At 64.2% G+C, this 52,194-nt stretch carries 67 protein-coding genes and 1 pseudogene; 25 read left to right on the top strand and 43 right to left on the bottom strand.

Annotation, left to right across the window (positions count from 1 at the left end):
• The 3 genes from G3N64_RS17965 to G3N64_RS17955 form a co-directional block, all read left to right on the top strand.
• A partial coding sequence (locus G3N64_RS17965) for an ATP-binding cassette domain-containing protein (protein ID WP_205785138.1) occupies nucleotides 1–483 on the top strand: 483 nt, incomplete at its 5' end.
• Complete coding sequence (locus G3N64_RS17960; protein ID WP_205785137.1) at nucleotides 480–1,244, top strand: ABC transporter ATP-binding protein; 765 nt, start codon at nucleotides 480–482, stop codon at nucleotides 1,242–1,244. The genes G3N64_RS17965 and G3N64_RS17960, both read left to right, overlap by 4 nt.
• A gap of 116 nt (nucleotides 1,245–1,360) precedes the next feature.
• Complete coding sequence (locus G3N64_RS17955; RefSeq protein ID WP_205785136.1) at nucleotides 1,361–1,813, top strand: hypothetical protein; 453 nt, start codon at nucleotides 1,361–1,363, stop codon at nucleotides 1,811–1,813.
• Between the two features lie 65 nt (nucleotides 1,814–1,878).
• Here G3N64_RS17955 and G3N64_RS17950 read toward each other — a convergent pair whose 3' ends face one another.
• Entirely contained in the window at nucleotides 1,879–3,285 is a 1,407-nt protein-coding gene (locus G3N64_RS17950; RefSeq protein ID WP_205785135.1) for a sensor histidine kinase, read from the bottom strand.
• Nucleotides 3,272–3,937 (bottom strand): response regulator transcription factor, encoded by a 666-nt coding sequence (locus G3N64_RS17945; protein ID WP_174944973.1) that lies wholly within the window; start codon nucleotides 3,935–3,937, stop codon nucleotides 3,272–3,274. The genes G3N64_RS17950 and G3N64_RS17945 overlap by 14 nt, the downstream gene beginning before the upstream one ends.
• Before the next feature lie 140 nt (nucleotides 3,938–4,077).
• Between G3N64_RS17945 and G3N64_RS17940 the strand changes: the two genes are divergently transcribed.
• The 3 genes from G3N64_RS17940 to G3N64_RS17930 all read left to right on the top strand — a co-directional run bounded on the left by G3N64_RS17940 (nucleotide 4,078) and on the right by G3N64_RS17930 (nucleotide 6,686).
• Nucleotides 4,078–4,227, top strand: a complete 150-nt coding sequence (locus G3N64_RS17940; RefSeq protein ID WP_205785134.1) for a hypothetical protein — start codon at nucleotides 4,078–4,080, stop codon at nucleotides 4,225–4,227.
• The gene (locus G3N64_RS17935) at nucleotides 4,224–5,240 is read left to right on the top strand and encodes an ABC transporter substrate-binding protein (RefSeq protein WP_205785133.1); all 1,017 of its coding nucleotides are present in this window, start codon (nucleotides 4,224–4,226) and stop codon (nucleotides 5,238–5,240) included. Before G3N64_RS17940 ends, G3N64_RS17935 begins: the two co-directional genes overlap by 4 nt.
• A gap of 135 nt (nucleotides 5,241–5,375) precedes the next feature.
• Entirely contained in the window at nucleotides 5,376–6,686 is a 1,311-nt protein-coding gene (locus tag G3N64_RS17930) for an MFS transporter (RefSeq protein WP_205785132.1), read from the top strand.
• 12 nt (nucleotides 6,687–6,698) lie between these two features.
• On the opposite strand, the gene G3N64_RS40420 is transcribed toward G3N64_RS17930, so the two are convergent.
• Complete coding sequence (locus G3N64_RS40420; protein ID WP_241021056.1) at nucleotides 6,699–7,157, bottom strand: hypothetical protein; 459 nt, start codon at nucleotides 7,155–7,157, stop codon at nucleotides 6,699–6,701.
• Between the two features lie 114 nt (nucleotides 7,158–7,271).
• Here G3N64_RS40420 and G3N64_RS40415 point away from each other — a divergent pair.
• Nucleotides 7,272–7,421, top strand: a pseudogene (locus tag G3N64_RS40415) (prevent-host-death protein); the annotation flags it as partial.
• Nucleotides 7,422–7,505: 84 nt separating this feature from the next.
• Here the strand turns inward: G3N64_RS40415 and G3N64_RS17920 are convergent.
• Entirely contained in the window at nucleotides 7,506–9,296 is a 1,791-nt protein-coding gene (locus tag G3N64_RS17920; protein WP_205785130.1) for a sensor histidine kinase, read from the bottom strand.
• 256 nt (nucleotides 9,297–9,552) lie between these two features.
• On the opposite strand from G3N64_RS17920, the gene G3N64_RS17915 reads away from it, so the two are divergent.
• Nucleotides 9,553–10,659 carry an acyltransferase gene (locus G3N64_RS17915; RefSeq protein WP_205785129.1) on the top strand — a complete coding sequence of 369 codons (1,107 nt, stop codon included), beginning with the start codon at nucleotides 9,553–9,555 and terminating at the stop codon, nucleotides 10,657–10,659.
• Between the two features lie 193 nt (nucleotides 10,660–10,852).
• Here the strand turns inward: G3N64_RS17915 and G3N64_RS17910 are convergent, their stop codons facing one another.
• From G3N64_RS17910 to G3N64_RS17870, 9 genes are read right to left on the bottom strand one after another with little or no spacing between them, the layout of a single operon-like run.
• A complete protein-coding gene (locus G3N64_RS17910) occupies nucleotides 10,853–13,300 on the bottom strand; it encodes a hypothetical protein (protein ID WP_205785128.1) in 2,448 nt (815 codons plus the stop codon).
• A complete protein-coding gene (locus G3N64_RS17905) occupies nucleotides 13,300–13,881 on the bottom strand; it encodes a phage tail protein I (RefSeq protein ID WP_205785127.1) in 582 nt (193 codons plus the stop codon). The genes G3N64_RS17910 and G3N64_RS17905 overlap by 1 nt, the downstream gene beginning before the upstream one ends.
• Nucleotides 13,874–15,025 (bottom strand): baseplate J/gp47 family protein, encoded by a 1,152-nt coding sequence (locus G3N64_RS17900; protein ID WP_205785126.1) that lies wholly within the window; start codon nucleotides 15,023–15,025, stop codon nucleotides 13,874–13,876. The genes G3N64_RS17905 and G3N64_RS17900 overlap by 8 nt, the downstream gene beginning before the upstream one ends.
• Nucleotides 15,022–15,375: a GPW/gp25 family protein gene (locus tag G3N64_RS17895; protein WP_205785125.1), complete on the bottom strand. Its 354-nt coding sequence runs from the start codon at nucleotides 15,373–15,375 to the stop codon at nucleotides 15,022–15,024. Before G3N64_RS17895 ends, G3N64_RS17900 begins: the two co-directional genes overlap by 4 nt.
• 53 nt (nucleotides 15,376–15,428) lie before the next feature.
• The gene (locus G3N64_RS17890) at nucleotides 15,429–16,031 is read right to left on the bottom strand and encodes a phage baseplate assembly protein V (RefSeq protein WP_205785124.1); all 603 of its coding nucleotides are present in this window, start codon (nucleotides 16,029–16,031) and stop codon (nucleotides 15,429–15,431) included.
• Nucleotides 16,028–17,233 (bottom strand): contractile injection system protein, VgrG/Pvc8 family, encoded by a 1,206-nt coding sequence (locus G3N64_RS17885; RefSeq protein WP_205785123.1) that lies wholly within the window; start codon nucleotides 17,231–17,233, stop codon nucleotides 16,028–16,030. The genes G3N64_RS17890 and G3N64_RS17885 overlap by 4 nt, the downstream gene beginning before the upstream one ends.
• Nucleotides 17,221–17,430, bottom strand: coding sequence for a tail protein X (locus tag G3N64_RS17880; protein WP_205785122.1), 210 nt, complete (start codon nucleotides 17,428–17,430; stop codon nucleotides 17,221–17,223). Before G3N64_RS17880 ends, G3N64_RS17885 begins: the two co-directional genes overlap by 13 nt.
• The gene (locus G3N64_RS17875) at nucleotides 17,430–18,320 is read right to left on the bottom strand and encodes a phage tail protein (protein ID WP_205785121.1); all 891 of its coding nucleotides are present in this window, start codon (nucleotides 18,318–18,320) and stop codon (nucleotides 17,430–17,432) included. Before G3N64_RS17875 ends, G3N64_RS17880 begins: the two co-directional genes overlap by 1 nt.
• Nucleotide 18,321: 1 nt before the next feature.
• A complete protein-coding gene (locus tag G3N64_RS17870) occupies nucleotides 18,322–21,000 on the bottom strand; it encodes a phage tail tape measure protein (protein WP_205785120.1) in 2,679 nt (892 codons plus the stop codon).
• A 29-nt stretch (nucleotides 21,001–21,029) separates the two neighbouring features.
• On the opposite strand from G3N64_RS17870, the gene G3N64_RS17865 reads away from it, so the two are divergent.
• Nucleotides 21,030–21,272, top strand: a complete 243-nt coding sequence (locus G3N64_RS17865; protein WP_200524620.1) for a hypothetical protein — start codon at nucleotides 21,030–21,032, stop codon at nucleotides 21,270–21,272.
• Between the two features lie 2 nt (nucleotides 21,273–21,274).
• Here the strand turns inward: G3N64_RS17865 and G3N64_RS40225 are convergent, their stop codons facing one another.
• The 24 genes from G3N64_RS40225 to G3N64_RS17745 all read right to left on the bottom strand — a co-directional run bounded on the left by G3N64_RS40225 (nucleotide 21,275) and on the right by G3N64_RS17745 (nucleotide 37,051).
• Nucleotides 21,275–21,400, bottom strand: a complete 126-nt coding sequence (locus tag G3N64_RS40225) for a hypothetical protein (RefSeq protein WP_277399118.1) — start codon at nucleotides 21,398–21,400, stop codon at nucleotides 21,275–21,277.
• Between the two features lie 4 nt (nucleotides 21,401–21,404).
• Nucleotides 21,405–21,734 carry a phage tail assembly protein gene (locus G3N64_RS17855; RefSeq protein ID WP_205785118.1) on the bottom strand — a complete coding sequence of 110 codons (330 nt, stop codon included), beginning with the start codon at nucleotides 21,732–21,734 and terminating at the stop codon, nucleotides 21,405–21,407.
• Nucleotides 21,735–21,855: 121 nt separating this feature from the next.
• Nucleotides 21,856–22,380: a phage major tail tube protein gene (locus tag G3N64_RS17850; protein WP_021158451.1), complete on the bottom strand. Its 525-nt coding sequence runs from the start codon at nucleotides 22,378–22,380 to the stop codon at nucleotides 21,856–21,858.
• Nucleotides 22,381–22,382: 2 nt separating this feature from the next.
• On the bottom strand, nucleotides 22,383–23,816 hold the full coding sequence (locus tag G3N64_RS17845) for a phage tail sheath subtilisin-like domain-containing protein (RefSeq protein ID WP_205785117.1): 1,434 nt from the start codon (nucleotides 23,814–23,816) through the stop codon (nucleotides 22,383–22,385).
• Nucleotides 23,817–23,819: 3 nt separating this feature from the next.
• Entirely contained in the window at nucleotides 23,820–24,065 is a 246-nt protein-coding gene (locus G3N64_RS17840; RefSeq protein WP_205785116.1) for a hypothetical protein, read from the bottom strand.
• Complete coding sequence (locus G3N64_RS17835) at nucleotides 24,062–24,526, bottom strand: Gp37 family protein (protein ID WP_205785115.1); 465 nt, start codon at nucleotides 24,524–24,526, stop codon at nucleotides 24,062–24,064. The genes G3N64_RS17840 and G3N64_RS17835 overlap by 4 nt, the downstream gene beginning before the upstream one ends.
• Nucleotides 24,526–24,978 (bottom strand): DUF1320 domain-containing protein, encoded by a 453-nt coding sequence (locus G3N64_RS17830; RefSeq protein WP_015985048.1) that lies wholly within the window; start codon nucleotides 24,976–24,978, stop codon nucleotides 24,526–24,528. The genes G3N64_RS17835 and G3N64_RS17830 overlap by 1 nt, the downstream gene beginning before the upstream one ends.
• Before the next feature lies 1 nt (nucleotide 24,979).
• The gene (locus G3N64_RS17825) at nucleotides 24,980–25,312 is read right to left on the bottom strand and encodes a DUF2190 family protein (RefSeq protein ID WP_205785114.1); all 333 of its coding nucleotides are present in this window, start codon (nucleotides 25,310–25,312) and stop codon (nucleotides 24,980–24,982) included.
• A gap of 74 nt (nucleotides 25,313–25,386) precedes the next feature.
• A complete protein-coding gene (locus G3N64_RS17820; RefSeq protein WP_205785113.1) occupies nucleotides 25,387–26,310 on the bottom strand; it encodes a hypothetical protein in 924 nt (307 codons plus the stop codon).
• A gap of 45 nt (nucleotides 26,311–26,355) precedes the next feature.
• Nucleotides 26,356–27,474 carry a peptidase gene (locus G3N64_RS17815; RefSeq protein WP_205785112.1) on the bottom strand — a complete coding sequence of 373 codons (1,119 nt, stop codon included), beginning with the start codon at nucleotides 27,472–27,474 and terminating at the stop codon, nucleotides 26,356–26,358.
• Nucleotides 27,475–27,688: 214 nt separating this feature from the next.
• A complete protein-coding gene (locus G3N64_RS17810; RefSeq protein WP_205785111.1) occupies nucleotides 27,689–28,216 on the bottom strand; it encodes a phage virion morphogenesis protein in 528 nt (175 codons plus the stop codon).
• Entirely contained in the window at nucleotides 28,213–29,085 is an 873-nt protein-coding gene (locus G3N64_RS17805; protein WP_346778823.1) for a phage minor head protein, read from the bottom strand. The genes G3N64_RS17810 and G3N64_RS17805 overlap by 4 nt, the downstream gene beginning before the upstream one ends.
• Entirely contained in the window at nucleotides 29,042–30,517 is a 1,476-nt protein-coding gene (locus G3N64_RS17800) for a DUF935 domain-containing protein (protein ID WP_205785110.1), read from the bottom strand. The genes G3N64_RS17805 and G3N64_RS17800 overlap by 44 nt, the downstream gene beginning before the upstream one ends.
• Nucleotides 30,514–32,016: a terminase family protein gene (locus tag G3N64_RS17795; protein WP_205785109.1), complete on the bottom strand. Its 1,503-nt coding sequence runs from the start codon at nucleotides 32,014–32,016 to the stop codon at nucleotides 30,514–30,516. The genes G3N64_RS17800 and G3N64_RS17795 overlap by 4 nt, the downstream gene beginning before the upstream one ends.
• The gene (locus G3N64_RS17790; protein ID WP_059598248.1) at nucleotides 32,013–32,558 is read right to left on the bottom strand and encodes a DUF3486 family protein; all 546 of its coding nucleotides are present in this window, start codon (nucleotides 32,556–32,558) and stop codon (nucleotides 32,013–32,015) included. Before G3N64_RS17790 ends, G3N64_RS17795 begins: the two co-directional genes overlap by 4 nt.
• Nucleotide 32,559: 1 nt before the next feature.
• Complete coding sequence (locus tag G3N64_RS17785) at nucleotides 32,560–32,892, bottom strand: hypothetical protein (protein ID WP_077176718.1); 333 nt, start codon at nucleotides 32,890–32,892, stop codon at nucleotides 32,560–32,562.
• The gene (locus G3N64_RS17780) at nucleotides 32,889–33,227 is read right to left on the bottom strand and encodes a hypothetical protein (protein ID WP_205785108.1); all 339 of its coding nucleotides are present in this window, start codon (nucleotides 33,225–33,227) and stop codon (nucleotides 32,889–32,891) included. Before G3N64_RS17780 ends, G3N64_RS17785 begins: the two co-directional genes overlap by 4 nt.
• Entirely contained in the window at nucleotides 33,224–33,823 is a 600-nt protein-coding gene (locus G3N64_RS17775) for a hypothetical protein (protein WP_205785107.1), read from the bottom strand. The genes G3N64_RS17780 and G3N64_RS17775 overlap by 4 nt, the downstream gene beginning before the upstream one ends.
• Entirely contained in the window at nucleotides 33,820–34,431 is a 612-nt protein-coding gene (locus tag G3N64_RS17770; RefSeq protein WP_205785106.1) for a transglycosylase SLT domain-containing protein, read from the bottom strand. The genes G3N64_RS17775 and G3N64_RS17770 overlap by 4 nt, the downstream gene beginning before the upstream one ends.
• A gap of 2 nt (nucleotides 34,432–34,433) precedes the next feature.
• Nucleotides 34,434–34,781 carry a putative holin gene (locus tag G3N64_RS17765; RefSeq protein WP_205785105.1) on the bottom strand — a complete coding sequence of 116 codons (348 nt, stop codon included), beginning with the start codon at nucleotides 34,779–34,781 and terminating at the stop codon, nucleotides 34,434–34,436.
• A 66-nt stretch (nucleotides 34,782–34,847) separates the two neighbouring features.
• Nucleotides 34,848–35,072, bottom strand: coding sequence for a hypothetical protein (locus G3N64_RS17760; RefSeq protein ID WP_205785104.1), 225 nt, complete (start codon nucleotides 35,070–35,072; stop codon nucleotides 34,848–34,850).
• A gap of 83 nt (nucleotides 35,073–35,155) precedes the next feature.
• Nucleotides 35,156–35,671 carry a hypothetical protein gene (locus G3N64_RS17755; protein ID WP_205785103.1) on the bottom strand — a complete coding sequence of 172 codons (516 nt, stop codon included), beginning with the start codon at nucleotides 35,669–35,671 and terminating at the stop codon, nucleotides 35,156–35,158.
• A gap of 1 nt (nucleotide 35,672) precedes the next feature.
• Complete coding sequence (locus G3N64_RS17750) at nucleotides 35,673–36,605, bottom strand: hypothetical protein (RefSeq protein WP_205785102.1); 933 nt, start codon at nucleotides 36,603–36,605, stop codon at nucleotides 35,673–35,675.
• On the bottom strand, nucleotides 36,602–37,051 hold the full coding sequence (locus tag G3N64_RS17745; protein WP_205785101.1) for a helix-turn-helix transcriptional regulator: 450 nt from the start codon (nucleotides 37,049–37,051) through the stop codon (nucleotides 36,602–36,604). Before G3N64_RS17745 ends, G3N64_RS17750 begins: the two co-directional genes overlap by 4 nt.
• Nucleotides 37,052–37,153: 102 nt before the next feature.
• Here G3N64_RS17745 and G3N64_RS17740 point away from each other — a divergent pair, with 102 nt between their 5' ends.
• The 14 genes from G3N64_RS17740 (at nucleotide 37,154) to G3N64_RS17675 (ending at nucleotide 45,566) form a co-directional block, all read left to right on the top strand.
• A complete protein-coding gene (locus G3N64_RS17740; RefSeq protein WP_205785100.1) occupies nucleotides 37,154–37,399 on the top strand; it encodes a DNA-binding protein in 246 nt (81 codons plus the stop codon).
• Between the two features lie 405 nt (nucleotides 37,400–37,804).
• Nucleotides 37,805–38,284 carry a hypothetical protein gene (locus G3N64_RS17735; protein ID WP_205785099.1) on the top strand — a complete coding sequence of 160 codons (480 nt, stop codon included), beginning with the start codon at nucleotides 37,805–37,807 and terminating at the stop codon, nucleotides 38,282–38,284.
• On the top strand, nucleotides 38,281–38,586 hold the full coding sequence (locus tag G3N64_RS17730) for a helix-turn-helix domain-containing protein (RefSeq protein ID WP_205785098.1): 306 nt from the start codon (nucleotides 38,281–38,283) through the stop codon (nucleotides 38,584–38,586). The genes G3N64_RS17735 and G3N64_RS17730 overlap by 4 nt, the downstream gene beginning before the upstream one ends.
• Nucleotides 38,587–38,599: 13 nt before the next feature.
• Nucleotides 38,600–39,532 carry a DUF3102 domain-containing protein gene (locus tag G3N64_RS17725; RefSeq protein WP_205785097.1) on the top strand — a complete coding sequence of 311 codons (933 nt, stop codon included), beginning with the start codon at nucleotides 38,600–38,602 and terminating at the stop codon, nucleotides 39,530–39,532.
• A gap of 16 nt (nucleotides 39,533–39,548) precedes the next feature.
• On the top strand, nucleotides 39,549–41,348 hold the full coding sequence (locus G3N64_RS17720) for a DDE-type integrase/transposase/recombinase (protein WP_205785096.1): 1,800 nt from the start codon (nucleotides 39,549–39,551) through the stop codon (nucleotides 41,346–41,348).
• Entirely contained in the window at nucleotides 41,345–42,559 is a 1,215-nt protein-coding gene (locus G3N64_RS17715; protein WP_205785095.1) for an AAA family ATPase, read from the top strand. Before G3N64_RS17720 ends, G3N64_RS17715 begins: the two co-directional genes overlap by 4 nt.
• Before the next feature lies 1 nt (nucleotide 42,560).
• Nucleotides 42,561–42,890: a hypothetical protein gene (locus G3N64_RS17710; RefSeq protein ID WP_205785094.1), complete on the top strand. Its 330-nt coding sequence runs from the start codon at nucleotides 42,561–42,563 to the stop codon at nucleotides 42,888–42,890.
• Nucleotides 42,887–43,135 carry a hypothetical protein gene (locus G3N64_RS17705; RefSeq protein WP_205785093.1) on the top strand — a complete coding sequence of 83 codons (249 nt, stop codon included), beginning with the start codon at nucleotides 42,887–42,889 and terminating at the stop codon, nucleotides 43,133–43,135. The genes G3N64_RS17710 and G3N64_RS17705 overlap by 4 nt, the downstream gene beginning before the upstream one ends.
• Nucleotides 43,132–43,356 (top strand): hypothetical protein, encoded by a 225-nt coding sequence (locus G3N64_RS17700; RefSeq protein ID WP_205785092.1) that lies wholly within the window; start codon nucleotides 43,132–43,134, stop codon nucleotides 43,354–43,356. The genes G3N64_RS17705 and G3N64_RS17700 overlap by 4 nt, the downstream gene beginning before the upstream one ends.
• A gap of 148 nt (nucleotides 43,357–43,504) precedes the next feature.
• On the top strand, nucleotides 43,505–44,122 hold the full coding sequence (locus tag G3N64_RS17695; protein ID WP_205785091.1) for a DUF3164 family protein: 618 nt from the start codon (nucleotides 43,505–43,507) through the stop codon (nucleotides 44,120–44,122).
• 63 nt (nucleotides 44,123–44,185) lie between these two features.
• Nucleotides 44,186–44,458 (top strand): HU family DNA-binding protein, encoded by a 273-nt coding sequence (locus G3N64_RS17690; protein ID WP_205785090.1) that lies wholly within the window; start codon nucleotides 44,186–44,188, stop codon nucleotides 44,456–44,458.
• Nucleotides 44,459–44,543: 85 nt separating this feature from the next.
• Entirely contained in the window at nucleotides 44,544–44,774 is a 231-nt protein-coding gene (locus G3N64_RS17685; RefSeq protein ID WP_205785089.1) for a hypothetical protein, read from the top strand.
• A complete protein-coding gene (locus G3N64_RS17680; protein WP_205785088.1) occupies nucleotides 44,758–45,198 on the top strand; it encodes a regulatory protein GemA in 441 nt (146 codons plus the stop codon). The genes G3N64_RS17685 and G3N64_RS17680 overlap by 17 nt, the downstream gene beginning before the upstream one ends.
• The gene (locus tag G3N64_RS17675; protein WP_006485401.1) at nucleotides 45,195–45,566 is read left to right on the top strand and encodes a Mor transcription activator family protein; all 372 of its coding nucleotides are present in this window, start codon (nucleotides 45,195–45,197) and stop codon (nucleotides 45,564–45,566) included. Before G3N64_RS17680 ends, G3N64_RS17675 begins: the two co-directional genes overlap by 4 nt.
• A 350-nt stretch (nucleotides 45,567–45,916) precedes the next feature.
• Here G3N64_RS17675 and G3N64_RS17670 read toward each other — a convergent pair whose 3' ends face one another.
• Nucleotides 45,917–46,549, bottom strand: a complete 633-nt coding sequence (locus G3N64_RS17670; RefSeq protein WP_205785087.1) for a response regulator transcription factor — start codon at nucleotides 46,547–46,549, stop codon at nucleotides 45,917–45,919.
• 322 nt (nucleotides 46,550–46,871) lie between these two features.
• Here G3N64_RS17670 and G3N64_RS17665 point away from each other — a divergent pair, with 322 nt between their 5' ends.
• On the top strand, nucleotides 46,872–47,324 hold the full coding sequence (locus tag G3N64_RS17665) for a hypothetical protein (protein ID WP_205785086.1): 453 nt from the start codon (nucleotides 46,872–46,874) through the stop codon (nucleotides 47,322–47,324).
• 102 nt (nucleotides 47,325–47,426) lie between these two features.
• Nucleotides 47,427–49,445 carry an LssY C-terminal domain-containing protein gene (locus G3N64_RS17660; RefSeq protein WP_205785085.1) on the top strand — a complete coding sequence of 673 codons (2,019 nt, stop codon included), beginning with the start codon at nucleotides 47,427–47,429 and terminating at the stop codon, nucleotides 49,443–49,445.
• An 8-nt stretch (nucleotides 49,446–49,453) separates the two neighbouring features.
• On the opposite strand, the gene G3N64_RS17655 is transcribed toward G3N64_RS17660, so the two are convergent.
• The 5 genes from G3N64_RS17655 to G3N64_RS17635 form a co-directional block, all read right to left on the bottom strand.
• A complete protein-coding gene (locus tag G3N64_RS17655; protein ID WP_205785084.1) occupies nucleotides 49,454–49,654 on the bottom strand; it encodes a hypothetical protein in 201 nt (66 codons plus the stop codon).
• A gap of 35 nt (nucleotides 49,655–49,689) precedes the next feature.
• A complete protein-coding gene (locus G3N64_RS17650) occupies nucleotides 49,690–50,163 on the bottom strand; it encodes a hypothetical protein (protein ID WP_205785083.1) in 474 nt (157 codons plus the stop codon).
• A 9-nt stretch (nucleotides 50,164–50,172) separates the two neighbouring features.
• Complete coding sequence (locus G3N64_RS17645; protein ID WP_241021050.1) at nucleotides 50,173–50,676, bottom strand: M35 family metallo-endopeptidase; 504 nt, start codon at nucleotides 50,674–50,676, stop codon at nucleotides 50,173–50,175.
• 174 nt (nucleotides 50,677–50,850) lie between these two features.
• Nucleotides 50,851–51,378 carry a PAAR domain-containing protein gene (locus G3N64_RS17640; protein ID WP_205785081.1) on the bottom strand — a complete coding sequence of 176 codons (528 nt, stop codon included), beginning with the start codon at nucleotides 51,376–51,378 and terminating at the stop codon, nucleotides 50,851–50,853.
• Between the two features lie 370 nt (nucleotides 51,379–51,748).
• The coding region (locus tag G3N64_RS17635) for an alpha/beta hydrolase fold domain-containing protein (protein ID WP_205785080.1) at nucleotides 51,749–52,194 on the bottom strand (446 nt) is incomplete at its 5' end.

Raw genomic sequence — 52,194 nt, 5'->3', positions numbered from 1 at the left:
GAGGTGTGGCGTGCGCTCGTGCGGCCCGCGGCGGTGCGGCGCGAGGAAGCCGCGCTGCGCGAGGAGGCGCGCGCGATCGTCGCCGGGTTCGGCGAGCGGCTGACGCCGCGCATCGATCATCCGGCGCACAGCCTGTCGTATGCGAACCGGCGGCGTGTGGAGATCGGCCGCGCGCTTGCGCTGCATCCGCGCCTGCTGCTGCTCGACGAACCGACGGCCGGGATGAACGAGACGGAGACGGCCGAGATGCTGCAACTGATCCAGTCGCTGAAGGCGCGCGGCCTGACGATCCTGCTGATCGAGCACAAGCTCGAACTCGTGATGCGCGTGTCCGATCGCGTGATGGTGCTCGACAACGGCGTGAAGATCGCCGAAGGCGCGCCGCGCGACGTGCGGCGCGACCCGCGCGTGATCGAGGCTTATCTCGGCCGCCGCCATGCGGGCGGTGCGCCGGCCGAGCGCACGACGCAGGCGGCCGCATGAGCGCCCTTTCTTCGAGACCCGATACGACGATGACCGACGCGCTGCTGAAACTCGAACACCTCGATACGTTCTACGGGCCGGTACAGGTGCACTTCGACGTGAACTTCGAAGTCGGCCGCGGGCAGATCGTCAGCCTGCTCGGCGGCAACGCGAGCGGCAAGTCGACGACGATGAAGCTGATTCTCGGGCTGATGCGGCCGAAGCGCGGCGTCGTGCGCTTCGACGGCGACGACGTGACCGCGCTCGCGACGCCGCAGCGCGTGCGGCGCGGGATCGCGGCCGTGCCCGAGGCGCGGCGGCTGTTCGGCGACATGAGCGTGCGCGAGAACCTGCTGATGGGCGCATACACGCGCGGCGACCGCACGGCAGTGGCGGAAGACTACGAGCGCGTGCTCGACCTGTTTCCGCGTGTGCGCGAGCGGTTGACGCAGCGCGCTGGCACGCTGTCGGGCGGCGAGCAGCAGATGCTTGCGATGGCGCGCGCGTTGATGGCGCGGCCGAAGCTGATCTGCATGGACGAGCCGACGATGGGGCTGTCGCCGCTCTACGTCGACAAGGTGCTCGAACTGATCGACGCGATCAACAAGCAGGGCGTGACCGTGTTCATGGTCGAGCAGAACGCGAGCCTCGCGCTGGAGATTGCGCACTATGGGTACGTGCTGCAGACGGGGCGCGTCGTGCTCGAAGGGCCTGCGAAGGCGCTGCTCGACGACGAGCGTGTGCGCGATGCGTATCTCGGTGGCGAGGCGGTGGCGGCGTAGCCGGCGTGGCTGATGGCGGCGCCAGGATGCGGGCATCGCGAAAGACCGCGATGTACACCGAATTGTCGGGTAGATTAGCGCTCAGTCACCGTCACTGCCATCGGGAGCGCCGCGCCATGTTGACCTACGCCCTTCAGAAAGCCGGCTACGCATTCGATCAACTCGATCCGCAAGGTGTGACCGACTATGCGTCGTTCGTCCGTGCATTCGACGCATTCCCGTGGGCGGCGCAGCATGCCGAATGGGACGACACGCAGGAAGGCCCGTTGCCGGCCCTCGTGCTGCAGCAGGCCGGCGATCGGCGGGAATTGTGGGTGACCGCGCTGAGCGGCGCGCATGCGGACGGCTTCCAGCTGAATGCCGTCTCCATGCGGATGAAGAAGGGGCTGTTCGGGATCGGCAAGGGGAAGCTGGAGCAGCAGGTCGACACGATCGACGTCGATTCGCGCGCGGACGTCGACACGTTGTGCCGTCTTTTCTGCGATCGTCAGTATGACGAGCTGGACCGGCTGGTCGCGCGGCACGCAGCGCGCAATCGCTTCGACGACGACAGCGACAGCGACGATTGATCGCCTGCCGCGCATGCGCATGCGCATGCGCCGGCGCAGGTTCGCCGGTTCATGCCTTTTCTGCTTCAGCCCCCTGCCGCGCGCGGAAACGTCAGCACCACAGCAAACCCGCCCGCCTCGGGAAACGCGAACCCGACGCGCCCGCCGTGCGCCTTCATCACTTCCTGCACGATCGCGAGCCCGAGGCCCGACCCCGTGCGCCGCTCGCTGCCGTCCGGTGCAATCCGCACGAACGGCTGCAGCGCGGCATCCCAGTGTTCGCGCGGAATCCCGCGGCCGTTGTCGGTGACGGTCAGCGTCACGCTATCGGCGGGGTTGCCCTGCGTCGCGACCGACACGACGATGTCGTCCGCATGACCGTGCAGCAGCGCGTTGTGCAGCACGTTCGACAGCGCTTCCTGCAGGCTGATCGCGTCGCCGTCGATCCAGGCGAGCGGCGCGTCGCTCGCGAACGCGACGGCGACATCGCGCTCGCCCGCGAGCGGAATCGTGCGGCCGAGCACGTCCTTCGCGAGCGCGACGAGTTCGACCGGTTGCAGCGGCACGGCCTCGGTACGATGAATCACCATCGCATGATTGAGCAACTGCCCGGTGAGCCGCCCGACGTCCGAGCTGGTCGCACGCAACGCATCGAGCCGCGCCGCGTGACGCGCGGGATCGGCTTCGCCGTCGAGCAGCTCGATCTGCGCGTCGAGCCGCGCGAGCGGCGTGCGCATCTGGTGCGCGGCGTCGGCGATGAAGCGCTGCATCGCGTTGATCCGCTCGGCCAGGCGATGCATCAGCCCATTGATCGACCCGATGATCGCGTCGATCTCGCTCGGCGTGTCGACGGCCACCGGCCGCAGGTCGGCCGGATCGCGCGCGGCGATGATCGTGCCGATCTGCGCGAGCGGGCGCAGCCCGCGCCGGATCGCGAGGCCGCTCGCGCCGATCGCCAGCACGCTCATCAGCAGGATCAGCGTCCACACCTTGAAACTCATGTCGTTCGTGAGCTGCTGGCGCGCGTGGGTGGTTTGCGCCACCGTCACGAGCGCCCAGCCCGGCGTGCTTTCCTCGGGCATGTAGCGTGCGATGGTCGCGGTGCGGATCCGGTGCCCCTGGTACATGCCGTTCGCGAACGCGGGGCCCTGTTTCGCGGCGGCGAGCGTCGCGGGGCTCGCGAGATCGCTGTAGCCGGCCACGACGACGCCGCGCGAATCGACCACCTTGTAGTAGACGAGGTCGTAGCGCGACAGCGTCGACAGCGCGGCCACCGGCGGATTCAGCGCGAGCACGCCGCCCTGCACGTAGAGGTTTTCCGCGACCTGGATCGATGCGCCGGCGAGCAACTGGTCGTACGCGCGTTCGGCCGCGACGCCCGCGTAGTAGCGCGCGATCGCCGCGAGCGCGAGCGCGCCGCTCGCGACGACGAGCGCGATGAACAGCAGCGTGCGCCCGAACAGCGTCTTCGGGAACCAGTCAGTGCGCGGCAATCTGATACCCCATCCCGCGCGCGGTACGGATCTCGACCGAGCTGCCCTGCAGCTTCTTGCGCACGCGTGTCACGTACTGCTCGACCGCGTTCGCGGTCGGCTCGTTGCCGAAGCTGAACAGCTGGTTCAGCAGTTCGTCCTTCGAGAAGATCCGCTGCGGGCGGCTCGCGAGGATTTCGAGCAGCGCGAATTCCTGGCGCGACAGCGACAGCGGCTGGCCGTCGAGTTCCGCGAGGCGGCTGCTGCGGTCGATCACGAGGCCGCCGAGCGTCAGCACGTCGTTCGCGTGGCCGCTGTTGCGGCGCAGGAGCGCCTGCACGCGCGCATCGAGCTCGCGGTAGTCGAACGGCTTCACCAGGTAGTCGTCGGCGCCGAGACCGAGGCCGCTCACGCGGTCGTCGATCGCCGAGCGCGCGGTGACGAGCAGCACGGGCGTCGTGCTGCCCGACGCGCGCAGGTGGCGCAATACGGTGAAGCCGTCCATGCCGGGCAGGTTCGCGTCGAGCACGACGAGGTCGAAGCGCTCGACGCGCAGCAGCCCGTGCGCGGTCGCGCCGTCGGTCTCGAGATCGACGGCATGGCCGAGCCGCGCCAGGCGGCTGCGGATCGCCGCGCCGATTTCGGCATCGTCCTCCACGACGAGAATGCGCATGGTGCCGTTTCGCAGGTGAGTGGGTTAGGGGTTTTCCCGGGGCCGGGATGTCAGCATTTTCTCAGACTCGGTCGATAACCTGTGTCGAGCCGGAAGTTGCAAGGACGGCCATTAATACCAGAACCACAGGAGACGGCAACATGCAGCAGCAAACGGGCGCGACGAACGCGCGGCGCAGCGCGCCGCCGGCCTGCGCTCGCCGGTGCGGCGAAGCGGGCCGCAGCCGCATGGCGGCCGATGCGATGGCGTTCGCGGCTCATCCCGCGCGTGCCGGGAAGGCCGGCGCATGACGACGTCGCCGCGCCGCCGCGCCTTGATCGCCGCCGGGCTCGGCGTGCTGGCCGCGCCGTCGCTCGTGCGCGCAACGCCGCGCACGGTGCGGATTTCCAAAGGCTACGGCGTGCTGTACCTGCCGCTGCTCGTGATGGAGAAGCAGCGGCTGTTCGAGCGGCACGCCGCGCGCCACGGCGTGCGCGACGTCGCGGTCGACTGGGTGCTGCTCGACGGCGGCAATTCCGTCAACGACGCGATGATGGCCGGCACGCTCGATTTCGCGGGTGCCGGCGCACCGGGCTTCATCGAGCTGTGGGCCCGGGCGCGCGGCATTCCGAATGTCGAGGTGATCGGCATCAGCGGGCTGTCGACCACGTCGCTGTCGCTGAACGCGAACCGGCCGGGCCTCGTGTCGCTGCGCGACTTCACGCCGTCCGACCGGATCGCGGTGCCGGGCATCCGCACGTCGCTGTCGGCGGTCGTGCTGCAGATGGTCGCGAGCCGGCAGCTCGGCCCGAAGCATTTCGCGCAGCTCGATTCGATCACCGTGAACCTGCCGCATCCGCAGGCGATGCAGGCGCTGATCCGCCGCGAGAACGGCGTCACCGCGCACTTCACGTCGCCGCCGTTCTCGACGCTCGAGCTGCGGCAGCCGGGCATTCACCGCGTCGTGAATTCGGTCGACGTGCTCGGCCCGATGACGCTCGACGTCGTGTTCGCACCGAAGCGGCTCGTCGATACGGAGCCCGCGCTGGCCATCGCGTTCCTCGGCGCGCTCGACGAGGCGAACCGCCTGATCGCGCAGGACCCGCGCGCGGCGGCTGCGCTCTATGCAGCCTCGTCGGGCGTCGGCGTGTCGCACGACGACGTGATGCGGATGCTCGCCGCACCCGACACGCGCTTCTCGGTGCTGCCGAACCAGCTGATGGACTACGTCGAATTCCTGTACCTGGCCGGCACGATCAAGGCGAAGCCGCGCGCATGGCACGAGATGTTCGCGCCGATGCTCGACGCCTACCGGTCGGGCTGAGGCCGCCACAGACCCTTTCATCGAAACACGCTGCGCCCGTGCGTTCGTCGCGCACGGTGCCGATTCACCCGATACGTAACCAATACGCAACCGCTATGCAACCGCTATGCAACCGATTCACGCAAGGAGCCTGAAGTGAACGCCACCGAAACCCTGGACCCCGCGTCCGCCGAAGAGCAGCGCATCATGTCGAAGATGGCGCGGCGCCTGCTGCCCATCCTCGTCGTGATGTTCCTGATCGCGTTCATCGACCGGCAGAACGTCGGCTTCGCGAAGCTGCAGATGGTGCACAGCCTCGGCATGACGGAAGCCGCGTTCGGGCTCGCGTCGTCGCTGTTCTTCATCGGCTACCTGCTGTTCGAGGTGCCGAGCACGCTCGCGCTGCATCGCTACGGCGCGCGCGTGTGGCTCGCGCGGATCATGCTGACGTGGGGGCTCATCACGGTGCTGATGGGCTTCACGACGTCGATGCCCGCGTTCTGCGCGCTGCGCTTCGTGCTCGGCATCGCCGAGGCCGGCTTCTATCCGGGCGTGATCTATTACCTGACGCTGTGGTTTCCGCAGAGCTATCGCGCGAAGGTGCTCGGCATCTTCACGCTCGGCAGCGCGCTCGCGAACATGCTCGGCTCGCTGGTCGGCGGCGTGCTGCTGGGCCTGAACGGCGTGTGGGGGCTTGCGGGCTGGCAGTGGGTGTTCGTGGCGACGGGCATCCCGGCGGTGATCGTCGCGATCGTCGTGTTCCGCGTGCTGCCCGCATCGGTGCGCGACGCCCGTTTCCTGGACGAGCGCGAGAAGCAGGTCGTCGAGGCCGCGCTCGAACGCGAGAAGCCTGCGCAGGCCGAGCACGGCCAGCCGTGGAAGGCGCTGCTCGATCCGCGCGTGATGCTGTTCGCGGCGACCTACATGCTGATGTCGACGTCGCTGTACGGTGTCACGTACTGGCTGCCGACGCTCGTGAAGTCGTTCGGCGTGTCGAGCAGCACGAACGGCTTCCTGAGCATGCTGCCGTGGGCGCTCGCGGTGGTGCTGCTGGTGTGGCTGCCGGCGAAGCTGCGCCGCGCGAAGAGCATCCTGCGCACGATCGCGATCGTCGCGGCGCTCGGAGCGCTGGGTTTCCTGCTGAGCCTCGTGCTGCCGTCGACGCCGCTGCGCTTCATCGCACTGGTGTTGGGCGGGGCATGCATCCCGCTGCTGTATCCGTGCTTCTGGTCGATGCCGCCGCGCTACTTCACCGGCGCGCGGGCGGCGGCGAGCGTCGCGGCGATCAACTCGATCGGCAACCTCGGCGGCTTCTTCAGCCAGAACCTGATGCCGTTTGCCGGCAAGGTGACGGGCACCGCGTTCGGGCCGATGATCGTGCCGATCGTGTGCCTCGCGCTGCTCGGGATCGGCGCGCTGGTCGCGTGGACGCGCTCGGAGCGGGGGATGGTGGCGGCGCGGGCGTGACGGAGCGCGGCGTTACCGCCTCATCAACCGGTTCCCGACGAACGAGGAGTTGGCCGATGCGTGCGTGTTCGACAGCAGGTACTTGAGCGCGTGGATGTCGGGGGCGGTCGTCGTGAAGCGGTTGTCGCCGTCGAAGATGAAGTCCCACGTGACGATGCCGCGGCTGGTGCCGGGATCGCCCACGTGGATCGCCTTCAGCGATGCAAGCGGATACGCGCGCTCGTGCCAGTCGAACAGGTGCCGCACGTAGAGGTGATCCGGTGTGACGATTTCGTAGCGCCGCAGGAAGGGCGTCGCGATGAGAAGAAGCACCGTCGTGAAGATCAGCCACGAGCGGGCGCCGCGCCACAGCACGGCCCGCGCCGACGGGCGGCCGCGCACCATGACGCGGTAGCGCGCGTAGGCGGGCTGCGCGATGAGCGCGGTGCCGAGCCACCAGGCGATCGCGATGAACCCGAGCGGCACGTTCATGAACGGCACCGAGAACGCGCCGACGAAGCTCGTCGGAAAATCCAGGAGCCGGGCGGTCGATACGAACCCGAGCCCGATGTCGCTGCCGGCCGGATGCGGGATGAACGCGGCGGTCGTCAGGGCCTGCAGCGCGAGCAGGTTGCGCGTGGCCTGGCATCGCGCGACGAGGCGCGGCGAACCGGCGAATACATCGATGCCGCACTTGTCCTGGCAGAACTCGAGCGCATGCTGAAAGCGGCGCGCGTGACGAAGGCCGTCGATTGAAGCGTCGGGATCCGGCTTGTATTTCACCGGGCAGGCCGCGATTGCCGCCGTTCGACACCCGCGCGCACCACAGCCTTCGCCCAACTACCCGCGCGGCCCCCCATCCCCGCCATGCGCGACCTTGATCTGCGCAGGCGACAGCGGAATCTCCACCTCGACCGTCGTCCCTTCGCCGAGCGTCGTCGCGATCCGCAGCGTACCGCCCACGAGATACGCGCGCTCCCGTAACCCGACCAGCCCGAACGATCCCGACTTGCGCGGCACGCCGGGATCGAAGCCCGCGCCGTCGTCGCGAATCGTCAGCTCGATCGCATGGTTCGCATGCACGAGTTCGACGGTCGCATGCTTCGCGGCCGCATGCCGCGCGACGTTCGCGAGCGCTTCCTGCGCGATGCGGAACACCGCAGTCGCGTACGGCTCGTCGAGTTGCAGCTCGGGCGGGTCGACGTGCAGCGCGCATTCGATGCCGTGACGGTGCCGGAAATCCTCCACGAGCCATTGCATCGCCGCGGCGAAGCCGAGATCGTCGAGCATCAGCGGGCGCAGGTCCGACGCAATGCGGCGCGTCGCGGCCACCGCGCCGCGCGCCAGCGCGTGCATCGCCGCGATCTTGCGCGCCAGTTGCGCATCGTCCTGCGGCACGCGGTCGATCAGCCATTCGAGATCGTTCTTCAGCGTTGCGAGCGTCTGCGCGAGTTCGTCGTGCAGCTCGCGCGCGATGCGGCGCTGCTCGGCTTCGCGTGCGCTCGCGCTGATCGCGGCGATCTCGCGCAACTCCTCGCGCGACGCCTGCAGCGCCCGCTCCGCGCGCACGCGGTCCTCGACTTCGCGCCGCAGGTCGCGGTTCGACGCGCTCAGTTGCGCGGTGCGCGCGGCGACGCGCTGTTCGAGCCGTTCGTTCGCGTCGTTCAGCTGCGCACTCTTCTGCACGACGAGCAGATGCTGGTAGCGCGCGCCGGCCAGCGCGCGCACCGTCTGCGCATGCAGCCGGCCGTTCTCGAACAGCATCGCGAACAGCACGACGCCGGACGCGACGAGGCCGTACGCGCGCCCCGCGTAGAAGCCGAGATCGTAGCGCCCGTGATTCAGCATCGACGACAGCGCGATGTCGAACAGCCACGCGACGAGCACCGTCATCACCCACAGGTCGAGCACGGAATGGCGCCGCCGCCGCTGCCACATCAGCATCAGCGCCACCAGGTTCAGCCCCCAGACGACCGTGATCGCGTTCGTCATCGTCGCGGCCATCCGGTTGCCGTTCATGATGCGCGGCAGCCGGTCGTGGCCGGCCGTCGCGAGCAGCGCGAGCGCGACCGTCGCGCCGACCGCGGCCGCGATGCACAGCACCACGGGAATCGCCGCACGGCGCTGCGGGGCGGGGATCGGGTCCGTGGCACGCGATGTCGCGCGCAGCAGCGCGTACGCGGCGACCGCCAGCGGAAAGCCGCCGTGCCAGAACAGGTACAGCCAGGCGGTGGTCTGGTCGCCGGCGCCGAGCAGGCCGGTCGGCGCGAACAGCCCGGGAAAGGTCAGCATGTGGGTGCCGGCCATGAAGCCCGTGAACAGGTAGCCGCCCGCGAGCACGAGCAGCGGCTTCTCGCGCAGGATCGCGTACTGGCCGAGCAGCAGGCCGGCCGTCACCATGTCGTTGACGACGATCGCCGACTGGTACACGGGGATGAACGCCCAGCCCGGCGCCAGCGGCCTGCCCGCGAACGGCGCCAGCGCGGCGAAGATCACGGCGGACACGAGCACGGTCGCGAGCGCGAGCCGCCGCTCGCGCCGGCCCGGCGGCAGCGACGACATGAACAGGCGCGACGCGTCCGGGTGGTCGTCGTCCGCGGGCGAGGGCGGGGAGTGGGCGGCGGCCGTCATGCGTCGCCGCCGAGGTCGAGGTCGTGGTGAAGCGCGGCGCGATATTTAGGTGCGTAACCGCGCGATAAATTCGGGGCAGCTTTCTTTGTGATAGATGGAAAGAAATTGCAGATTCACACGCCGGCCGGCGGAAAGACCAACACGAGCACTGACCATCCCATGTCCGGATTCGCGGCCGGCTGCCGCCCGATGCCCGGGTTAACCTGAACGACGACGTTGGTACAATCGCGCGAATTCGACTTCAGGACACGGTGCGATGAGCAGAAACGAACGGCTGCACGAACTAGATAGCCTCCGGGGATTGGCCGCGATCGGGGTGATCGCCTGGCATTACACGAACCACTTTCGTGCGTCTCCGTTTCCTACGCTGATGGCCCCGTTCTACGGTCACGGGCTTCTGCTGGTCGACTTCTTCTTCGTGCTGTCTGGGTTCGTGCTCGCACGCACCTACTGGAATGGAGGACGTTCGACGAATTTCTCGGCGAATCTCCGCGATCGGATCGCGCGCCTATATCCGCTGCACTTTGTCATGCTGTGCCTTGTCGCAGTCATGCAATGGGTATTGGTTCACCACCTCAATTCACCACCATTTGTCTACACGAGTAACGACACGCGAGAATTTGTCCTAAACGTGCTGCTGCTAAACAGAACCGGGCTTGAGCGCGGGTTCTCGTTCAACGCTCCGTCCTGGTCAATCTCTGCTGAGTTCGTCGTGAACATTGCATTCTTGGCCGTCATTTTGGCTCGTAGAAGGGCAGCGGTTGTTCTCATGGCCGTTGGATTCGGACTCGCGCTCGTAGCCGTGTTACGTAACGGCCTGATAAGCAATGCGACCTTCATCGGCGTCGACAACGATATCTTCAGAGCAACGTTCGGATTCTGTATCGGAGTCGCCCTGTTCCGCATCAACTCAGCGCTCGATGATGTTGCAATTTCGAAATTTGCCTACGACATCCTTGCTGCCGCATCGATTGCGTGCTTCCTGTACTACTGCGCGAGTTCGAAATTTGCGAGCGGCCTGGACCTTGCGATTACGTTGATTCTCTTTCCCACGCTGATCATCGGCGCGATGCGTGGCGTCGTCGTCAACACAGCGCTTAGGCTTCCTCCGCTCGTGTTTCTCGGCACCATTTCATATTCGATCTACTTGGTGCATTTTCCCGTGCAACTCGCCACACACATCGTAGGAATCGCGTCTGGACACGAGCTACCCTATAACAGCCGGGGCTTCTTCGTTGCATTTTTTGTCATTACCATCGTGTTGTCATGGGTAACCTACCGGACCATTGAGTTGCCCGGTAAAAGTCTGTTGAGGAAGCTCTTGGGCTGCCGGAACCGAGCTACGACAGCCCATCAAAGCTAGGATGCAGTCGGGGCCGGAAGACCACACTCCGCGCCCCCAACTACGGCGAAGAACGTCGCCCAGCGCTTGTCGCTCGTGTCGACCGTCCCGAGGTTCGCATACGCCTCCTCGTTCTGAGGCCCATTGAAATATGCGGATATCACGGTCTCGGTGGCGTCAGTAAATTGGACATTGATTTTTGCCATTTCCGTCCTCAAATTTCGTAACCACCGATCACGACATAACCGCTGCCAAACGTGCCACTGGATAACAGCGATTGCCAGTAGAACGTCTGCCGCGTGATGATCGGCATGTTGTTGAAAGGCGCATTCCCTGCCGATCCGCCCCCGCTCGACGCACTTGACGCTATCTGCTGAGAACCCATGGTGCTCGCGGTCGGGCTAATGGTGGTTTGGGCCCCCAGGGCCGAAGTCGTGGATATGTTAAGGTTTCCCGATATGGCCCTCGCGTTCAGTGGAATGATTGACGACGCATTGACTGCGGTAAAGCTAGTAACTTGAGAACTCGAGCTAACGGCAATGACGTTCGAAATTGAAATCCTGCGATCTATTTGGTAACCGACGACAAACTGTCCACTGCCGTTCGTTGGCCACACGCTCACGAGAGCGCTTGCCTTCATGCCAGCAGGCATATTCGCGCCACCATATACTTCCGGCGCCTTTGCGTTCGTCGCATTCGTTGCCAAGAGAGCCGATGCACCGGTCGTGGGGTTGTAGATCGCGTAGATCGCGACATAGCCATTTACCGGTGCCGCACCGGTATCCATGCCCCCCGGGCTACCGCTCGCCGCAATATTGATCGAATTGTTGAAGTTCGCAAGGCGGATTGGTGCGCCGCCGAGTGCCGTTTCTAGGACAACCTCATCCGCGGTAAATGTAGCAGTCGAACTCGCTGCCGTGACGGACATTTGCCCATTTCGCGTCGATCCAACCACTCCACCCACGGAATTAGCGAAAGCCGTCGTAGCGAGACTCGTGCTGCTGTCGCCAGCGGTCGGGGTTGCCGCCTTTGCAATCCCACCTACCTGCAGAGCTGACGAGCCATCGTCGGCAACGGTGTTTACAAGCAAGCGCTGCGTCTTTTTCAGCATTGCGGTGCCGCCGATCGGCCACCATTGCGAGCCGTTCGTGACCACAACTAGCGATTCGCCGAGCGTCAGATTAATCGACGTTCCGACGATCGAAATCACGTCGCCCCCAGCGGCAGCAACGGTCGCATAGCCGGCGGCGGCGCCACCGTCATTGACGATCAATATTCCCTGACCATTCACCCCAGAATTTGCAGGAGGAAGCGTGATGGTCGGCGTTCCACCCGTCACGACCACTGCCTGGCCGAATGCCGACGCATTAAGCGTTGTGCTTGCGCTTACGCCAGTCGTCGTCGTGACTCCTTGCAACCAGCTTTTGACAAACAACGTCGTCGCGAGTCTCGCGCTGCCGTCAGGAAGCGAGGGGGTCTGGGCGCTCGGACTCCGCGTGTAGTGGCTGACGACGGTCCAGTTTGACGCATCGGAAACGAGTTCGATCGTCGCACCGACATCGAGTGAGATCGTTGAGGACGCAGCTGCTTGGTTGTAGATGCTCGCGGAAGGCGTATAAATCGTCACTGCCGTACCGTTCGACGTGACGTTTGTCACCGTGTATCTGAGATTGCTCGTAGCCGGAGACGGCAGCGTAATCGTCGTCGGGCCGGCGCCACCAGCCTCGACCCACGATCCAGTGTCCGCTGCCACGAGATTCGACGAGCCATTGAAGTACTTGCGAGTTTGGAAGTTGCCGCCGGCTTTCTGCACAAATTCAGTGGTCGCGAGCGATGTGCTGCTATCGAACTGCGACGCGGTCAACCCCTTGACGTTGGCGAACTGGATAGCCGCCGTTCCGCCCGAAATATCCCATTCAGCACCACCGTTCCGGTTCACGACTCGGAGACTGTCGCCAACTTGCAGCGTTACCGGCTGCTTTGCTCCTCCATCCCAAAGGATGTCACTCCCTTGCGTGGTGACACTGATGGGGCCGCTACCGTGGTTGAAAAATTCCATCGCGGCACCACCGGCACCCATGGTCGAGCCGAGCGGCAGGGTCAGGACGCCGCCAGACGAGCCATACCATTGAATCGCGAATCCTGCGGTGGCTGCGGTTAGCGTGGTATTGGTGTTGTATGCCGCGAATCCGGAGAAGCTGCCGAGCGCGCGCAGCACGAATGCCGTCGTCGCGAGCCTGGGGCCGTTGTCGAACTGAGCTGGCGTAGTCCCTTTCGGTATGCCAGTAAAAACGGGAGAGTCGACCGGAGCCTTCAACCCAAGCTGATTCATGATCGTCGTCGCGAACTGCGGATCGTTGCCGAGCGCATCGGCCAACTCCTTCAACGTATCGAGCGTCTGCGGCGACTGGCCGACGAGCGCGGCGAGCTTCGCCGCAAGATCCGACTTCGTTGCGTACTGTGTATGCGGATCGGCCGCGGCGATGTGCTGCGCGAGGCCCGTCTGCGACTGCTCGACCTGGGCCTTCAGATAACGCGTGCGGCCGCCGAGTTGCTTCGCTTGCCTGTTCGAAACAGCGTCCGGACCGCCGTCGACCGGATCGGCCTCTTCGATTTGATACAGGTCTTCTTCCCATTGGGAAGATTCGACGAGTTTGCCCATTAACTGCTCCCGTGGTTGTACTGTCCGTCGTAGTGGGCGACGCTGTTGTAGCGCACCGGCACGCGACGGTATTCGAGACTGGCGAGTACGCAGCGCGCCGGCGCGAAGGCGGCCAACGTAGTGCGCAACAACGCCGCTTGATCATTGGTGATAGCGCGATCGAGCAGGATGACCCTGTAGGCCGCCCACAAACCATTGCCTCCATACACCATCACGCCGTCGTAGCGGCTTTTGCCGTCGTAGTAGGCGCGCCCGATGCCCTCAATGAGTTCGACCTCGCCGAACCCCAGGCGCCGGATCACCTCCCTGACCGCCCAAGGTGTGCCTTTGTAGCGATGCAGTTCGATCGCCCCCTTGATCAGCGCGCGCTTGGCGTCCTCGGACCCGGCAAGACTCCAACCGTCCTCGCCCATGACGGAGAACTGGTCCGCGAGGAACGGCAAGGCGGACGCGTCGACGCCGTCGATCAGGTAGACCAGGAGCGGCGACAGGTCGATGTTGTCGAGCCGCTCGGTCAATTGCGCGAGCGCCCTGAATCGCGCGTCTTTCGCCAGCGCAGGCGGTAACAGCAGGTCAGCCATTTGCCACTCCGATTGGCACGACGTTGACGCTCGCACAGCGCGCCCACTCGCTGCCAGTCAGCACGCGCAGCGCGAGGCCCGGCAGGTCCACGTCGTACACACCTTGAACCTGTACGGCGCGACTGAGCTGGCGCGGGACGATGTCGCGGCCGAGGCCGGCCGCACGGTCAGTGCGATAGGTTTCCGCGGCGGTACGCGCCTGCGCAATCGTCGTAGTAGCGTCGGCATCCTTGTACAGCGTCAGGCGCACGTCGATCGCGTAGTCGACAGGCGTCGGCGATCGGACGTCGACGTAGTCTGTCAGCGGCCGCTTGCGCTCGTCATCGAGGTTATCCTGAACCAATTGAAGGATTGCGTCGCTCGGCAGCCCCGTGTCGACGAGCGGATAGACCTGGACGCTACCGGGCGGCACGCCGTTGACAGAAACCAGCCGGCCGTCGCGCATTTCCATCTCCGGGCCGATCACACCAACGTCCACGATCGATTGGTGCGCGCTCTTCGCGTGGAAAACGTACGCGAGCCGGGAGCCTGCCGTGCTGAACGCCTCGGGCGCCAGCTTGATGCGCTCGCGCAGGCGATCACTGTCTTCCTCCTCATACCCGTCCGTGCTGACCGTGGTGTTGGAAACCGTCACGTCGACGTCGCCCAGGTCGTCGACGAGCGAGCCGAGTTGACCTGGCTGCCAGCCGTTGCCGACCGAACCAGCCGTCTCACAGGTCGCGGCCGCGTCGATCGACAACTGTCCGGCGACGAGCGTCACGTCGACGTCGGTCGCAAACGAAACTGCACCGTCGCTCGTCTCGACACGCGTGCCGGCCGCGATCAGCAGATTCGACGGCTGCGCCTCTTCGACCGAGAACCGGATCGTCGTCTTCGCGGGCTGCGCCGGCAGTCGGGTCACGCCGACCAGCTCGCCAAGGTAGTCGATCATGGGAGCGCGCGCGAACGCGACAAGGTTCTGCTTCGCGGCTTCCTGGATGCCGACGCGCACGAGGGTCTCGCGGTAGGCAATGATGTCGACCAGGACGCGCTCGACCTGCGCCGGATACAGCGTTTTACCGGTGCGCGCCTCGTAGTCGGCCACGATCTCGGCCGTAATGACCTCAGGATCGCGGGCGACGAAATCCGGTTCATCGAGCGTCATCGCGGCACCTCCGTCTCACGGATCACGCCGTCAGCAAGGCGCCACTGCACACGGATCGTTTCCCGCGACTCGACGATCGACGGGATGACGCGCACGACCTCGCAACGCGGTTCCCAGCGACGGATTGCGTCGACCGATTCACGCACGACATACGGCGTGGCGCGGTCGATCGGCATGTCGAGGTACAGATAGAGCTTGGAGCCGAACTCAGGGCGATGCGGGTCGCTGCCCTGGGGAGTTCCGAGAATCAGGCGGATCGCCTGATCGATGTCGTCCACGCCCTCAACCACGCCGTCGCGGTTAAGGGCGGGTTGCCAGTGGACAGAGGTGATTTCGGAGAGCTGGGTCATGCGGCCATGTTGCCGCGCGACCAGTCGGAGGGATATTAAAGCCGGCTAAAAGCTCAGTGGCTGTGGTGATTCGAGTTACCGCCAGCATCCATGATGGTGCCGGTCGCGCTCACGTTACCGTCGATCGTCACATTGCCAGTCAACGCGGCACCGTCGCCGCCCGATCCGGCCATGCCGCCCAGGTAGGTCAGCTTGCCCTTGACCGTCACGTTACGCGTGAACTCCGCCTCCGGCACGTCGACGGTCACCTTGTCGGCCGCGCGCAGCACGATTTCCGACTTCGAGTCCACGATCACGGCCTGCATGCCCGAACACGTCAGCGTGTGGGTCGCGCGATCGTACTCGAGCACCGCGCCATCCTTGAAGCGGACGACAAACTTGTTCGGGTCGGTGACGGGTGGCCGGTCGGCGTCCGAGTAGATGGCGCCGAGAATGACGCCGTCCTCGCACCGGCTGTCCAGGAGCACGGCGACTTGCTCGCCGTTATCGTAGGTCCAGCAAGCCTGATCGGCCAAGGTCTTCGGGTATGCGATCGGCAACCACATGGTCCGCATGTTGCCGAGGTCGGTCAGCCGCACGCGCGCGAAGCCGGGTTTCGACGCGCTGACCGTGCCGAACTTGATCGTCGCGCCGAACTCGTCGAGGGTATCGCTCATTTTTTCTTGCCTTTCGCCGCGACGGGCGTCGTCCCCACGACACCGACGTCACCCTTTGCCGTGACGCCGTAGACTTGGAGCCCTTTCGTGGATTTTTTCGCGGTGCCGCCGCCTTTGCCAGCCTGGACGGCAATCGCCGAGCGCTTCAGCTCGACTTCGGTTTGGTAGCCGCCGCCGCGATCAAGGCGATGGCGCGCCGACTCGATCAGGTATTTGCCGGATAGTTTGCCGAGTTCGAGCAGCTCGATCGATGCGCCGGCGGCCAGCTTCGTGTCGCCGGTCATTTCAACTGAACCGCCCGTTTGCTTAAGGTTCGCCTGGTCGAGCGCCGCACGCGCCTTCGTCTGTAGCGTTGCCTTGGATCCGGCCCGTGCGGACAGCCGCAGCGTGTCGCCGCTTGTCGATTGACCGGACTGCTTCCGCTTGCCCGCGGCCGCCTCCGACTGACCGACCACGCCCACCGAGTCACCAGTCACGCCGTAGACGACGAGCTTCTTCGTTTTCGGGTTGTGGTAGCCGACTTTGGCCTGCGCATAGACGTCCTTGATCTTGTCGCGCAGGCGGATCGATTTCAGGTCAGCGCGCTTGAACTGAAGGACCGCGTCCGATCCCCTCAGGTCGGCGAGTTCGCTAAAGATGAGCTTGCTGCCTGAGATCTTGAACGCATACCCGTACTCACGCGCAAGCCGCGTCAGGAACGCAACATCCTGTTCCTGATACTGCGTGACGCGGTCAATGCGGATGTCCCGAATGCGTCCGGTGAGCGTCAGGTGATTCCGCTTGGCGACGCGCGCCGCGATCGTCGCCAGCGTCGTGTGTTCGTATGCCTTGGCCTTGCGGCTTCGAACCGACGCCTTCACGCCCGTGCCGAGCCCGTGGATCGTGACAGTCGAGGGCGGATCGTCGAAGCCAATCTCATCGATCTCGAAGCGGCCGCATGCGAGCAACGGCGCGCCCGTATAGCCGATCTTCAGCGTCAGCGCGTCACCTTTGCCCGGATACCAGGCGTCCAGCCATCGGCCGTCGACGTCTTCGAGCACAACCTCGATCTCGTCAGATTGCCCGGACAGAAAGTTGGTGTACGACACCGATACCACGTAAGGCGCGATGTCGTTGGTGATGTTCTTCTGCTCGTACACGAGCGTGAAGGTCGGTTCAGGAACGTCGGCGACCGACGTCGGGGTGTCGACTACCGCATCCACGGCGGAAGCTCCTCATCGGGCACGTCGTCGGCGGCGACGACAGGAATCGACAGCGCGACGCCGCTCGCGAGCACGGCCGTGATCGGCACGCTCGGGTTCGCGGCGATGATCCGCTCGTACGCGAACGGGTCGCCGTAATAGCGGTACGCGATTTGATCCCACCGCTCGCCTTCGGTTGTGATGTGGGTCAGAAACATCAAATCCTCCGCGTCGCGACTTGTGCGGCCAGTTTGCTGAGACTCGGTGCGACAGAACTCAGCGCGCCGGTCGCCGTCGCGAGCTGGCCGGCCGCGTGGTCGATCGCGCCCGTAATCGTGCCGATCGTTGCATTCGCCAAGGGGCCTTGCGCCGATCGAACGGCGTCCAGCGCAGTACTGCTGGCGCGCAGGATGCCGGCGGCTTCGGGGATTTGGTCGGTGAGCGACCCGAGTGCCGGCGACAGCTTCGCCAGCGGCTCCGCGGCTTGCTTGAGGTTGGTCAGCACGCTCGAGGAGCGACCCAACGCCGAGAGCGGATCGTCTTTCAGCTTCTGGACGACCTTGACCGCGTCGACGGCTACGCGCATCGCGGACTGCGCCTGGTTCGCCCAGGTCACGGCCTGCTGGATCGTGCCGCGCGCGGTGGCCACCGCCGACGTGACGCTGGAGACAGCCTGCGCGGCCGCCGGCGGCACCTTGGGTTGTACGGCCGGCGGCTTGAGCGGGTTTTTCTTGTCGCCGACGAACTCGCGCAGGGTGATCTGCGCATCGAGGGACAGCACGGTTCCCGACGTGTCGGTCTGTTTGCTGGTCGACTGAACCTCGGTCAGCACAAACCAGCCCTTGTAATCGCCGTTGCCGAACACAAGCGCCATGGCCTGTTTCGCGCTCACCGCCGCGCGCAGCTTCGCCAGCTCGGCTTCCGGGTCGCAGTACCAGTAGTGAAACGACAGCGCGATCCGGATCTCGTCGAGCTTGTCGCCCATGCGCTGCAACCGCGGCTTGCCCTGCAGCAGCGCGTGTTCGGCGTAGTCTGCGCCGAAGGTCGCGTCGAACCCGTCGAAGTAGCCGATCAGGTCGAACTCGATATCGCCAAGAATTGCGAACACGTTATCCCCCGTATGAGCGGCGCGCGCGCTTCGCGAGCAGGTCGTCGAGCATGCGTTCGAGATCGCGCAGCGACAGGTTGAGCCCTTGCGTCACCTGATCCTTCACACCTTCGGGCGAACCGCCCTGAACCGTAATCGTCGGCGAGAAGTGAACCGTGATCCCAGAGCCGGCTACCGATGCGCCGGCCGGCGAGCCGCCGCGAGCTGCATTGATGCGTTGCATGGATGCAGCGGCGGCGGCCTGCGTCGCCATGCCTGCGGCCGCGCGCGCGGCGACCGCCGACGAGCGTCCGATGCCGATCGCGGCGCCCTGGGCGATGTTGTCGCCGAAGCCCATGAATACACGGGACGGCGACTTGATCCCCAGCGTGTTCGCGAACCACGCCTTCACGTTGCCGCCGAATTCGACCAGCGTGTTTTTCGCGGAGGTGAAGCGATTCCGAATGCCGTTGACCAGGCCGTCGATCAGGTGCGAGCCGAAATCGGTGAAGGTTTTCGGGAGGCCAATGCCGAACCACCCGAGCACGCCCGCGAACGCGCGATAAAACAGGCCGAGCGGCGACCAGTTGATGATCAGGCGCATCACACTACCGATCCCGCCCGCGAACGCAGTACGAATCGAGTTCCAGATGCCCCCGAAGAACTGCTTGATCGGCGTCCAGTAGCGGTAGATGAGGTACGCGCCCACCGCGATCGCGGTAATCGCGATGCCGATCGGATTGAGCATCAGCGCACGCCCGAGCCAAAGCACCGTACGACCAGCGAGCAGCAGTCCCTGAACAAGGCCCCCGCCCAGGACACGGCCCAACATCAACGCTCCTCGTGCCAAAAAGCCAAAGAACGATAGCGCCTGCGTGCCGAGTCCCTTGGTGAGCCACCACATCGCTTGACTGACCAACTTCAGCGGCCCGAGAACCGTCATGATGAGACCTTGACCGAATGGGATCAGCGCGCGGCCGACAACCAGTGCGCCGCGCCCGAATCCCATAAACAGACTCCCTGCGCGTCCGACTGCGGCCGCGAGCTTGCCGGCCGCGCCGGCGCCCATGCCGAAAATCTGGAACACGGTGGACAGGCGCGAACCGCCACCGGCCCAGAGCGCGCGAAACAGCGTCCACTTCGCCCCGACCGTCGTCAATGCCGTGCTGACCATGTTCAGCGGCGACTTGACGAAGAAATTCAGGCCCCAGCCGGCCGCGAGCGTCGCGACCTTCATGCCGATCACGGCCGTTGCGAAACCGACCACGCCGCGGATCAGGCCCGGATGGGCCGCCGCGAACTGCGCGGTGCGCTGAATCAGCGGCGTGACCGTGTTCATCAGGTCCGTGAGCGACGGCAGCAGCGCGCGGCCGACCGTGATCCCGAGGTCGGCAATCTGGGTCTGAAACCGCCCCCATGCGACGGTCGCCAGCTCCGCGCGGCGCGCGTAGTCCTGGTCGATCGTGTTCAGCGCCTGGGCGCCGCCCATGTCTTTCTTGTTCTGCTGGTATTTGTCCCAGCCTTGGCGCATCGCGAGCAGGTGGTTGATGGTCTGGATGTCCTGGAAGACTTCGTTCAGGCCGAAACTCTCCATCAGCTTGCGCTGTGCCTCTTCATCGCCCTTGGCGCCGGCGGCTTTCCATTGCTTCATGAACGCGTCGCCACGCGACGCGATGAACTTCTGCGCGATCTGCAACGAGCCCTCGTAGCTCGAATAGCCGCCGGCGACGAGGTTGGACATCGACTTTTGGTAGTCGACGCCGGCCTTCTTGTAGGCGTCGATGGTCGCCTTCGCGTTCATGTGCGACAGCCAGTTGCGCAGGTTCGTCACGGCTTCGTCGCCGCTGCCGGCGCCTTCGCGGCCGACTTCAAGGCTCGCGATAATCTGCGTCAACGCGTCTTGGCCCTTGATGCCCTTGGCCGCGAACGCCGCAGTCATTTCAGGCAGGGCCTTGGCCATGTCCTTCAGCTCGAACCGGCCAAGCTTGCCGCCATACGCTGCGCGGTTGAAGGCTTCCTTCAGCGCTGCGTCGCCCTTGATTCCCAGCGTCTCAGAGAACGAATAGACCATGCCGGCGAGATCTTTCATGTCGGCGTTCGTCGCCGTCGCCACGCGCCCGAGCAGGTTCGACTTCTGGCCGGCTTCCTTCGCGTCCATGCCGGCCGCAACCAGCGTGCCGACGCCTTCCAGAATGGAGTTGTGGCCCTGGCTCGTGGCAAGGGCCGCGCGGCGCATCGTCTCGCCAATCCGGAACTCTTCATCACGGGTCAGGTTGCCGGTGATCGCGATGTCGCGCAGGCCAGCTTCGAAGTTGGCCGCCTGCTTCACGGCCCCGACGACGGGCGCGGCCGTCGCGACCGCTGTCGCATACGTGCCGAGCATGTCGGCGCCGAGCCCCTGGCGTTGCTCGCGCAGCGCGGCGCCGCGCGCCAGCCGGGTTGCAAGGGCCGCTTGCTTTGCCTGGACCTGATCGATGGTGCGGCCCAGGCGGTCGTACTGACCGCGCAGCTCGGCGATGTTGCGCATCGGATGCGCGACTGCCCGCGCCATCGTGTCCCCCAGGCGGGTATGCTTCGCGCGCAGCTCGTCGGCGACGCGGCCGAGGCCGTTCAGCGTCGTGCGCGTGCCGGACAGCGCGGCGCCGAAGCTACCGAGTAGCGTCGCGCCGATCTTTACGCCAATATAGAATTCGCTTGCCATACCTTTACCGGAAAGTGACGAGGCCGCTCATGAACATCCAGTCCATCGCCGAAGGCATTACCTACACCGTGATCGCGATTGCCGGCGTCGTGCTCGCCGTCTGGCTGTTCATCGAACTGCCCTGGTGGTCCGTGCCGATCGTGTTCGGCATTGTGGCGTTTTTCGGGTTTGCCTTTCTCGGGCCGGCCGTCGTGGCCGGCTCCTACCTCATCGCGGCGATGATCAAGGCCATCGTGTGGCTTTGCGGCCGGCTCGGGCGCCGGGCCGCTTGATCTCAGGATTGCTTTGTCGCCTCGACGCGCCGCTTGATTTCCCGCTCCGCGGCGTCGATCCAGTGCCAGTAATCGTCCATATCCAGTTCAGCGATCTCGGACGGCTGAATATTCAGCACCAGTAGCAACACTTCATCCAGCGGTCGCAGCGCCGAGTCCAGCGTCTGCGTTTCCTTGCTCGGCGGCTGATCGCTGGGCGCCCGCATCTCCGGCGGAATCCCGTCCCTCAACCATGCGACGAAAAGAATCCATGAGTCGATTTGAGTCGGCGAGGTCGAGTTCGCCGATGTCCTCGACGGTGAGACCGGTCAGCATGGCGAGCAGAAAGTCTTCCTGGTCACCCGGATCGTTGCTGTATTTGGCCGCGAGTGCCATTTCCTTGCGCTTGCCGCGCCGCAGGTTCAGTTCCGTGAGCGTCTGACCGGTAGCGAGTTTGACGGGGAATTTGAGAGGGATTTTCACGACGTGCTCCGTGGTGGTAGAGCACACATTGTCGATTCGCGCGCGCGAGCGGTATCGAGGAGAGAATTAAAAAAGGCCCGCCGAAGCGGGCCAAGACGACAACGACTGCGCAGGTGTAGGGTTAGCCGCCGATGTTGGCGCGGAAGTCGGCCAGCATGTCTTCGCCGCCGACGCGGAAGATGTTCGCCAGATAGTCCAGCTCCAGCACTTCCTCGCCGTCGATGACCTGCTTGATGTAGGTCGCACCGAACGCGGAACTGAAATCGGCGTTCTCGTGTTGCTTGTACGTGCCGAGCGGGTTTTTCTTGAACATCACGGTCAGGTACGTCACGAGGCTGACTTCCTGCACGCGACCCTGAGCACCGTAGGTCTCGATGCTCGAACGGCATTGCAGCGCGACGGCCTTGAACGGGTTCGCCATCGCCTTCGCCACGTCGGCATAGAGCGAGTTCCACTTGATCTCGCCTTCGAGCTTATCCAGGCCGCCGGGCAATTCGACCTTGCCGATCATGCCGAGCGCCTTGTGCTCGGCCATGATCGCCTGGACGTCCGGCAGCTTGATTTCCTCAGCTTTGCCGAGCATCGAATTGTTGCTGAGATACACGTTGGCGTTCGTGATCCGGTTGATTTTGACGCCACCCGCCATGATCAGTTACCTCCCTTCAGGGTGAGCAAGTACTCCGAGGTGATCTCGGTCTCGTACGTCAGGCGTTCGAGCGGCGGCGGCACCGTGTACTTGTAGTTGATGAGCAGGTGGCCGGCCGCCAGCTCTTCCTTCGGGTTACGGGCTGGATCGAACCATGCCTTGAAGCCGAGCAGCGCGCCGTCGCCGATCAGCTTGCGGCCGAAGCCGTTGACCGACTCGACGAGCGAGTCGATCAGCCCTTGGTCGATCGGCGCGTCGACGAACTGCTGGCTGAAGTAGCGCAGCGATTCGTTGATGACGTCGCCCGTGCGGCGCACGTTCTCGAAGTTGCGCATGTGCGTCACGGTCGGCCATGCCGCCGTGCGGTTGCCCCACAGGCGCAAGCCCGAGCCGTACGAGCTGAACACGGTCGTGATGCCCTGTTCGTTGAGCATGTTCACGTCCGATTGCGGATCGTCGATCATCGCCGACAGCGGCCGCTCGACTCCCGTGACACCGACGAGCTGCTGGTTCGAGCTGGACCACCAGTAGCCCTTGTCCAGATCGACACGTGCACGAAGGCCCGCGGCGCGCGACGAGAGCGGCTCCAGGCGTTCCGCGTTGGTCGCTGCGTCGTAGACCTTCACGTGCGGGTAGCAGAGGCGTACGCGGTCGCTGGACGTGTTGAAGTTGATCGTGCCTGCCGGCCCGCGCCCGGCCAGCGCCTGCGCGAGCGTGGTGCCGATCGGCGCGTCGACGTACGCGATCGCGCCGAGTTGGAGAGCCGTCGCCTCCAGCTCGACCGAAACCGAGTTCTGCGTGCAGTACGCGGGTGCGATCAGGATCTTCGAGAAATAGCCGTACAGGTTGTACGTGTCCTTCAGCGCCTTCATCCCGGTACGCATGCCGGCCGCGTTCACGGCGCCGATGATGTCGGCGGCCGTGACCTTCGTCGGGTCCGCGTAGTCGTACGTCGCCTTGGCCGCCGTCGCACCAGCCGGAATCGTGCCGGTTTTGATCCGCGTGACGACGCCGTTGATCAGGTCAACAGCGTAATCGGTGCCTTCGGTGTACGTCGCGCTGCCCGAGTCGTTCTTCAGCACGAGATTCGCCGCGGCCGGATGCGCGAGCTTGGCTCGGCCGGTTGCCGCGTCGAACGTAACGGGCTCGCTCGCCGCATTGCTCTTGTGTACCGCCGGATCGAGCACGTTGATCACGATCACCGTCCCGCTGCCGTAGTCGTAGACCGCGTCGAGCGCTTGCGGAATCGTGAAGCCGGCGAGCTGCGGGCCGAACTGGGCGGCGTCGACGTCGGACAGAGACTGCACCGGCGTATTGACCGGCCCGATCGGCGCGGTGCCGATCAGACCGATGACGGCCGACTTCACGACCTTGACGGGCCGCGAGCCGGTTTCCTTTTCGATCGTCTCGACGCCATGCAAATAGTTTGCGGCCATCGCTCACGCTCCCTTTACGGCCACGGCGTTTGCCCCGGCCTTCGGTTGATCTTCCGGCACGCTGGGGCGCGCGGGCTTGGTCGACGGCGCTGCGGCCGGCTTCAGGTAGCCCATCGCGAGCAGCGTCGCCGTGTACTCGTGGTCTTCGGGCAGCTCGACTTCTGCGCCCGTGTGAAGCATCACTTCCTGGACGTATTCGCCGTTCTGCAGCGTGACGCCGCTGGTCGGTCCGCTGTACTGGTATTTCACGATTCCTCCTCATAGGTAACTTGCGTCAACAGCGGTCCGTCGTTCGGCTCCGCGTCTTCGACAATCACGGCGCCCGCCGAAAACTCGATCACGTACTGCCACAGGCCGGCCGACTCGCCGAGAAACTTGTCGCTGACAGCCGCGAGCTTTTTGCAGTCCGGCGGGCGGAAGCCCACCAGGGCGGTGCGAACGTGATCGAGCACGTCGATTGCACCGCCGCGGCCGTTGAGCTGGCGCAGCACGATCGCGACGGCGAACTTCACCCGCCGCGGCTGAACAACCATGTCGGTGTCGACGGTCGTGTCGTACTGGCTGCCCGGATAGCTGACCAACAATGCACCGATCGCGTGGTTGAGCCGGTAATCGTCCGGACGCTCCGGGAAGTACTCGGTCACCAGCGCCGGCAGCTTGAAGCGCAGCCTTGCGACGACGGCATCGACCATTTCAAGCGTCGTCGCCATCAGAAGCGCTCCAGCAGGTCCGCGTCGAACTGACGACGGCGCGCGCGGACCTTCATTTCGCCCGGCTCGGGCGTCGCCGGGCCGCTCGGGTCACCGATCGTCAGCTTGTTGTCACGGATCTTTTCGAGCATGTGCATCGACGCCTTGAAGGTCTGCGACACGGTGTCCGGGAGCGCCGCACCTTCCGGTCGGCGGGCATACAGCCAGTGCCGGGCCAGATTGACCGTGACATCCTTGATGACCGTCGGCACCGGCGACAACGGCAGGTTGTAGCGGCCGCGCAAGTGCGCGTCGACGATTTCCTCCGCCTGGCGCACGGCGCTTTCGACGATGTCGGTATTGATCGTCGTCGGTGCCGGCGCGCCGTAGTCGGTGGTCGTGTCGTTCGTCAGCTCAATGAGCGTCCGTTCGGGCACGGCCAGCTTCAGGTCGGCGAGCGTGCAATAACGCACGTCAAATACCCCGCAGGATGCGGATGACGTCGCCAGCGGCCGTTGCCGCATCGAGCGCGTAGCCGTTCGATGCGCCGGTCGCCTTCGGAATGGCCTGACCGGCCGCGTCCGCCTCGACTTCGGCATGCTGGTCGACCGGCGCACCGGCCATGACCAGAATGACGCCGAGCAGGTTGACCGACGCTTGCTCGCCGACATCGGCGGTCGTTTCGGCAACGCCGAGCGCCTTCGCGCCGGCTGCGCACACGCCACCATCGAAGCCGACGAACTGGAAGCGGTTCAGGCCGGCGGCAGCGGTAACGGACGTGGTAAGGATCGGTTGATGCGTTTTCATGAGTCATGTTCCGTTCGGGTGGGTCTCGCCCGAAGGCGAGACGTGGTCAGTACGGGATTCGGTGCCGCGAGCGATTAGCCGTTGATGCCCGAGACCAGATAGCCGGCATCCGCGCCGAGCAGGTACGGCCGGAAAATGTCCGTCGCACGCACCAGTTCGAGCTTGCCGTCTTCGATGCGCGTGTCGACGACCGGATTGCCTTTCTTGCGCAGCGTGTAGCCGTAGGACGGTTCATACGGCGTACGTTGCTGGCCGCCGCGCTGCAGCGGGACATAGGCGAGCACGATGTTGGCGCCCCAGATGTCCGTGAAGCGGTCTTTGTCGTCGGCGTAAATGGCTTCGCCGACCGCGATGTTCTCGACCTCGAAGATTTCCTTCAGCAGGTCGACGGTCACGATGCCCTTCATCGAGTACTTGATCTTCTCGATGAGCTGCGGGTGGGACTTCAGCGTCTTGTAGGCCGACGCGCCGATCACCATCGTGTTCGGCCGGCGGCCGATCTTCGTGCGAATCGCTTCCTTGCCGTCTTCGATGACGCCGACCGGATCGCTGCCGGCCGCAGTGAATTTCTCGGTTGCGCTGAGTTGCTTCTTGTTGCCCGACGTGTAGCTGCTCGGATTCTGCGCGAGGTCCGCGACCATCTTTTCGCGGCGCAACTGGATCGCGTCGGTCGCAGTCTGGACAGCGGCTTGTTCCAGCGGGAACGCCGATTCCTGGTCTTCCCGGTAGTCGATCGGATACTCGAGATCGTGCTCGTCGAGGTTCACGTCGACGCTACCCAGGTCTTCCGGATTCATGCGGTTCGACTTCGCGCGCAGCGCACGTTCCGTCTGATAGAGGCGGAACGATTCCTTGCCGAACTTCGGAATCTTGCCGCCTTCCTTTTCCACTTCGACGATCGGCATCAGGGTCTGGCCGATGAATTCGGCGTTCGTGTAGCCGATCGCGAGATTCGTCAGCACGGGGTCGACGATTCGCAGTTTCGAGAGACGTCCCATCATTTCTCCTGGCTCAATGGCCTTTGCAGTGGCTTTCGCCGGTGGTTAGCGGATCACCGCGTTTGCGGCTGCCGCGTAGTCGACGTTGTGCTCGCGCATGTATGCGCGAATGCGGCCGTCCAGCTCGACGCGTTTCGGATCGACGTTCTCGCTGTACTCGACGGTGTCGACACCCGTCGTCGTCACGCCGGCGCGCTCGCGCGTCGCGTGCTCGCTGAAGTCGACGACCTTCGGCAGCTCGCCGAGGAACGAACGAAATGCGGTCGCCAGCGGCTGCTTGGCATCGCCTTCGCCAAACTCGAACGGCTCGCGCGCGGCGAAATCGAGCACCGCGACGACCGCATCCTTGTGCTTCGGCGCGAGCGTGCCGCCGGCGACGAGCGTCTCGGCATACGACACGTGCTCACCGTGGCGGCGATCATCGGCAGCCTTGCGTTCGCGTGCTTGCGAGTCGGCGAGCTGCTGCTTGAGCTGGTTGTTTTCGGCCTCCAGGGCGGCCCTTTCTTCGGGGGTCACTGCGTTGTTCTCCTGCGGTGTTGTGGTGGGTTTGGTTGCCGCGCCGCGCTCGGCGAATGCGCTGGTCGGTGCATCGTCTTGCCGCGCAACTTCGCGGATCGACTCGATCTGCCAGTCGGGGATGACCTGATCAGCCGTGTCCCGGCCGAATTGCGTTAGCAGCCATTCGCGCAGGCTGCGCCAGAGGCCAGCGTTCAGCTCCTGGCCCCAGTCGCTGAATTCGACGACGCCTTCGTTGCCGTCGCCGAAATTGACGTCACGCAGGCCCTTCAGGGCCGGCGGCTGCGCGCCGAGAAAGCCGACGTGGCGCAGGTAATAGATGCCGGGCACCGGGTTGTGCGGCGAATCGGGGTGATAGAAGCTGGCGCTGATCTTCTTGTAGCGGCCGGCGTCGACAAGTTCGGCGAAGGCCGGGTCGACCTGGGTAGGTTCGGCCTGCAGGTTGCCGGCCGACGCCGAGAGAGAAGCGACCCAGCCCCACGCCGGCGCGTTGTCGCGCGGATGGCCGATGACGATCGGCGCTTCGTGGACCTTCGGGTCGTATGCAGCAGCCGTCGCGGCGAGGTCCGTTTCGGCGAAATCAAGCACGCGACCGCTCATGTCGGTCTGCGTGCCTGCCCGGAAAATGTGGAGTGGTTTCGCGTTCATGTCGCCCATCATCGGGCGGCGAACGGAACGGGTCTTTTAATCGGCTTTACGATTGCGCCCGGGCAATACGCGCGATGAGGGGAGCGCGGCGGGTTCGAACCAAACCCATAAAGCCTTTATAAAACTTTACGAGGCAGCGTCAGGGCGCTGTGGCTATCGTTGCGCGCCTCGGGTGGTCCGGAGGCGTGCAGCGGCCGATCGGTTCATCGACAGGTTAGCGGCGATTCGCTGCGTCCATCAAGTGACGCAGGATGGTGTTGAGCACCGGCTCAACCGCTTCAGGTTGCAACTCGCCATCGGCCGTAACCGGCAACCACGGCCGGGCGGGAATCGTGACCTTCAATCCGCGACCGGCTTGCCCTCCGAACTGGTGAATCGCGGCGTATTCCTTGTTGCTGCCGATGACAGCCGAATTGTCGTCGTGGTCCGTCGAGACGCTCGCGGCCATTTGCCCGCTGTCCTGCAGGATCATCAACCCGGCCTTGCGGCGCGACGCGGCCGCAGTCAGCTCGCCGTTTTTCTTGTACGCCTTCTTGCCGCCGACGCGCATGTGGATCGTCACTTCCGACAGTGCCTGCCAGCGCGGCCGCCCCTGCGCGGCGAAGTTGTCCTCGGTAACCAACACCAGCGCCTGCGCGATCTTGCGCATCGCGCCAGCCTTTTGATGGCCGGCCTGCTCAAGCTGGAGCAGGCGCGTGCGCAGGGCCGAGTCGTCGATCTGGAAATTCACGAAATCGCTCACTGCAATTCCCTCCTGGCGATCGTGCCGAGATCACCCGTGTATCGAGACAGGTCAGGCTGCCAAGCTGCGGCGCCGGGGTTGTAGCTCCAGCCGACGTCCGGCGACACGACGATTTCGCGACGCGTAACCGGGTCGATGGTGCGGAACGTCGCGACTTCCCGCATTTCGCCGGTCTTCTCGTTGACCAGCTTGAGCGTCTTGCCGAGGCGGTCTCCGGCCGACTCGATCTTGATGCCCCGCACGACGATCTCGTCGTGCGACAACGCCACCACGCGGCACCGGCAACCCCAGCCGTTCGGCGGATAGAACGACTGCCAGAACGGATCGTCGTATCGGAACACCTTGCCGTTCATTGCCCGATGGCTCGGGCGCGTGCGGCTGTCGAGGATCGCCACGTACATCCAGTACGGCCGATCATCGACGTTCGCCATTTGCTCGGCGTAGCGGCCGGCCATATAGGCGGTCTGCAGGTTCGTCCGGTAGATCGTCTGCAGGCGCCACGGACTGCCGAGCTGAACCTCGGTGATCTCGCCGGTGTCTTGGTCGACGTGTTCCTGCTTTCCCCACCAGCCCTTGGATTGCAAGACAGGCGTCAGCTTCTTCGTGAACCATCGGAGTGTCTTGCCTTCGCTGATCGCTGTCTCGACCGCATTGCGGATGTCCTGCAGGATGTCCAGGCGCGTCACCTTGGCGACCGTGAACGCCTTCGCCTGGGCGTCCTGCCAAAGCTCCTCCCAATCCCAGGTGATCTCATAACCCTTGCTGCGCAAGTACTCGATCGCCTTCTTCGGCGGGAGCTTCATGCAGTAGCCGAGATCGACCGCTTCAGGCATGGAGACGCCCCCATAGATTCGCGACGAAGATCGCACGGGCAAGACGCTCCTGCAGCGCGTCGGCGTTAAGGCTCGGATACAGCTCGGCCAGCATGCCGAGCAGCTCGTCGGCACTCGCGCCATTCGCAATCCGCTTTAAAAGCGGTGCGATCAGTGCCTGGGCGTCGGCATTCAGGTCACGCGCGGACAGCGTGTTCAGCGCAGCGTCGAGCGCGTCCTGGTCAGGCGCTTCGAACTCCGCGAAGGATGCGGCACCCACGGCGTCGACCGCTGACACCGGCAGCGGCCGTTCGTCCAGGTCGCCATCCTGCAGGTTGTACGCACGCTTGAAATACGCCGGGGTGAAGCGCGCGCCAGCTTGCGTCAGCTTTTGGTCGCGGCCGGCCTGAATCTCGTCGACCTGTTCCTGCTCCCACATGTCGAAGACAGGCCGGGCGGCGCCGTCGAAGTTCAGGTCGCAAATCCAGCGAATCAGCATGTTCATCGCTTCGCAGACGATCGCCTTGTCGCCATCGCGAATGTCGTCCGTTACCTCAAGCCCGGCCTGCGCGGATGCGCGGGTCGACGTCGCCTCGGTGGTCTGGTTCTGCCCGAGCAAGGCAATCGACACCTCGCCGCGGCAGAAGTGCAGCAGGCGTTCGTAGACGTCGGCGCTACCGGTCTTGCCGGCCGCTTCCTTGATCTCGATACTGGAATCGTCCGGGATGACGGCGACGGCATCCTGCACCATGTCTTCGAGGCGATCGAGCAGCAGATTGGTTTCGGCATCTGACGCGCTGCGCGGGTGCTTGCCGACCAGCATCGGCGAACCGTACTTCTCGGTGAACTGCACCCAGAATTTGAGGCCGCCTTTCTTGAACGTCGTCGGCCAGAAGCACATCGACAGGTCCGGGAAGCCGTACGGGTTCAGATACGTCGCTTCCTGGCGCGGTACCAGGAACTTGCGCGCCGGCAGCTCTTCACCCTGCATCCAGTGATCCTTGCTGCGAAAGCGGAGCTGGTTCTCCGGGTCGTAGACGAACCAGTCGGCAGGCTTGCCGACGACGTCGACCGGCACGATGTAGTTGCCGACCTTGCCCCACGTGATTTCCATCGGCTGATAGCCGTACAGGACAGCGTCCAGCATCTCGGTCGCGATCCGGGACAGGTCGAGGTCCGCGAAGACGTCGGCGATCGACTTCCCGACGCGGCTCTTCGCCTTGCCTCGGTCGAGGCCCCATTCGAGCGCCTTCACGGCCGCCTTGCGGCGACGCACACAGCCGCCGACGTGCGCGTCCGCGCGCAGCTCGCGGTAGACGCGAATATCCTTACCCAGCGCCTTGAGCACCGGGTCCGGATTCGGCAGGTACATGCCGAGCGCGAAGAAGTCGATGCTTCGGGCACGCGTCGCGATCTGCGACGACAGCGACTTGTCCGGCTCGCCGAACTCTACAAACTCGGTGGGGCTGACCCACAAACCCTTGCTCATGCGTAACCCTCTGTCATTCGGACGCTGGAGCGGCGCCGCCGCGACTTGGCGGTCACCGGTCCCTTGTTCAGTTCACGGCTTGCGTAATACGCCAGAGCAACCGCTACGGCGGCATCGCCGTGGCGCTTGCCGTCGTCCTGGCCGGTCGTACGGACGTCCGGAATACGCGGCACACCCCTGATAACCTGCACGGCGCGCAGGTCTGCGAGCACGTCGAGATCCTTCGGAAGGCCGTCGATCGTGCCGTCTTCGAATGCCGCCTTCACGGGCGGCATGTGCTCGCGATACCACGACTCAGACAGCATCACTTGCTGGATGCGCGACGCGCCGTAGCGCTGCATCGCGACTTCCGCGAGGTATTGGCCGTTGCCGCGCGCGTCGAAAGCGCCGCCCGTGAAGCGCGGGAGCCGATCGAGCAGATAGAAGGCGATCTGTTCCTGTTGCCTGAACGGCACGTTGCGCAGCTCGACGATGAACGGCACGCGGCGAACCAGGTTCTGCTGTTCGATAAGCGGTACGTGGACCGTCAGGTCGCCGGTTCGGCCGAAGTCTTCGCCGTTGTACGAACGGGCATCGGGCGGCAGCGCCGCGAGCAACGGGGCGAGCGTCTCTTCCAGCCAATCTCGGCATTCGGTCGCGCGGATGTGGTCGGGCAGCACTTCGAAACCGTGTCGACAGGCCCAGCGCAGGACCGGCGTCTCAACCGACATACGCGATTCAATCAACGCACGCGACAGCCATGCGCCTCCGCTGTTCTTCGGCACGCAGTCCAGCTCTTCCTCGGCGTCCGCACCGTACGACGCGCGGATTTCCCAGACCCACTTGGCTTCGCCCTCGGCAGTCCACGCCACACCCTTGCGCAAGCAGATTCGCTGGTAGAGCCCATCCCGAACAGCATCGTCGAACGTGATGCGATGCAGGCTGTATGGCTTCTTACCGGAGCGAATATCCGTGACCAGTTCGTTGAATGCGTTGTCGACGCCGTCGTGTGTCGAAATGACGTGGACCTGACCGCCCCACATCAGCAGCGCCATTGCCGCCTTCAGCAGCTCACCGAGCTGCTCGTGGAAGGCCGCTTCGTCGATGATCACGCGGCCTTGCTTGCCGCGCAGGTTCGACGGGCGCGACGACAGCGCCGTTACACGAAAGCCCGAAGCGAAGCGGATCACGTACGCGAGAATCGACTTGTCGCCGTCCTTGTCCTGAAACACCTCTTCGGTTTCTTCGATCTCGTCGGCCGCGAGGCTGTAGAACTTGGCCCAATCGGCGCAGTCCCGGATGAACTCCTGCGCCATGTCCTTGTTGTAACCGACGTACCAAACGTCCATGCCGCGCTGGCTGGCCGCCAGCAACGCGGAATCGGCCGCTTCGCCCCACGACAGGCCAACGCGCCGCGACTTCTCGCAGACCTTGACGGGCGACGTGTCGGCGGCCCATTTCTGTTGATACGGCAGCAGGACGGCGGGCGCGCGATCTGCACGGGTGTCGACGATCGTCATCCGGCAATCCCCAGAATCTGACGACGGATCGCGTCAGCCGCGTCGTCCGACAGGCCACCGCTCTTGACGACCTTGTCGACGGCAGCGGCGGCCGCTTCCGCGCGTGCCTGCACTTCGAGGCGGAACTTCTTCTGGTTCACGCTCGCGCGTGCCAGCGTCGCGATGTTCTTCGCGGCCTTGGACAGCAGCGCGATACGCTCGCCCGGATCGGCGTCTTCGTCGGTCGCTTCCTGCAGGTTGACGATGGACTCGAACATCTCGGTCTGCACGAGCGCGATGACGGCCTCGGAGCGGGCGTCCTGGTCGTCGGCTGCGCCCTCGGTCAGGATGCGCGCGGCTTCCGTGCTCGCCTTGATCGCGGCAAAGCGGCGCTCGATACGCTGCCCGTATCGATGGATCGCCGACTTGCTGATCTGGTAGCCCTTGTCACGAAGCGTTTGCTCCAGCTCCTGGTAGCCCGTGAAGTTGCCCTCGACGAGCGCGCTTTCGAGCCATTCGCGAACGGCCTTCGGTAGACGTTGCACGCCGCTGCTGCGCCCCATGTCACTGGCTCCAGTACTTGGCCGGCCGCGCGATGCCCGGCTCGCAATCGATCGTGTACTCGGCGATGTCGACGCCGTAGCGCGTGAGGTCGCCCCACCAACGGCCGGACGGTTCCTTGCGTAGCTTCACCAGCACGCGATCAGCGAGGTAGTCCAGTTCCTTGCGCACTTCAAGAGCCGTGATGTCGGCGAAGATCGAGCGCATCGTCATCTGGATCACGTCCTCGACGACTTCCTCGGGCCGCGCGTTGTACAGGGCCAGAATCAGATACCAGCGCAGCGATTCGCGGCGCACCTTGGCGTGGTCGATTCCCAGCGGATTGGTGGACGTCATTGATTTCCCCGGAGTTGTAAGTTTTCGAATCTGAGCGCGATCGCGTCGAGCTTCGCTTCGATGACGGTCTGGTTGCGCACGTAGTCCTCGCGGCGCACGTACTGCAGCGGCAGGTCAGCTTGAAATCGCAGGAAGTCGCGCTCCAGGCGGGCCGTGTTGTCCGCCTGCCTGCTGATCTGCTCGAGCATCGCCTTGAGCTGGTCTTCCTGCTTCTGATCCCGCTCGGACTGGTGCCGCTCGATCTGCACGATCAACACCTTGCCAGCCGCGATCAGCAGGCCGATGAACGTCGCGAGCATTGACACCAGTTGCCAGAATTCCACCTGTAACGTCACCGCGTTTCTCCCTCGATGTAGTCGATCAGCTTGTTCAGTTGCGATTCGATGTCGCGGCTGCGGCGGCTGGCGTCGATGTGGTGGGCGAGGATGTCGTCCTGGCGTACCCCGGAATCAAGGGCGTCATCGGCGCTGGCCGGCGCAGCAGCTCCGGCGGCAGCACCGGACGCGCGCACACCATCGGCGCCGGCGGCGGCGTTCCACACGCGGACAAAGCCGGCAGTGAACACGCAGCGAGGCAAATCCTGAAGAGGCGCATCCGGCGCCGGACGGTATTGGGTCGTGACACTGGCAATTCTCCGTTTCAGTTCGTCGGATTCGAGCGCGTGCCGGGCTTTCTCGACGAACAGGTCGCCGGCGAGCACCGCCGCGCGCTGCGTCTCCGCGCGTTCCTTGATGCGCGCTTGTTCGACGGCGTCGCGCGCGCCGTCCGCGTATTGGCGTTCGAGTTTCTCGACCTTCGCGTCGCTGGCCAGCGTGCCGGCGTGGTATCCGCCGAAGTAGGCGATCGTGCCGGCGGCAACCGCGCCGATCGCCGCGGCGCCGACAGTGGCCGCTACGCATTGGCCGCGCGAAAGCAGGACAGGAAAGTTCATGAGCACGCTCCCGGCCCGAATCCGGCCTTGACGTAACGCGGTTCGAACGTACGCAGGATCACGCGCGGGTAGCCGCGGTTCTCGCGGAAAGCGGCCGCATGTCGGCCGGCGTTGAACCGCTCGACATGGCCGAACCAGCGTTGCCGATCGGCACCGCCGGCCGCCGTCACGCGCTGGTCGCGATAGACCCAGCCGAGGCCGCCGTTATAGGCCGACAGCGTCATTGCCATGCGCTCGCACGCGCCGGTTGCCGTGATGCGCTGCCAGAGGTGCCGGTCGTACCGCACGAGCGCACGAATCGACCAGGACGGGTTGAACGGCTGCGCCTCTCCCAGCTCGGCAGGATAGGCACCCGCGATCCATTCGACCGTCGACGGCATGAACTGCGCCATCCCGCGCGCGCCGACAACGCTGACGGCATCGGCGCGCCACCGGCTTTCCTGGTGGATTTGCGCGGCAAACGACGAGACAGGCGCATCGATACCCCAGACGGCGCGTGCGTTGCGCGTCAGTTCGGCGCGGTACGCCAACGCTTCGGCCGGCACTTGCGCGATGGCCGGCGCGGCGGCGCCGAGCAGCACGACGAGAAAGGCGATCAGCACGCGCATGGTCAGAGGCCCAGTGCGACGCCGACCACGACACCGAGGACGATCACCGCGCGGCGGAGCATGGCTGCGGCGAACACCAGCTCGTAGCCCGTGACGACGCGATAGTCCGCGTCGAGCTGCGGTTCGAGCGAGCCGGCGCGCCAGTCGTGTTCGAGATAGCTGTCCGGACGCGCGTACGGGAAAAGCCCGCGATCGAGCCAGTACGCGACGACGGCCGCGAGGCTCACGAGGCTCAGTTTGTAGAGGGCGACGGGCAGTTGCTGCGGCGAGAAAAGCGCGATGGCTGCAACGAGGATGATCGCGGCGACGAGCCAGCTCGTCAGCCGCGGAAAGCGCTTGATGAAGGGCATATGACCTCCCGTAGTGGATATGCCGTCATCTTGGACGGCATGTACGGGTAGGTCTTTTAATCCGCTTTAGGGGCCGCTCGCGGAAGCGCTTTTACGCTGCAGGCCGTCGCGAAACAGCAGGCCACCAACGTTGACGAGGACGCTGACGTCGTCCTCGGTTAGGCGCTCGGCCACGAGGTCAATCCAGCCGGCGAGCAGCGCGATTGCGTCATCGGAATCCTGCGTGTCACCGATCACGTCGAGGATCTTCGACTGACGCTCGAATGCGGCAATGACGGGGTGAATGCTCATGTCGGACTCCTCCACGAGCATCCAGCATAGGCACACACACGGTCGACAGCAAGGCGAATTCTAGTCGACGCTGTCTTTAGCAGTTAGGTGGTCAACGCCGCGCTGCAATCCTTCATATCCTGCTTGAATTGCTTCCGGAGAGGGAGCACGTTTTTTTCTGGCAAGCCGTTGAAGGCCATATCGTGTTTGGCGTGTGCGAAACCATTTGCCGAGACGATCAGGTTCTGACATGCGTTGTACTTTTCGGCTTCCGTATCGCCCGTAAATGGCTGCGGCCACCGCTGTGAAATAGCCTGTAGCTCCGGGCCGTTGAACACGCGCAAGAGAGCGTCCTTATCCATTACGGCGTCGTCTGCCAGAGCTTTTTGATATCGATTGAAATACGCCAAGGTGTCTGCCGCCAGCTGATGAGCCTCGGGCTTGCTGAGCTTGTGGCTCTTTGGTTCCGCGATTGGCGCAGGTTGTGCCACTGATTCGTCAGTCTTGCTTTCTCGGCCGCATCCGGTCAATGCAACGAACATGACGAGTGGCAAAAGGTTCAGTCGATTCAGCCTCTGTGGCATTTTTCTCCCGGTGATGTCCTTGGTCGTTGAGAGCATGTCATCGCCTCGACGCCCCCTTGATTTGCTTCCATGCGGGTTCACTGCCGCGAACGCCCGCGACGCATTCGATGTCCGGTGCCTCAGCATTGTCGATTACGCTGCCGACCGCGTACGGCTTTCCTGCAAACATGCATTCCTTTCTTTGCGCCTCCATGATCTGCAGCGCTTTCACGGACGAATCCGCTTTGTACCAGATCACTGCTACCGAAACTGCGGCGACGACGAGCGCTACTGACAATGCAACCAAATTCAAGCGCATAGACGCGAGCTTGGTTTGAGCCGTTTTTAGCGTCGCTGCAGTTTCACGACGGCTATTCTCGCTGACTTCGAGTTGCCTTTTCAGACTCGAAACCGTGTCAGCCATTCGAAGCGCGCCGTCGAGAGTTTTATCAGCCTTGCCCGCCGCTCTGGAGGCAGAAGTCCGAAGCGATTGCATTGCCTCCGCTTGCTTCTTAAAGCGAGCCTCGAGGTCCATGTACGAGCGCTTTTGCTCGTCAAGTTCTCGCGCGAGTTGCGCGTTAGCTCTCCCGCTCGATTCTTCGATAACGACACCAATGCTAGTTCGCAGCTCCGCAATCTCAAGAAGCTGAAGCAGGATCGCCTCAGCCGGGCTGTACTGCTCAACATGCATTTCTTCGATGGAATTTACACCGAGGATTTTGTGTATCGAGCTCCACGTCTGCTTGCCCGACTGCCCAAAATCGCTGTCGAGCTTGCGAACGTATCCATTGAGCGTTCGTCGCTCTTCCTTGGTTAATGGTCTCGCGCGAATCGCGTGAACGTTCACGATGTCACGTCCCGCAATATCACCAGCAACGCTTCCGATTGTCACGGACTGGTCATCAATTTGTACCTGATCTGCTTGAATCGCCTGTCCGACGGCCCCGTTGTATTCCTGCTTCGCGTGCAGCTCTCGGTCTTCCCGCGTCATTTCTTCTTTCTTTCCTTACCAAAAAAGCTGATACCGCTCTGGTCGAGATCACCCTCAACCTTCACGGCCTGACCCACTTGGCCGTGGAAAACCTGCTCCTTACGTCCGGCAGGTGGCGATTCAGCACCGGCCACCAAGGCTCCGATTGCGGCCGCCTTAAGCACGAGCGGAGCCGCTCGGTATCTCTCCAGCAATTCCGTCTCGTCGTTCGTCAGTCCAGCGACGGAACGAATCCCCGTGATGATGTACTGCACGTCGACGCCTTCGCGCGACACGGCGTAGAGGTATGCCGCGTCCGGCGTGCTTTCCCCTTTTTCGTAGGTTATCTGCGCGCGCTTCGATACGCCGGCCAGCTCAGCAAATTCAGTCTGGCTTCTCTTCAGCCGGCTGCGCTCCTCCTTCAGCCGAGCGCCGATCTCACTTTTCTGCACATGAACCCCTTGCATGGTGCAGATTCCTGCACCATAATTAACTCACACCGTCCCACCACGAACGGCAACTTAGTCGGCACTTTGTGCAGCGCCGACGGCCCCTTAACCGGAGCGTCTATGAAACTGCGTACCGCCGCTGAAGCTCGTGCGGAACTTCAATCGAAAGGTATCTCGATCACCCAGTGGGCGATCGCCAACAAATTCTCTCCCAATCTCGTTTTCGAAGTCTTGGGCGGCCGGAAAAAGTGCGTCCGCGGCCAAGCGCACGAGATCGCCATCAAGCTCGGCATCAAGGACGGCGAGATCTGCTCCGATCCGGCGAAGGCATTGGCGCCGGTCCGCCACCACCGTGTCGCAGCGTGAGGCAAATCATGCGCACCGACGCCCTTGGATTTTCGGTCCACGGTCCCGTAATCGGCGGGCTCTCGCCTCGTCAAGCATCCGGGTCAGCTGCTGCATCACGTCGCCGCACCGGACATGTACCGGCTCCGGCTCACGACGCCGGACAGCCGCGACTCGCCGCAATGTCTGCGAAAACCGCGGACCGTCAAGCCGATCGTCCACCTCGAGCTGCGCGATAAGTCGCAAGACCGTCTGTCCGATCGCGTCGATCCGAGCCGCCAGTTCTTCGAAATTCGAGTCCGTCATGGAACTTTATCACCAGAAGATTAACTGCTTTCGATTCTACGAGTCGCAAAGCCGTTGCATAGCTGCAAAACGGGATTTTGTTTGGAACCTGTTTAACAACGCAGCGGGCGGGGGTTCCAAATGAGCCGCCGCAACTGGAAACGCATTCAGCCGCATAGCCTCCGGCACGCGCTTGAGCTTTGTAAGGAACATGCGCGCGACCGCCGCAACTTGAGCGTCGAGCGCATCGCAGAGCACATGGGGCTCGCTGACCACTGGACCCTCTATAAGTGGTTCCAGTCGGGGCGCATGCCGATCGCGCTGGTTCGGCCGTTCGAAGAAGCATGCGGCGCCGATTTTGTCACCCGCTGGGTGGCGGCCAGCGCCGGCCGTCTGATCATCGACATCCCGACCGGTCGCGATGCCACGGCCGAGGACATGCAGGTCCTGCAGCGCACGCTCAACGCCGCTGTCGGGCAACTGCTCGATTTCTATGCAGGTGCCGCCAACGCGGACGAAACGATCGCGACTATCCAGAGCGCCATGGAAGGGCTCGCGTGGCATCGCGGCAATGTCGAACGGCACGTACAGCCTGAACTCGACCTTGGGACCGCCGAATGACTGCGAACGCAACCACGAAGTCCGCCGAGAAGGTGCTGGAAGTCCTGAATGTCCTGCTCGGCCATTTCGCGCACGGACTGACACCGGGCGAACTCGCCAAGGCTACGAGCCTGTCACCGTCGAACATCACGCGCTACGTCGCGACGCTGGAGGCGATGGGATTCGCCGAGCGCATCCCGGAGACCGGGCGAATCCGGCCTTCGGTTCGATTTGCACAACACGCAATGGCGATCGCGCGCAGCCTCGACGCTGCTCGGAATCGCCTTGATGAACTGGCCACTCGGTTGGCCACCCCTCGATAAGGAGTAGCAGCACATGGCACGGAAACCCTCGAATGTGCAGCCGCAGGCTGTTGTTGTGACGGACGAGCAGACTCCTGGCCTGCCGGCGATGGCCGAAGCCGCAAACGCGTTAGCGGCTCGGTCAGCGATAGTCGCCGAGCAATTCGGCGACGGCCTGCCTTATGAGCGCAATCGAGTCGTGAACGAGGCCCGTTTCTACATGGCGCAATCGGCTGAGGCCATGCTCGAAGCGGGAAAGCGCTTGATTCTCCTGAAAGAGAATGAGCCGCACGGGGAATTCGTGGGGATCGTCGAAAACGCCCTGGGGATTCATGAGCGTGCGGCTCAGCGCATGATGAAGGCAGCAGTGAAGTATCTGTCGCCGGCGCTTCAGACAAAAGCGACAGCGCTGTCGGTTTTGGGGAAAACCAAACTCTTCGAATTGGTCGCTGAAGACGACGATGATCTCGCAGCGCTCGCGGACGGTGGCACCGTCGCCGGCATGACGCTCGATGACATCGACCGCATGACTAGCCGCGAACTGCGCGCCGCGCTCCGGGAAGCGCATGAAAACGCCGACGCCCAATCACGGCTGCTGTCGGACAAGAACAGCAAGATCGACGAGCTCGCGGCGAAGCTGAACAAGCAAAAACGCGTCAAGCCGGTCGCCCCCGACGAGGAAGGCGCTGAAATCCGAAAGGAGACCAGCGCGATCGCCTTCGAGGCCGAGTCGATCATTCGCGGCAATCTGCGCTCGGCGTTCGAGACACTGGTGCAACACACCGAGGCGCACAGCATGCCCCACGACGACTTCATGGCCGGCGTGCTCGGTCAAATCCAACTGTCGCTCAACCAGCTTCGAAGCGAGTTCGATGTGAAGGCGGCGGCGGACGGCGAGGACGTCCCCGAATGGCTGCGTGATACCGCCGCCGGTTCATCGGCGGACGGCGCCCACATCACCCAATGACCCGGAGCTCGCGACGATGAGTGCCGTCTTGAACGAACGCATTGTGGCCATCGCGCACGCCGCGCGTGCAGCGGGTCACGGCAACAAACGTGCGATCTACGACGCTGCCTGCCGCGAGCTGGGCCTTTCCATCGCAACCCTGATGCGCAAACTCAAGGAAGCCACCGTGACCCCGCAGCGCAAGCGCCGTGCTGACGCCGGCCAGAGCGCGTTGACGCGCGCCGAGGCAATGACCATTTCCGCGTTGCTCATGGAGTCGACCCGGAAGAACGGCAAGCGCCTGTATTCCGTCGCCGACGCGGTAGAAACGCTGCGGGCGAACGGGATGATCAGTGCCGAGTATCTCGACGAGTCCACGGGCGAGCTGCGGCCGCTGTCGGAAAGCACCATTCAGCGTGCGTTGCGAGTGTACGGCGTGCATCCGGACCAATTGCTTGCGCCGGCCCCGGTGACCGAGCTGGCAAGCGAGCATCCCAACCATGTGTGGCAGATCGACGCGAGCCTGTGCGTTCTGTACTACCTGAAGCCGGCCGTCGATCAGCGCGCGAACGGATTACGTGTGATGGATCACGCCGAGTTCTACAAGAACAAGCCGCGCAACCTCGCCCGCATCGCCGCCGATCGCGTGTGGAGCTACGAAATCACCGACCACGCGAGCGGTTGGATTTACACCGAGTACGTGATGGGTGCCGAATCCGGCGAGAACCTCTGCGCGACCTTGATCAACGCGATGCAGGAACGCGGCGCGGCCGATCTTCTGCATGGTGTGCCGCGCATCCTGATGCTCGACGCCGGTTCCGCTAACACGGCCGCGATGACGCGCAACCTGTGTCGGTCGCTAGGCATCGAGCTGGTCGTGCACAAGGTCGGTAACGCGCGCGCTACCGGGCAGGTGGAGAACGCGCGGAACATCATCGAACGCAAGTTCGAGCCGGGCCTAAAGTTCCAGCCGGTGACAAGCCTCGACGAGTTGAACGCGCTCGCCAAGCGCTGGCGGATGCACTTCAACGCGACCGCGACCCATAGCCGCCACGGCGCGACCCGCAGTCAGGTGTGGATGCGGATCACTGCCCAGCAGTTGATCAAGGCCCCGTCGCTCGACGTCTGCCGCGAGCTGGCCGTCGCTGCGCCGGAAAGCCGCAAGGTCACACCGAAGCTGCGTGTGTCGTTCCGTGGCGACGAATACGACGTGTCGTCGGTGCCGGGCGTCATGGTCGGCGAGAAGCTGATGATCACGCGCAACCCTTGGCGCGGCGATGCCGCCCAGGTCGTCATGACAGGCGAGGACGGGCACGAGACGTACTACGTTGTGCCGGTCGTTGTGCGCAATGAACTCGGCTTTGCCGAAAGCGCTGCGCTGATCGGCGAAACCTACCGTCGGCACGCCGATACGCCCGCGCAGCACGCGGTCGCCGAGATCGAGCAGATCGTCACGGGTGCCGCCACACGTGCGGACGCGGAAGCAGCCCGCAAGGCGAAGGAACTGCCGTTCGGCGGCCGGCTGGACCCGTACAAGCACCTCGACGAAGCCGATCTTCCGACGTACCTGCCGCGCCGCGGCACGGAACACGACCTCGTTGCGCCGCGCATCGAACTGGCGCCGCTTTCGCTGATCGAGGCGGCAAAGCAGATAAAGGCGGCTGTCGAAGCTGCCGGTGTCGACTGGAGCGCTGACCGATTCCGCTGGCTGCAACAGCGCTATCCGGAGGGCGTACCGCAAGAACAGCTCGACGCGATCGTCGCCGAGCTTACCGGCCCGCGCGCGGGTCAACAGCAACCGCTGCAGCTCGTTCGCGCTGCGGCAGGAGGTCAATGATGTTGGTCCTGAAAAGCGTTCTGCAACGCGCCTCTATCAAGCAGGCCGAACTTGCGGAACACCTGAATCTGTCGCAGGCGGCGGTCGCCCAGATCGTGAATCACGGCGTATGGCCGCGCAGCCTCGACGACCTCGACCTGCGGGAGCGGATTCTCGACTACCTGGAGAGCAAAGGGGTGTCGGACGCGGGCGTAGGTGTTTTCGATGAAGTGCAAAAGGTGGGCGGCCCGACCGATGTCTTGGCGGATACGACGGGCCACCCGATCTCCCAGCCGAACAGCAATACCGATATCAACCAGGAGGATTCCATGTTACTGCGCAAACAAGTGCTCGCACCAGCCACCCGTAAGCACTTCGGCCTGTTCCGCGATCCGTTCGCGGACGACATCCAGTCTCACGAAGACATGTTCGTCAGTCCCGACATCCGCTACGTGCGCGAGGCGATGTTTCAGACCGCGAAGCACGGCGGGCTCCTGGCCGTCGTAGCGGAATCCGGCGGCGGAAAGACGACGCTCATGCGCGACCTCGAAGACCGTGTGATGCGGGAGAGTCACCCGATCATCGTCATCAAGCCCTACGTGCTGGCGATGGAAGACAACGACCAGAAAGGCAAGACGCTGAAGGCGACGCACATCGCCGAAGCGATCATGACCGCCGTGGCTCCGCTGGAGAAGGTCAAGAGCAGCCCGGAAGCCCGGTTTGCGCAACTGCATAAGGCCCTGAAGGAAAGCCACGCGGCGGGCTACCAACATTGCCTCGTGATCGATGAGGCTCATGCGCTGCCGATCGCTACGCTCAAGCACCTGAAGCGCTTCTTCGAGCTGGAGATGGGCTTTAAAAAGCTGCTGTCCATCATCCTGATCGGCCAACCGGAGCTGAAGGTCAAGCTGTCCGAGCGCAACCAGGACGTCCGGGAAGTCGTGCAGCGATGCGAAATGGTCGAGCTGGCCCCACTCGACGGCCCCCGCCTGGACGAATACCTCCGGTTCAAGTTCGGTCGTCTCGACAAGCCGGTCGGCGACGTGATCGACGGCAGCGGCGTCGACGCGCTTCGCGCCAGGCTCACGATGACCAGCACGCGGCGCGATCGCGCCGAAACGGTGTCGCTGCTGTACCCGCTCGCGGTCGGCAACCTGCTGACGGCTGCGATGAACCTCGCCGCCGGCCTGGGCGTGCCGGTCGTCACCGCGGACGTGATCAAGGGAGTCTGACATGGGCGCCATCGTGCAAATGAACCTATCGGCTCCGCGCAGCCTTTTGCCTGATGGCACGCGGGTGTTCGACGCGGAGTGCGTCTCGCGTCTCACGTTGCTGAACGCTTGCGGGCGGGCGCTACGCGGCATGGGATACCGCGTCCTGTCGGAACAGATCGCACCGCTCGACGGCGGCCGGCCGACGATCCAGATCGGCCCGTACCTTGTGAAGTCGTCCGACGTGCTGCGCGAGCGCGCCGGCGGCGTCACTTTCCAGCGGCAAGGCAATCGTCAGTTTGCCTACGTCGTTTTCATGAGCGTTCGAGTGACGTGGGAAATAGCAGCATGAGCCCGTTCCTTGGCCCGCGCTACGGCGATGTGCAAACGGAGTACTGCACGGCGGACGACCGCATCCGCATGGTGCGCGACTTTGATCGCGTGAAGTGTGAGGCCGCGTTGGAGATGCCGAACCTTCAAAAAACCGTTCGTCGTGCAGTGCTCGCGCGCCTGAAAAAACTGCGGGCATTCGATCGCGAGTTTGCGCAGGATTCGGCCCGTCAGATCAACGCTCCCGCAACAGGAGAAAAGTCGTGAGCATCGAGAAACCGAGGTTTCAAGAACTCGGAACGCTCCTGCGCGTCGTCGGAGCGTACATGGAGACAACCGGCGTTATGCCGGGTGTGGTGGTCGGCGAGTACCGCGACCACATGGGCGACGAGACGCTTATCGAGCAAATGGAAGACGCCGGCATCGACTCGGACCGCGCCGCGGAGCTGCTCGGCCTGAGTCTCGAAGAAATCGCACGCATCGACTGATGAACAACCGCACCGCCCGGACTGCTATGAGCGACACCATCGTTATTGCCGTGGGAATTGTCTTTCTCGTCTGCCTCTGCCGCAAGGAAATACGTCGCTGGTGGACGAGCTAATCAACCTTCAACCATCCACCGATTAGGAGCAACACATGGAACAGAAACAGATTCCGAGCGGTTACTGGCAGGACGCGAAAGGCTGCCTGATTCCGGAAACCATGATCAAACCCATCGATCGCGAACGTGATCGGCTGGTGCGTGAGCTGGCCGACGAAGCCAAAGCGAGATCGAAGGGACTCGTCGACCTGAAGGCCCGAATCTTCGGTGATATCTCCGCCTTTATCGATCTTTCCGCGGAGGAATACGGTTCGAAAGTTGGCGGCAAGAAGGGCAACGTCACGCTGTACTCGTTCGACGGCCGCTATCGCATCCAGCGCGCCATCCAGGACCGCATCGCGTTCGACGAACGCCTGCAGGCGGCCAAATCCATGATCGACGAGTGTCTTCGTGACTGGACCCTGGACGCCCGCCCCGAGATTCAGGCGATCGTGACGCAGGCGTTTGCGACCGACAAGGAAGGCCAGATCAACACCGGGCGCGTGCTCGCGCTGCGCCGACTGGACATTACCGATCCGCGCTGGATGGAGGCGATGCGAGCCATCGGCGAGGCTCTGCAGGTGATCGGCAGCAAGTCGTACGTCCGCGTCTATGAGCGCGTCGGTGATACGGATCAATACGTACAGATTCCGCTCGACATCGCGAACGCGTAATCGCGACATCGAGCATTTTCGCTGGCCGCGAGCGTCTCGCGGTATCCACCATACGGAGCGTTTATGAACAAAGCAGACCTGGTCAATCACGTGGCAGCAGAAACCGGCTTGACGAAAGCCGACTCCCGCTTCGCCCTGGAAGCCGTTATCGAAGGCATCACGAAGTCGCTGCGCAAGGGCGACACGGTGACGCTGACGGGATTCGGCGTATTCAGCGTCGGCGCACGCGCAGCCCGCACCGGCCGCAATCCCGCTACTGGCGAGGAAATCAAGATTCCGGCGTCGAAGGCGCCGAAGTTCAAGGCCGGCAAGGGGCTGAAGGACGCCGTCAAGTAATCGTCGAGCTGCGACGGAGACGCCCGACGTAACGGGCGTCCGCCTGCCGCACGACGAGACAAAAACAACCGAACTGAGTGAGCAAATGAGCGCAATCGAAAAACTCGGCGCAGCTATTGAGTCGGCACTTGATGAAGCCCCGGCTTCCGACGTCCTGTCCGTTCTGACCGGTGCTTTTGTCGGTCTTGTTGTCGAGCTGGTGCGCCGTGAGGGGCATGACGCGGCCCGAGAAATTAAGGTCAACGGTGGACCACAACGAGATATCACCATTCATGCTCCGAAGGAGCTGGGCGACATCGATGTACTCAAAACCTGACCGCGGGGCACAGGCCCGGCAAAAGCTCATTCGCCTGATTCACGTCGCAAAGCGTGACTTGGCGATGGCCGACGACAGCTACCGTGCTGTCCTGAGGCAGATTGGAAGGAAGGAATCGGTCGCCGATCTGACCATTCCAAAGCTGGAGAAGGTCTTGGAACACCTGAAGCGCTGCGGCTTTAAAGTCCGTTCCAAAAAGGGCGCGCGCGGTCAGGCCGACGACGAGCAATCGAAGATGATCCGGGGCCTTTGGCTTGAGCTGGCGGATCGTGGCGTCGTGCAGAACCGGTCTGAGGAGGCGCTGGGGGCTTTTGTAAAGCGCATGACGCACGTCGACGCGCTCGAATGGCTCAGTTCCGCCCAGGCATCCCGTGTAATTGAGCACCTCAAAAAATGGCGTGACAGGGCGACGGAGGCCGTATGAAGGACGAAACGTTCAAAAGCAAAGGGCCGGAACTGCTGGTCGACTTGTCTCTGCAGGTCGCCCAGGCCCTGATCGAACTGGCCGACATCGGCGCCGACCAGGCGAACCAGCTCGGGCGCGAGATCGCCGACCGCATGGCCGGCCACTGGGGCGGCCAGAACATCTACTTCCCAATGGGCGTGTCGTATCGGCTGTCCCAGCGCGACCGGCAAATTTTTGACGAATTCCGCGGCGACAACCATGCCGAACTGGCGCGAAAGTTCGGCGTGTCGCTCCAGTGGATCTACAAGATCATCAAGGCGGTCCGTCGTGAGGAAATCGCAGCGCGCCAACGCGACCTTTTTGCAAGCCCCACCTCTACCGACTGATCCTGAGGGGCTGCCTTGACAGGCAGGTGGGCGCCCCTCAGACTTCTCCGCAGCCGTCGACGTAGCGCCGCAGGATCGGTCCGCAAGTGTTGTCGTAAATCCCGCGTCCGCCAGTGGACAACGGTGTTGCCCCCACCACAAGGGCGGGGACAACCGCTTCGCGGTCCCACCGTTGACCACTGTCTCCTCGCGAACCTTGCCTTCGGCCTGACGCGGCCCTCGCGGGCCTTGCCCCAGAGAGATATATTTCTGTTTCAACCTACGCAAGCGGTTTGCAAGCGCCGTTCCGTGTGATCCCGTTCCATCCCGCGTCATACCGGAAATATCGCGCGTTCTCCCTTGGAAATATCTCACCTCTCTTCATCGTGGCGCACCGCGTAGCGGACCAGCGCGGCTTCGTGCGGCAGCGCCATCTTCTCGAGGATCCGTGTCTTGTAGGTGCTGACCGTCTTCGCGCTCAGCGCGAGTTCGGTTGCGATCTGCGTGACCGTCTGGCCGGCGACGATGCGGCGCATCACGTCGAGCTCGCGCGCGGACAGCCGTTCGTGCGGCAGCGCCGCGGCCGGCGCGCGCAGCGTGAGCGCGAGGCTTTCGGCCGCCGACGGGCTCACGTAGACGCCGCCCGCCGCAACCTTGCCGACCGCCTCCACGAGCTCGGCGGTCGCGCTGTCCTTCGTCAGGTAGCCGGTTGCGCCGGCCTTGAACGCGCGCGCCGCGTACTGCGCCTCCGCATGCATCGTCAGCACGAGCGTGCGCAGCGACGGGGCGTGGCGCTTCACGAGCCGGATCAGTTCGATGCCGGTCGGCGCGGGCATCGACAGGTCGAGCAGCAGCACGTCGGCGGCGCCGCGCTCGACCAGCGCGAGCGTGGCCGAGCCGTCGCTCGCCTCGCCGACGATTTCGAAACCGCCGGCCGTTTCCAGGATGTGGCGCAGTCCGTCCCGCATGACTGCGTGATCGTCAGCCAGAATTACCCTGATCATCTAGCGATCCTCTTCGGGATGACGCCGCGCACGGTTGGTTCGGCGGTCGCCGCGGCCGTTCTTCTGACCAATATATTCCGCCGAATCGGAAAACGGTACACATCCGCGAAATTTTCGAGATGGCGGATCGCGGAATGCGCACTGAAGCGAAATAATCCCGGGTAAAAGGTATGCGGCGGAGCGGGCGCGAATCAGGGTATTCCCTGGCGATGGCGCCGGCCGGAACAGGGCGGCGACGCGCGTCGCGAGCCGCCCCGCGAACCGTCCCGATTCGGGACTAAACTGGTGCCCGATGCCACGACACCACCCGAGGAGCCCCGCGATGATCGATCTGGCCGATATCCTGCCGTCCGCACTGCCCGCCGCCGTCGCATGGGCCGAAGCGGAGGCGGCGCGCGGGATCGCGCAGGGTGCGCCGCTGACGCTCGCGCAAGCCGACGACGCGCGCACCGTGGGCGTCGCGCAGCCGGAGCGGATCCGCGTGGTGACCGTCGACCGCATGCCGTTCCCGGAGATGCCTTCGCTTGCCGCGATCGCCCGCGACTCGGGGCTGTTGTCGCCGGGCACGATCGGGCTCACGCTCGGTCATGCGGTGTACGTGCTGCGCGGGCAGGACACGCGCCGTTTGCTGACCCACGAATTCCGCCACGTGCATCAGTACGAGGCCGCTGGATCGATCGGCGCGTTTCTCGCGCGCTATCTGCAGGAGATCGCGACGGTCGGCTACCACGACGCGCCGCTCGAGGCCGATGCGCGGCGGCACGAGTTCGATTGACCTGGCACGCCGGCGCGACCGCGCGCACCTTCCGATGAACGTTCCCCCTGCCATCGCCGGTCCGGTGTCCGCACGCCGGGGCGCCCCGCCGTGGAGCGGGCAATGAGCGACACGATCCACGCGTGGATCGGCGCGATCGGCGCGCATCCGCTGCTCGTGCTCGCGATCGTGTTCGTGACGGCCTGCGCCGAGGCGATCGCGCTGATCGGCACGGTCGTGCCGGCCGGCGCCGTGATGTTCGCGGCCGGTGCACTGATCGGCGCGGGCGCGCTCGACGGCTGGACGACGATCGGCGTCGCGGCGGCCGGTGCCGTGGTCGGCGACGGGATCAGCTTCGAACTGGGGCGGCACTACCGCGGGATGATCCGCAACGCGTGGGCGCGCTTCGGCTATGCGGCTGCCTACGCGCGCGGCGAGGAGTTCGTGCTGCGTCATGGCATGAAGAGCATCGTGCTCGCGCGTTTTCTTGCGCCGGTGCGCGCGGTCGTGCCGGTCGTCGTCGGCTGCGCGACGCTGCCGCGCCGGTCGTTCTATCCGGTCAACGTCATCTCGGCGCTCATCTGGGCGCCCGTGCACGTCGCGCCGGGCATCCTGTTCGGGGCGTCGGCCGTGCTGGCTGCGGCAATCAGCGTGCGGGTCGCCGCGATCCTGCTGGTTGTCGCGGCGCTGGTCGCGCTCGTGTGGATCGGCGTGCGCGTCGCGCTGCGGCGCGGCTGGCCGCTGCTGCGTCGCGTGCTCGTCGAAGGTGTGCACGCCTGCGCGCGCCGCTGGCCGCGGTTCGGCGCGCGGCTGCACGACGCGATCGCCCACGTGCGCGGCCTGCCGGGCGCGGTGCCCGTGCTCGCGCTGCTGTTCATCGGCTGCGTGTGGCTGTTCGCGGGCCTCGTGCAGGATGTCGTCGCGAACGATCCGCTGATGCACGCGGACATTGCGCTGTACGCGTTCCTGCAGAACCTGCGCACGCCGCCGGTGGACGCCGCGATGCGTGCGCTTGCCGTGCTGCACGGGCACGATACGGGGCTGATCGTCGCGGCCGCGTTTCTCGTCTGGCTGATGATCCATCGCTGCTGGCTGACGGCCGCGTGGTGGCTCGTGACAGTCGGCGTTGCCGTCGTGCTCGTGCCGGTGTTCGGCGCGGGCGTGCCTGGCGCGACGCCCGCGAGCCTGCCGCCCGGCGCGCTGCACGTGCCGCTGCCCGATGCCGAAGCCGCGTTCGCGATGCTCGCGAGCAGCGGCCTCGGCTGGGTGCTGACGCGCGACCGGCCCGCGCGGTGGCGAATCCCGGTCGTGACGGCGGTGGTGCTGTGGATCGTGCTCGGCGGCTTCGCGCGGCTGTATGTCGGCGACACGTGGCTGTCGGGCCTGCTCGGCGGCTGGAGCCTCGGGCTGGCGTGGTTCGCGTTGCTGGCCGGCGCCTATGCGTACTGGCGCGTGCGCGAGCATGTGCAGCCGAGGGGCGCGGTCGTCGCGGTGACCGTGGTGCTCGCGACGGCCGGCGTATGGACGGTTCCCGCGCAATGGCAGCTCGACCGCGCGGCGAGCCCGCATGTCGGCGACGTGGTCGCGATGACCGTCGACCAGTGGCTGCGCGGCGGGTGGCAGCGCGTGCCGGTGCGGCGCACCGAGATCGGCGGCGACCGCGAGGAAAATCTGCCGCTGCAATGGAGCGCGACGTCGGACACGCTCGACCGGCATCTCGCGCAGGCCGGCTGGCAGCGTGCGACGCCGTGGTCGCCGGCCACCGCGCTGCGGTGGCTGTTGCCGCAGGCGCCGGCCGATGCGCTGCCGGTGCTGCCGCGCTACACGCATGGCGAAAGCTCGCGCCGCGTGTTCGTGCGTGTCGATCCGGGCCAGCCGGAAAGCCGCCTCGTGCTGCGGTTGTGGCGTTATCCGTACGTGTTGCAGGACGCGCTCGGCATGCGGCCGCTGTGGTACGGCGCGCTGTATCGCGAGACGCTGCACCGGCCGGCGCGGCTGATGACGACCGTGCGCACGACGACGATCGACGATGCGGCGACGATTGCGAAGGCGCTGGCGGTCGAGCCGGCGATCGAGCATCCGCCGAAGGGGATGAAGGCTGCGCCGGCCGAGATGCTGCTGGTGTGGATGGTTCGGCCGTGAGGGAAAGGTCAGTTGGGGAGATACGGCGATGAGGGGAGGTTAACCGCCTCCGTGATTGCATTCAGTGCGAGCAGGGCGGCAGTGTGGCTATCGGGGTGGCCAAGCGATTCCGTCGCGACACTCGCATAGGCCGCAACAAGGTCAGGGTCCGCACGTAATTCGGCGATTTCCGCATCGTGATGGGATACAGCGCCTTTGGGTTGAGTCATGGTTGCTCCGTTGATGGTGCCCGTGGGGCAGGGGCTTAGCGAATGGCCTTGGACGTCGGTGTCACGCTCGGATCGCTACACAAGCGCTCGCATCCTCCGTCGCATATCGGGACCAGCGTTACTGCAATTTGATTGAGTGAAGGATGGCCGTCGTTGTCGGTGTCAGGGTGTTTGATGATCCTTGTATCTACCCAGATGTTCTGTTCTCTGATGCCCAACTGGATCAGGTAGGTTTTCAGCGCAATCGCGCGCCGCTGGGCGAGGGTTGCAGGATCCCGTTCCCGCACGTAACCCCCTGCGTAGACGATTCCGCGGATGTCGACGTCAGGCCAACTGCGGGCCTCCAGAACCATTTCAGCGATCCTCAACCGAGCCGTGTTTGGGATGTCGGTGGAGTTCAGCGGCAACGAATCTGCCATGTCTGTCGAAATGGTGCAGGCGTATGCAAGCGGTGCTGCGGCGAATATCGAAAGCGCGAACAGGGTTGCAGAGAGAACGTGTCGCATCATGCGAGTTCCTTATTCGTCGAAGCCGACGTAGCACGCCAGGCTGTCCGCGTTGCGAATGGCGTTGTCGGGATTGGATTGCGCCCAGAAGCTCAACCCGACTGAGACGCCATACATCTCGTCGGTGGAGTCGAACACATCCGTGAAATGCGTGCATTCGTGAATGAGCGTGAGCAGTTGGCAGCCGCGCCAGCGTTGCGCGGGCGGGGACATGCAGAAGTGCGAATAGATCGCGATGATACGTTTGTCGGAATCGGGCTTGCATACCGCAGCATCAGTGTGTCCGTTGTCCGGGAAAACCGTGCAGGTGATGTTCCGTTGTTTCTGCCGATCCCACCTGATGACGTTTTCCGGCTTGAGCGATTGCATGACATCCAGCAGCTTTGGCATTCCGATTCGAAGTATATTGCGCGCCATACTGTCGCTTCGTCCGAACCACTTCCGCACACGTAATTGTTCGGCATCGTCCCATCGTGTCAGGCCAGAAATTCGATCCTGAATCAAAGGAATAGCCATGTCGCGAAGTCGGACGATCGATGCTCTGAATGCCTTGTTTGACATGTTTTGGCATATTGGTGTCAGGTCTAGTTCGATATCCCTGACTGATCCCGATGTCGTGTTGGTAGAAACAGTACCGATCGGTTCCCAACCGTCGTCGTACGGAGACTCCGTATTGTCCTTGCATATGTGTTACTGCCCTCGATTGATTTCGATGGAGATTACGTTTTGGCCGGACGTCTCGACTCGACGTGTCAGTCCGTGTCCGTCAGTACGTCCTTCGACAAGCTGACCTGAGGAATCCGTGATCCGATATCGGATGTTTGCGAGAGGCTGTCTCGAGAATCGGTCGATCAACCGGATCTGTTCGTCGTGAATCGTCTGCGTCGGCGTTGTCGAGTGCTGGTGCAGGGCACCCGATTCCACAGGGGGCGTGCCGTCAGACGACTCCAGAAATATTCCTGGGTTGGTGCCAACAATCACGCGATTTCTTTTGCATGGGCAAGTGACCCGATCACCGTCGACGACTACGTTTCGACCGTTTTCGGAGATACCCTCCCCGGACCCAATAATTTCGAAAGTGCCATCGCAATTTCCGCAGGTCGCTTCGTCTCCGCTCAATGCGACACGCTTTCCGTTGTCGTAAATCGTCGAAGAGATCGCGATGACGAAGCCTCGCGTTGTCGTCGGGTCGTTATCCCGGATGGCGGCCTTAATCATTGAAGCCCCCCTTTTCCGGTACCTGTTGCCATACGGCCGACGCCAGGATGGAGGGCCTGGGATTGATGGCTGCACGCGTTGACTGACACTGAGGACAGCGGCAGCGGAGAACCGTTTCTGTTTGTCGTCCCGTAGTTCGTCCAATCGATTTGGGATGCTGATGATAAGGTCGAAACGGTACTGGAAGTCGTGTTATTGAGATAGATGGGACGTAGATCGTTGCGAATTGTCAGCGCGACCGGGGCGACATGAACGGCATGCAAGCGGTGTGGCTTCAGTCAATTTGGACTAAGACGAAACAGGGCTCTCGAAGCGGCCGAGGCAGACATATCTGCCGGGACCTCGGCCGCTCGTCGCATTCGATTCTTCTTTATCCCAATGCCACCCGTTCCGCCGCAAACCCCGCCAGCGTCCGCAACGCGTCCCGCGCCGACCGCAGGTAAAACGCCTGCAGATGGAACACATGCCAGCGCGCCGTGTGAATCTCCAGCCGGCACGGCACGCCACAGGCCTGCGCATGACGGGCCAGCCGCTGCGCATCCGACAACAGCACCTCCTGGTCGCCCGCCTGGACGAGCATCGGCGGCAAGCCGCGCAGGTCGGTGTCGAGCGGGCCGCGGGCCGCAACCGAACCGGCGCCGTGATACCAGCGCAGCCCCTGCTCGAGCCAGCCGCGACGGATCATCGGATCGTCGTGGCGGCGCGAAGCCAGCGTCGCGCCGCCGAGCGCCGGATCGGTCACGGGCGAGATCAGCAGCAGCGCGGCGGCGGCCGGCTCGCCGCGCTCGCGCAGTGCGATGGCCAGCGCGAGCGCCA

This window comes from Burkholderia sp. Ac-20344 (assembly GCF_017104975.1).
Classification (GTDB): domain Bacteria; phylum Pseudomonadota; class Gammaproteobacteria; order Burkholderiales; family Burkholderiaceae; genus Burkholderia.
Note: the sequence above shows the minus strand (reverse complement) of the source record. Positions and strands in the feature narration are given on the sequence as shown.

Bases quoted from the DNA above. Each gene is read 5' to 3' on its own strand.
- G3N64_RS17915 (WP_205785129.1), top strand. From the start codon at position 9,553: ATGAGCAGAAACGAACGGCTGCACGAACTAGATAGCCTCCGGGGATTG.
- G3N64_RS17705 (WP_205785093.1), top strand. From the start codon at position 42,887: ATGAGCCCGTTCCTTGGCCCGCGCTACGGCGATGTGCAAACGGAGTAC.
- G3N64_RS17665 (WP_205785086.1), top strand. From the start codon at position 46,872: ATGATCGATCTGGCCGATATCCTGCCGTCCGCACTGCCCGCCGCCGTC.
- G3N64_RS17920 (WP_205785130.1), bottom strand. From the start codon at position 9,296: ATGACGGCCGCCGCCCACTCCCCGCCCTCGCCCGCGGACGACGACCAC.
- G3N64_RS17710 (WP_205785094.1), top strand. From the start codon at position 42,561: ATGGGCGCCATCGTGCAAATGAACCTATCGGCTCCGCGCAGCCTTTTG.
- G3N64_RS17825 (WP_205785114.1), bottom strand. From the start codon at position 25,312: ATGAAAACGCATCAACCGATCCTTACCACGTCCGTTACCGCTGCCGCC.
- G3N64_RS17960 (WP_205785137.1), top strand. From the start codon at position 480: ATGAGCGCCCTTTCTTCGAGACCCGATACGACGATGACCGACGCGCTG.
- G3N64_RS17755 (WP_205785103.1), bottom strand. From the start codon at position 35,671: ATGCTCTCAACGACCAAGGACATCACCGGGAGAAAAATGCCACAGAGG.
- G3N64_RS17870 (WP_205785120.1), bottom strand. From the start codon at position 21,000: ATGGCAAGCGAATTCTATATTGGCGTAAAGATCGGCGCGACGCTACTC.
- G3N64_RS17895 (WP_205785125.1), bottom strand. From the start codon at position 15,375: ATGACCCAGCTCTCCGAAATCACCTCTGTCCACTGGCAACCCGCCCTT.
- G3N64_RS17680 (WP_205785088.1), top strand. From the start codon at position 44,758: ATGTACTCAAAACCTGACCGCGGGGCACAGGCCCGGCAAAAGCTCATT.
- G3N64_RS17670 (WP_205785087.1), bottom strand. From the start codon at position 46,549: ATGATCAGGGTAATTCTGGCTGACGATCACGCAGTCATGCGGGACGGA.
- G3N64_RS17865 (WP_200524620.1), top strand. From the start codon at position 21,030: ATGAACATCCAGTCCATCGCCGAAGGCATTACCTACACCGTGATCGCG.
- G3N64_RS17820 (WP_205785113.1), bottom strand. From the start codon at position 26,310: ATGGGACGTCTCTCGAAACTGCGAATCGTCGACCCCGTGCTGACGAAT.
- G3N64_RS17845 (WP_205785117.1), bottom strand. From the start codon at position 23,816: ATGGCCGCAAACTATTTGCATGGCGTCGAGACGATCGAAAAGGAAACC.
- G3N64_RS17955 (WP_205785136.1), top strand. From the start codon at position 1,361: ATGTTGACCTACGCCCTTCAGAAAGCCGGCTACGCATTCGATCAACTC.
- G3N64_RS17945 (WP_174944973.1), bottom strand. From the start codon at position 3,937: ATGCGCATTCTCGTCGTGGAGGACGATGCCGAAATCGGCGCGGCGATC.
- G3N64_RS17800 (WP_205785110.1), bottom strand. From the start codon at position 30,517: ATGAGCAAGGGTTTGTGGGTCAGCCCCACCGAGTTTGTAGAGTTCGGC.
- G3N64_RS17910 (WP_205785128.1), bottom strand. From the start codon at position 13,300: ATGGGCAAACTCGTCGAATCTTCCCAATGGGAAGAAGACCTGTATCAA.
- G3N64_RS17690 (WP_205785090.1), top strand. From the start codon at position 44,186: ATGAACAAAGCAGACCTGGTCAATCACGTGGCAGCAGAAACCGGCTTG.
- G3N64_RS17760 (WP_205785104.1), bottom strand. From the start codon at position 35,072: ATGAGCATTCACCCCGTCATTGCCGCATTCGAGCGTCAGTCGAAGATC.
- G3N64_RS17850 (WP_021158451.1), bottom strand. From the start codon at position 22,380: ATGGCGGGTGGCGTCAAAATCAACCGGATCACGAACGCCAACGTGTAT.
- G3N64_RS17935 (WP_205785133.1), top strand. From the start codon at position 4,224: ATGACGACGTCGCCGCGCCGCCGCGCCTTGATCGCCGCCGGGCTCGGC.
- G3N64_RS17790 (WP_059598248.1), bottom strand. From the start codon at position 32,558: ATGGGGCGCAGCAGCGGCGTGCAACGTCTACCGAAGGCCGTTCGCGAA.
- G3N64_RS17775 (WP_205785107.1), bottom strand. From the start codon at position 33,823: ATGAACTTTCCTGTCCTGCTTTCGCGCGGCCAATGCGTAGCGGCCACT.
- G3N64_RS17785 (WP_077176718.1), bottom strand. From the start codon at position 32,892: ATGACGTCCACCAATCCGCTGGGAATCGACCACGCCAAGGTGCGCCGC.
- G3N64_RS17880 (WP_205785122.1), bottom strand. From the start codon at position 17,430: ATGTTTCTGACCCACATCACAACCGAAGGCGAGCGGTGGGATCAAATC.
- G3N64_RS17685 (WP_205785089.1), top strand. From the start codon at position 44,544: ATGAGCGCAATCGAAAAACTCGGCGCAGCTATTGAGTCGGCACTTGAT.
- G3N64_RS40420 (WP_241021056.1), bottom strand. From the start codon at position 7,157: ATGAACGTGCCGCTCGGGTTCATCGCGATCGCCTGGTGGCTCGGCACC.
- G3N64_RS17940 (WP_205785134.1), top strand. From the start codon at position 4,078: ATGCAGCAGCAAACGGGCGCGACGAACGCGCGGCGCAGCGCGCCGCCG.
- G3N64_RS17750 (WP_205785102.1), bottom strand. From the start codon at position 36,605: ATGACGCGGGAAGACCGAGAGCTGCACGCGAAGCAGGAATACAACGGG.
- G3N64_RS17655 (WP_205785084.1), bottom strand. From the start codon at position 49,654: ATGACTCAACCCAAAGGCGCTGTATCCCATCACGATGCGGAAATCGCC.
- G3N64_RS17890 (WP_205785124.1), bottom strand. From the start codon at position 16,031: ATGAGCGATACCCTCGACGAGTTCGGCGCGACGATCAAGTTCGGCACG.
- G3N64_RS17720 (WP_205785096.1), top strand. From the start codon at position 39,549: ATGAGTGCCGTCTTGAACGAACGCATTGTGGCCATCGCGCACGCCGCG.
- G3N64_RS17770 (WP_205785106.1), bottom strand. From the start codon at position 34,431: ATGCGCGTGCTGATCGCCTTTCTCGTCGTGCTGCTCGGCGCCGCCGCG.
- G3N64_RS17645 (WP_241021050.1), bottom strand. From the start codon at position 50,676: ATGGCTATTCCTTTGATTCAGGATCGAATTTCTGGCCTGACACGATGG.
- G3N64_RS17730 (WP_205785098.1), top strand. From the start codon at position 38,281: ATGACTGCGAACGCAACCACGAAGTCCGCCGAGAAGGTGCTGGAAGTC.
- G3N64_RS17650 (WP_205785083.1), bottom strand. From the start codon at position 50,163: ATGATGCGACACGTTCTCTCTGCAACCCTGTTCGCGCTTTCGATATTC.
- G3N64_RS17695 (WP_205785091.1), top strand. From the start codon at position 43,505: ATGGAACAGAAACAGATTCCGAGCGGTTACTGGCAGGACGCGAAAGGC.
- G3N64_RS17725 (WP_205785097.1), top strand. From the start codon at position 38,600: ATGGCACGGAAACCCTCGAATGTGCAGCCGCAGGCTGTTGTTGTGACG.
- G3N64_RS17640 (WP_205785081.1), bottom strand. From the start codon at position 51,378: ATGATTAAGGCCGCCATCCGGGATAACGACCCGACGACAACGCGAGGC.
- G3N64_RS17740 (WP_205785100.1), top strand. From the start codon at position 37,154: ATGAAACTGCGTACCGCCGCTGAAGCTCGTGCGGAACTTCAATCGAAA.
- G3N64_RS17835 (WP_205785115.1), bottom strand. From the start codon at position 24,526: ATGGCGACGACGCTTGAAATGGTCGATGCCGTCGTCGCAAGGCTGCGC.
- G3N64_RS17715 (WP_205785095.1), top strand. From the start codon at position 41,345: ATGATGTTGGTCCTGAAAAGCGTTCTGCAACGCGCCTCTATCAAGCAG.
- G3N64_RS17735 (WP_205785099.1), top strand. From the start codon at position 37,805: ATGAGCCGCCGCAACTGGAAACGCATTCAGCCGCATAGCCTCCGGCAC.
- G3N64_RS17815 (WP_205785112.1), bottom strand. From the start codon at position 27,474: ATGAACGCGAAACCACTCCACATTTTCCGGGCAGGCACGCAGACCGAC.
- G3N64_RS17745 (WP_205785101.1), bottom strand. From the start codon at position 37,051: ATGCAAGGGGTTCATGTGCAGAAAAGTGAGATCGGCGCTCGGCTGAAG.
- G3N64_RS17660 (WP_205785085.1), top strand. From the start codon at position 47,427: ATGAGCGACACGATCCACGCGTGGATCGGCGCGATCGGCGCGCATCCG.
- G3N64_RS17765 (WP_205785105.1), bottom strand. From the start codon at position 34,781: ATGCCCTTCATCAAGCGCTTTCCGCGGCTGACGAGCTGGCTCGTCGCC.
- G3N64_RS17900 (WP_205785126.1), bottom strand. From the start codon at position 15,025: ATGACGCTCGATGAACCGGATTTCGTCGCCCGCGATCCTGAGGTCATT.
- G3N64_RS17675 (WP_006485401.1), top strand. From the start codon at position 45,195: ATGAAGGACGAAACGTTCAAAAGCAAAGGGCCGGAACTGCTGGTCGAC.
- G3N64_RS17905 (WP_205785127.1), bottom strand. From the start codon at position 13,881: ATGGCTGACCTGCTGTTACCGCCTGCGCTGGCGAAAGACGCGCGATTC.
- G3N64_RS17795 (WP_205785109.1), bottom strand. From the start codon at position 32,016: ATGACGATCGTCGACACCCGTGCAGATCGCGCGCCCGCCGTCCTGCTG.